Here is a 47,661-nt window from a genome sequence, read left to right as displayed (position 1 = left end):
GGGAAGCGAGCCCTAAGATGAGTCATCCCTAGGAATTTAATTCCTCTAAAGAGCCGTTCGAGACTAGGACGTTGATAGGCATGGTGTGTAAGCGTTGTGAGGCGTTGAGCTAACATGTACTAATGACTCGAGAGGCTTAACCATACAACCCAGATGGGTTTTACAAAGAAGCCTTAGACAGAATATCGACACTTGATAAAGTTTGAACTCAAACAAAGCAAATCAGCTTTCCGAATTATTATTAACGTGRKCCAGAGATGGACACGGTAATAAACAGAATTTGCTTGGTGACAATAGCCTTGTGGAACCACCTGATCCCATCCCGAACTCAGAAGTGAAACGCAAACGCGCCGATGGTAGTGTGGGGTCTCCCCATGTGAGAGTAGGTCATCGCCAAGCATCAAAATAAACACCAAAGCCCTAGCCTAAACCGCTAGGGCTTTTTTGTTTATACGCTTCGCAAAAACTTATCTCGATGTCGGTCAATAAATGTTCCTCCAATATTGACACTTCCACCATCCATGGCGGTCGCCCGCCGCTAAGCGGACTCCCCAGCTACGAAGACAAGCTTCTTCGCGTTCAATCATGGCTAAATACTCCGTATTTATAGTGCTATGATTTCACCCTCATGTGAGAGTAGGTCATCGCCAAGCGCCTAATTATCTCATTGAGATGTAACCAAGCCAGCTGAATAAGCTGGCTTTTTTGCATTCGCAATTTGTAGAAATTAGTCCGTTTTTCTTTCAGCTTGCATGTTTCTCCGCTATTTTTACTCACCAACTCACCAACTCACCAACTCACCAACTCACCAACTCACCAACTCACCAACTCACCAACTCACTAGCCATTTCAATTACTGAGTTCTTTGTCGGTCCTAGGATTTCCTATTTCGTTCTCGTCCTATTGCTTAATCCTGCGCATAACTAAACGCTTGAGCTCTAGCTCAGGTAGCACTGTTGCTTATCTTTTAAGATAGCCGTTCCACACACCAACCGTATTGCTAGGCGCTGCTCTGTGTTGGTATCTAGGGGGCATTTAAGTTGATTTAATTTGCTGAATTGAACCCATTCCTCTTCTTCAAACAATGTCTTCAGAACAATATTCATTTTTATTTTGCCACTTAGTCAGATGGCAGTAGCTTGGATTGTTAAATTTGCATATTTTTTCACTTGGTTTATTCCTATGCTCGTTGTTTTCAATTTAGGAATCATTTTTTAGCCTAAGACATCACTTCAGCTTAAATCCAACATTATGTTTGTTTCATTATGGAATATTGAATTAATCGCTCGATTTATGAGGATTAATAACTTGTAGCCTGTAGATTTACTTAATATTGGTAAGACCAATTTACACTGATATGGTTTTTTTGTTATCAATTGGTTATGTTCGTAGCAGGTTGAGTTCAGCAGGTTTTCTTGTTGTGCGATTAGTTAGCTTTAAAATGTGATTTTTTATTCGATTTTTTTCTAATTGGTGATTGCTATGTATCTGTTTACGGAAGAACCATAGTTTGTGAGCAGTTCATTTGATGAATTTTGAACTTGTAATGCAATAGCGATGATTTTGGGGCAATCGCGCTGTTGATAGGGATCTAGAGAGTAAGGGGTAGGGGAGCTATGGAGGATGTAACGCAATCTTTATTGGATGCCGTTGGCATTATGTTTTTTGGGATGGGCTTAGTTTATTTATTTTTAAGTGTACTAATCCTTGGGATTCATTTGGTTGCGCGTTGGTGTGCGGTGGATGCTGCATCTGCACGTTTTGCTACAAATCATGCTAAAAGCCAGCAGAGAGTAGCGCAATCAGATGTTAAGCCTTTAGACCCAAATGTGGTCGCTGCGATTTCACTAGCGGTAAAGCAGTATCGTTCACAGATTAAGTAATGGGGAGCAGTATGACTTTTGTATCTAATTCTACGGCGGCAGTGGCTAAGCCATTATTTTTAACTGATGTCGTTTTGCGGGACGCACATCAATCTATTTTAGCGACGCGCTTACGCATTGATGACATGTTACCGATTGCGCCATTACTCGATAAGATCGGTTTCTGGTCACTGGAATCTTGGGGTGGGGCGACGTTTGATGCCTGTATTCGTTATCTTGGTGAAGATCCTTGGGATCGGATTCGTGAGCTGAAAAAGGCCATGCCCAATACGCCACAGCAAATGTTGCTGCGTGGTCAAAACCTCTTAGGTTATCGCCATTATGCCGATGATTTAGTCACGCGTTTTGTTGAGCGCGCCCACACTAATGGCGTTGATGTATTTCGTATTTTCGATGCGATGAACGATGTTCGAAACCTTGAGACTGCGGTGAAAGCGGTGCGCCAAGTTGGTGGCCATGCGCAGGGGACGATCTCATACACCACAAGTCCAGTGCATACCATAGAGACTTGGATTGATATGGCAAAACGTCTCGAAGATATGGGATGTGATTCTTTGTGTATCAAAGATATGGCGGGACTACTTAAGCCTATGGAAGCGTTTGAGCTTATCAGTCGACTAAAATCCCAAACGCAACTCGTGTTATCTATGCACTGTCATGCGACGACAGGATTAAGTACCGCCACTTATCAGAAAGCCATTGAAGCGGGTATCGATGTGCTCGATACGGCAATTTCGTCGATGAGCCAAACCTATGGACATACTGCTACTGAAACCGTTATCGCTATGGTGGAAGATACTGAGCGTGCGACTGGTTACGACATGGTGTTGCTTGAGGAAATTGCTGCTTACTTCCGTGACGTGCGTAAGAAGTACGCTAAGTTTGAAGGTGCGCTGAAAGGCATAGATTCGCGTATTTTACGCGCCCAAGTACCTGGTGGCATGCTGACCAATATGGAGAGCCAACTTAAGGAACAGGGTGCGGCCGATAAGATGGACTTGGTCTTGGAGGAAATTCCCCGCGTGCGTGCTGATTTAGGTTTTTTGCCCTTAGTGACGCCTACATCGCAGATTGTTGGCTCGCAGGCGGTCATTAATGTGTTGATGGGGGAGCGTTATAAGTCACTGACTAAAGAGACTGAAGGCGTGCTTAAGGGCGAATATGGCGCGACGCCTGCGCCTGTGGATGCTGTATTGCAAGCCAGAGTCTTGCAAGGTGCTGAAGCCATTACATGTCGTCCTGCAGACCTATTAACGCCAGAGCTGGCTAAATTACGGCTAGAGTTGGCAGACAAAGCGCAGGAACAAGGCATTCGTCTATCTTCAGAGCATGACGATGATGTGCTGACCTATGCACTCTTCCCACAAATAGGATTGCAGTTCTTAAAGAATCGTGATGATCCGAGCGCCTTTGAGCCTAAGCCTGAGCTGACTTCGGTACTTGCTGCTTCTAATGTTACGGATTGTGGCCCTGAAACCTACACGGTAACTGTCGAAGGGCAAGAGTACGTAGTTGAAGTCGCCGCAGGCGGTGAGATCTCGCAAATCCAGCCACAGGGACAAAGTGTTCATGCTGTGCAAGCTGTGACTGAGAGTACAACGCCATCAACAAGCCATGGTGAAATCAGGCTTGAAATGAGCGCGCCTTTGTCGGGCAACATCTTCAAAGTGCATGTTTCTCCAGGCGATAGAGTGTGTGAAGGCGATGTCGTGATCATCCTTGAGGCGATGAAGATGGAAACCGAAATTCGTGCACAGGGCGATGGTATTATCGCTAAGATCTGGGTGAAAGAAGGTGACTCAGTGTCTGTGGGTTCTCAATTACTGGCCTTGGCGTAGGAGTCATTATGGAAGGTTTAATGGCTTTTTGGGCCGAGACAGGTATCGCTCACTTTACTGGCGGGCAAGTGTTGATGATGGCAGTGGGCGCTTTGCTCTTGTATCTCGCCATCGTACGTGGTTTTGAGCCTTTGCTATTGTTGCCCATTGGTTTTGGTGCAGTGCTGGCGAACATTCCCCATGCGGGATTTACCGAAGAAGGTGGCATCCTGTATTACGCCTATTATGTGGGGATTGAGACTGGGGTGTTTCCGCTATTGATCTTTATGGGTGTTGGTGCGCTGACCGACTTTAGTGCCTTGATTGCCAATCCTAAAACCCTGTTGTTAGGAGCTGCGGCGCAGTTTGGGATTTTCGCGACATTGATTGGTGCGATAGCGCTGAACTTAGTTCCGGGCTTTGAGTTCACCATGAAGGACGCGGCGGCCATTGCGATTATTGGCGGTGCTGATGGACCTACGGCGATTTTCCTCGCCTCCAAACTGGCACCTGAGTTATTAGGGGCAATTGCGGTCGCGGCTTATTCCTATATGGCGTTAGTCCCGATTATTCAACCGCCGATCATGCGCTTACTGACAACCCAAGCTGAGCGCGAAATTAAAATGGAGCAGCTGCGCGAAGTCAGTAAAAAGGAAAAGATCATTTTCCCTTTGATGGTACTGGGATTAACGATTCTCTTCCTACCTGCGGCCACGCCGTTAGTGGGTATGTTTTGTCTTGGTAACTTGATGCGTGAATCGGGCGTGGTGGATAGATTATCGAAAACGGCGCAGAACGAGCTTATCAATATTGTTACGATTTTCTTAGGTCTAGCTGTCGGTTCTAAATTATCAGCCGATCAATTCCTGCGACTGGAAACCTTAGGAATTTTGGTATTGGGAGCTTTAGCATTTGGCATTGGTACTGCTGCAGGTGTATTGATGGCAAAACTGATGTGTAAGTTGTCGGGTGGTAAGATTAATCCGTTGATTGGTGCCGCAGGGGTGTCGGCTGTACCTATGGCAGCGCGAGTCGTGAACAAAGTTGGATTAGAGGCCAACCAACACAACTTCTTGTTAATGCACGCCATGGGGCCCAATGTGGCGGGAGTGCTAGGTTCTGCTGTGGCTGCGGGGATTTTACTTGCCGTGCTGGGTTGATGACAGAGTGGGTTAACTGATTGGGCTTGACTGAGTGGGTAAATTAAGCGGGTTTATCTTCGAATTTATTCTAGTTGTTAACGCTGTTTTAGCGCTAAGGCCAACTCAGTACTGAGTTGGCCTTTTTTGTTAAGTTACTAATTTATAGTATGAATCCTTGGTATTAACCTAAGCCGTTAACCAGAGTAATCCCATAAGGATTAAAATTAGCCCGCCACCTATATAAAACCTCGCCCGCCTTGTTTTAGCGTGAGTTTGTTGGCTTTTAAAAATAACGCCCAAAACAAACATAGGATCAGCGGGATAAGGAAGAGTCTCGTCATGTCTGTTCTGCTAAAGTGTGAGTTAGAGTGGTTTTAGAGTCTAACAGCTTGATCTTATTTGAGTAACCTATTTTGCAGTTAATAGAGACTGTCGAAGTCGATTGTGGTCTCTAAAGCCAATAGATCAAAGACTGTTTGCAGGATAATAAAAGAGACCGCCGAAGCGGTCTCTTACTGTGGTCAATGGTACTGATGATTTAGCTTAATACTTTTTATACAGTATTGTTATTGCTACGAACTCACTGGTGTAACGTCTTGATTGTCGTTCGAATAGAACTGTGCTTCATCGAGTTCATTTTCGGATTTACCAATCACAACAGCAGTCATCATATCGCCCGTTACGTTAGTTGCTGTGCGGATCATATCGATAATACGGTCAATTGCGGCGATAAAGGCAATGCCTTCAAGTGGCAGACCAATCACACCTAAGGTGACAGTTAACATCACCATCGCACTTCCTGGTACGCCAGCGGTACCAACAGAAGCCACTGTCGCAGTCACGGCGATCATCACATAGTCCAGTGTGTCGAGCGGAATATTGTAAATTTGAGCGATGAAGATAGCGGCTATCGCAGGGTAAATACCCCCACAGCCGTCCATGTTCATGGTCGCACCTAATGGCATCACAAAGGCACTATAACGCTTTGATACGCCCATGGTTTCGACTGCGCGAGTACTCGCAGGTAAAGTACCGAAACTTGAAGAAGTACTAAAGGCGACTAACTGCGCTGGCATAGCTTTGCGGAAAAATTGCAGTGGGCTTAAACCACCAACAAACTTCACTAACCCGCCATAAACGAAGATGATGTGGATAAAAGCGGCAATGTAGATAGCCCCGATAAACTTACCTAAAGGCAATAAGGTTGATAAACCATATTCACCCACAACCCATGCCATTAAACCAAACACACCGATAGGAGTGAGTTTTAAGACCATGCGAGTCAGTTGGAACATGACTTCAGCACCTGCTTCAATGGTGCGTTTTAATGGCTCTGCTTTCTCGCCAACTTTGTTGATAGCGATACCCACTAACGCGGCAAACACGATAATTTGCAGTACCTTGCCTTCAGCCAGTGAGGCGAAAGGATTGACTGGGATCATGTCGAGCAGCACTTGTGCAAAACCGGGAATATTACGCTCGCGCACTTCAGTCGTTGTGAGTTGCATGGTGCCACCCATGTCGATCATTGAGCCCACAGCTAAGCCTATCAGAGAGGCGATTGTGCCTGTCAGCATGAACATACCCAAAGTTTTCAAGCTCAGGCGTTTCAGACTGGTTTGCGAGTTGAGCGATGTGATACTCACGACAATGGCACAAAATACCAAAGGCGCGACCAACATCTTAATGGCCCCAATGAACAGATCACCTAATGGTTTTAGCACTGTGGCGCTTTCACCTAAAATAACGCCAACGAGCGCACCTAAGATAAAGCCTGCTAAGACTTTTTGCCAAAACGGAATGCGGCTAATGGTTTGAAGGATCATGCATATTCCAGAAAAATAAATTAAGAGTGAGCCAATAGACCTGCGATGATAGGATTCGTATTTAACGAGATGAGCGTGATGTTAACGCGCTCTCAGTCATGCGCATGGTTATTGCCTGCCATAGTTAACCATTGTATCGACAGAGCTAGGGTTATAACAAACCGTTTTTCTTATAACTTATTGTGATAAGTGAGTTTGTTGTAAAAAGATTAAGTGAAACATTCAATTAACCCATGACAAACCTTATCGCATTGAATACAAAAAGAGAGATTTATCATTGAGTAAGCCATTATGACTGAGTTAGGCATTATGTTCTCTGGCGCTTTTTTAGCGGCGACTTTGTTACCGGGGGGATCTGAAGTCTTACTCGTGGCGTTATTAAACAAAACTCCAGAGGCTTGGGTTGCGCTGGTCGTGGTGGCTAGCATTGGCAACACGTTGGGCGCGATGACCAGTTTCTATTTAGGCTGCTTAGGTCGCCTCGCAAAATCACCAGAAGCGTTAGCGACAGGTAAACACGCAAAGGGGCTCGCCTTGATTGAACGCTACGGCGTGTGGGCGTTGTTACTCTCATGGGCACCGATTATCGGCGATATTCTTTGTTTATTGGCGGGTTGGTTGAGGCTACCGCTAATACCTTCTTTGGTGATGATTTTAATCGGTAAAACAATTCGTTACTTAATTGTTGCCGCTGCCGTGCTGCAATGGATGGCATGATGGCGCTAGGATGCATTTAATGGTCAAGGGCGGGGAGTGTTTTTCCGTTTAGACTGAATTTACTGTATAGATAGGAACTTAGTGTCAATTTTGCGAGTCATAAATCCCAATGCTTAATCATTTAAGCGCACTATGACTAAACGCAGCACTATGATTATGAAGCTGTATTTTTGGCCCATTGATGTATGAGGGGAATGTTTTGAAGAAATGGATATTAGCGGTCGCAATTTCTGCCGCACTTGCGGGTTGTGCATCTGAAACGACTACGGTGAACTTGCCCGCAGGCGTTAAACTGATCGAAAATGTGCAATTGGCCGATTCGCAAGTAGGGATCCCCTACAAAAAGTACCAATTAGCCAATGGGTTAACTGTTATTTTACATCAAGATGATTCAGATCCCTTAGTGCATGTCGACGTCACTTATCATGTGGGCTCAGCTCGCGAATTAGCTGGGCGTTCGGGATTTGCGCATTTATTTGAACACATGATGTTCCAAGGCTCACAGCATGTTGCCGATGAACAGCATTTTGAAGTGGTTACCGAAGCTGGTGGTACCCTAAATGGCACGACCAATACCGACAGAACCAATTACTTTGAGACAGTACCCAACAATCAATTAGAAAAAATGTTGTGGCTTGAGTCGGACCGTATGGGCTTTTTGTTGCCCGCACTCACTAGTGAAAAATTCGAAGTGCAGCGCGAAACCGTCAAAAACGAGCGCGCACAACGTATCGATAATCAACCCTATGGCCGCATGAGTGAGCGTTTTAGCCAAGCTATGTACCCTGTCGGTCATCCTTATTCTTGGCCTGTAATTGGCTGGCCGGACGATCTTAATCGCGCCACGGTTGACGATGTTAAACACTTTTTCCAACGTTGGTATGGCCCTAATAATGCGACCTTGACCATAGGTGGCGATTTCGATGAAATGCAAACCTTAGCCTGGGTCAATAAATATTTTGGTGAAATCCCCCGTGGTCCTGAAGTCTCGTTAGAGCAAAAGGCGCTGGTTAACTTAGACAAGACACGTTACATCTCCATGGAAGATCAAGTGCACTTGCCTTTGATCCGTATTGGTTTTCCTACCGTATACGCTAGACATTCAGATGAGGCCGCGCTCGATCTGTTGGCCAATATTTTAGGTGGTGGTAAAACATCCTTATTATATAAAAACTTGGTTAAGGACGGTTATGCCGTGCAGGCTAATGTGAGTCATCCTTGTCAAGAGCTTGCGTGTCAGATGTCGATTTATGCTTTAGCCAATCCTGAAAAGGGCGGCAAATTGGCGGATCTGGAGCAACGTATCCTCGACTCGATTAAGGAGTTTGAGCAACGTGGCGTTACCGATGACGATCTGCAAAAAGTCAAAGTGCAGTTTGAGGCTGATACCATTTATAGCCTGCAGAGTGTTTCTGGCAAAGTGTCGACCTTAGCGATGAACCAAACTCTGTCGGGCAATCCGAACATGATTGCCTCAGATCTGAATCGTTATGCCAATGTGACCAAAGACGATGTGATGCGCGTGTTTAAGCAATACATTAAAGATAAACCTATGGTGGTTATGAGTGTGGTGCCGCAGGGAATGACGTCACTTATTGCCCATGCGGATAACTTCACGCCTGCAACGTTGCCGATTGCACACACTGCGGTAGAGGGGGATTTGCCCAAGCCTGAACTTGTTTCAAGTTTTGATCGGACTAAGATGCCTGCATCTGGCGTTGCACCTATGCTCAAAGTACCTAAAATTTGGACAAAAACCTTAGCCAATGGCATCGAAGTCATGGGCACTCAAAGTACTGAAACACCAACAGTTGAGTTAATTGTTTATCTCAATGGTGGCCACAGACTCATACCCGTCGAAAAAGCAGGCTTAGCAACGCTGACTGCGGAAATGCTTAATGAATCGAGTCAGAAGCGCAGCAGTGAAGGACTATCACAAGCCTTAGAAATGCTAGGTAGTAGTGTCGATTTTAGTGCGTCTGAATATCAAAGTTCGATCAAAGTATCGGCTCTGACAGCACATTTAGATGAGACGCTGGCGATTATGGAAGAAAAGCTGTTTCAACCAGCGTTCAGCGAAGCTGACTTTGCGCGAGTGAAACAGCAGCAATTACAACAGATCCAGCATATGCAGTCCGATCCTAGCTATCTGGCTGATACGGCGTTGTCGTCTTTGTTATACGGTAAAGACAATGCGTTAGGTGTGAATGATCTTGGTACGCTCGATTCAGTCGCGGCGCTTACGTTAGCCGATGTAAAAGCGTTTTATGCCCAGCAGTATCAAGGCGGCAACGCTAAAATTGTCACTGTTGCTAATTTATCTGAATCTGCATTGCTGCCTAAACTAGCGGGATTAAACCAGTGGAAAGGAGAAGCAGCTGTGGTACCGCCACTTAAGCCACTCCCTGCATTAAAAGGCTGCACAATTTATCTGATTGATAAACCTGGTGCGGCTCAATCGGTAATCAATATTGCCAAGCGCGCATTACCCTACGATGCCACAGGCGATTATTTTAAATCCTATCTGATGAATTATCCGTTAGGCGGCGCATTCAATAGCCGTATCAACCTGAATTTACGTGAGGATAAAGGTTATACCTATGGTGCTCGCACTCGTTTTACTGGCGGTGCTGAAGTGGGCGATTTTGTCGCATCAAGTAACGTTCGCAGTGACGTGACGGCGAAAGCACTCATTGAGTTTGTAAAAGAAATCAGTGCTTATCAGCAGCAGGGCATGACAGATGCTGAACTTGCCTTTATGCGTAATTCAGTCTCTCAAGGGCAAGCCCTTGATTATGAAACACCGTATCAAAAAGCGGGCTTTATGCGGATGATCCAACGTTACCAATTGAGTCAAGATTTTACGACTCAACAGGACAAGATCATTAATACTGTAACAAAATATGAACTCAATGCCCTCGCGGCTTCCGAGCTAGATATCAATAAAATGGTGATTCTGGTGGTGGGAGATAAAGCGACAATTGAAGCTGATTTAGCGGTATTGGGCTATCCAATTGAAACTTTAGTATTGTAAATTAGTATTTCGCCCTTATATAGGTAGATAGACAGGTGTATTAGTTAACGACTATTTGCCCTATATTTACCGGATTTACATCGAAAGACGGTGACAGCATTAGCTGTCACCGTCTGCTTTTAATCATACAAGGTGTGAATTTGGCTTGCCCCACAGACAGGTTTAGATTTATTTTGAGGCATATTTTGCAAGATAAGCCTCAAAATAAAGGTCTGACTGTTAACCTTGTCGCGATAGCGAATCACCAATTAGAGAAGCGCAAATTGAAGTCATTCAATGAATTAGTACAACATCTCTCGGACGCCAATGGGCGCACAGCACTCTTGGGTATGTTACGTGGCATAGAACGTGAGGCGTTGCGGATTGATGAGTTTGGTTATCTCGCTACAGACTCGCATCCCGAAGCCTTAGGCTCGGCGTTAATGCATTCACGTATTACGACGGATTACAGTGAAGCCTTACTCGAGTTTATTACGCCAGTAAATCACAATGTTGAGCAACTTCTCACTGGGTTAACTGAGACTCATGCCTTCAGCGTGCGCCACTTAAATGGTCAGCGTTTGTGGCCCGTGAGCATGCCTTGCTATGTGAAAGATGAGCAACAGATCCCCGTTGCCCGCTATGGCTCATCGAATACTGGCATGATGAAAACCTTGTATCGTAAGGGGTTAACCTATCGTTATGGCGCCCTGATGCAGATCATCTCTGGGGTGCATTTTAACTTTTCGGTATCGCAAGAATTATGGCAAAGCCTGTATGAGTTAAGTGATAAACAGTTAACTTACGATGATTTTATTTCAGAATCCTATTTCGGCTTGATCCGTAACTATCGCCGTTTAGTGTGGGTACTTCCTTATTTATTTGGTGCCTCGCCAGCGTTATGTAGCTCCTTTATTAAAGATCAAAAAACCGACCTCAAGTTTGAAAAAACGGGCCACGGTACTCTGTATCTGCCCTATGCCACTTCGTTGCGTATGAGTGATTTAGGCTACACCAACAAAGAGCAAGAAGATCTAAATATCAGCTATAACTCTTTGCCTGAGTATCTGGCTGGCGTGAATGCCGCCACTAAAATGCCTTCAGCAAACTTTGCTAATATCGGCGTTAAAGTCGATGGTGAGTATCGTCAACTTAATGCCAATGTATTGCAGATTGAAAACGAGTTCTACTCGCCAATCCGTGCGAAACGGGTCACGCGTAGTGGCGAGAAACCGTCTGAAGCTCTGGCCCGTGCTGGGGTGGAATACATTGAAGTGAGAGCGTTGGATGTTAATCCATTTAGCCCAGTTGGCATTGAGGCGACACAAGTGCGTTTCCTTGATTTATTCCTACTCTATTGTTTATTAACGCAGTCGCCTAAGTCAGAGGCGAGCGAAGAGGCGAGATTAAGCGCGAATCTTAAAGCTGTGGTGCTTGAAGGCCGTAAACCTGGGCTTGAGTTATTAACCGCAGACGGTTCACGTTCGCTTAAATCTTGGTTAGAAGAGTTGTTTGATGCCTTGCAACCTTTGGCAGTATTGCTTGATGGTGAGGGGACGGATTATCAAGTGGCTTTGGCCCATTGGCGTAAAGCGGCTGAAGATCCGAATTTAACCCTGTCGGGACAAGTACTGCAAAACGTGATCAACAAGGGCCAAGATCATGGTCAGTGGGTGATGACGTTAGCGCAGCAATACTATCAATACTTTATCGATTATCCCTTGTCGAGCGAGACCATAGCGCAGTATCAAGCTGAAGCATCCAGTTCGCTTAACAAGCAAGCTGAACTAGAGGCGGCGCAGAGTGCAGTTTCATTTGATGATTATCTGGAAGATTACTTTGGAGTGAAGCTGTGAAAGAGGGGGTATTCTCTTTCACTGGCCTACGTGCCCGCGCAGCTTTGATTGTGTTCAGTGCCTTGTTATCTGGCTGCGCCGCGTCACCTGAAGATCCTCTGGGCTGTGGTACTGTGTCTGGTTATTTGCAGCCCGATGCCAGTACTCACTGGTATCGAGTGGTGGTGACCCATTTAAACGGGCAGGCAGTCGTTTCTAAGCCTAATTATCAGTTAGCGCCTGGCGAATATGAATTTACCGTTGCGGAGCTGATCGATGATCCAAGTTTGTCAGTCACGCTTGCCGCGCGGACACCCAAAGTATTCAAGCTCAATGTCGAAAGTCATCAGCGTTATCATATCGGTGCGTTATTTCACACCGATAAGCGTTATATGGGTAAAGACACTGCGTATTGGGAACCCGGCGTGTGGCAGCAAGAAGATCATGAGTGTCAGTTTGAGTTGAGTCCCGAAACGAAATAGCTAAAGTGTTAAGCTCAAGTGGTAAGCCTGCTACATTCGATTTAAGTCATATTGATTTAGCCCCTAGCGCTGAGATCTTCTAAGCGCAAAAAGGCTTTTTATGCTTGCCTCAGCCTGAGTCTATGACATCATGGCGCGAGCTAACTTTCCAAAGAACATGATATTAATGAATAAGTTCTCCGCTATCTTACTCTGCGCAAGTCTCGGCATCTTGTCAGGTTGTGCGACATCTCCGCCTAAGTCTCCCGAAAATTTGTGTGAGATATTTCAAGAACACCGAGATTGGTACGATGCCGCTAAAGATGTCCGTGATAAATGGGGTGTGCCAGTGCATGTGCCGTTAGCTATGATGTATCAAGAGAGCTCATTCAAGCACAATGCCGCGCCACCGATGGAATACTTTTTAGGTTTTATCCCTATTGGCCGTGCTAGTGATGCCTATGGATATGCGCAGGCTAAGACCATGACGTGGGATGATTATGTGCGTGAGACGGGAAACAGTTGGTCGAGCCGCAGTGATTTCGATGATGCCTTGGATTTTATGGGCTGGTTTATTAGCAAAACCCATAAGATAAATGGCGTATCTAAATGGGATGCGCGGGCGCAGTATCTTAATTATCACGAGGGCTGGGGCGGTTATCGCCGTGGTAGTTACAAATCTAAGGCGTGGTTAGTGAAAGTGGCGAACAAGGTGGATGCGAGGTCGAAACGCTACGCGGCTCAATATAAAACCTGCCAAGAAGATTTAGATTCATCTTGGCTGTGGCGTTTATTTTTTGGTTAAGATTACGTTTTTATATCATTGTCAGCCACTTAAGTGAGAATGGCTGACTGTCGGTGTTCAATTTAGATATTTAATCGAGATAGCTAATTGAGATAGCTAATTGAGATAGCTAATTGAGATAGCTAATTGAGATAGCTAATTGAGATAGCTAATTGAGATAGCTAATTGAGATAGCTAATCGAGATAGTAAACTCAAATCTTCAACTTCGACGCTTACTGATTGTTGATATTAGCCTTTTGACATCGGCTGTAGCACCTGACTTCAATTGATTTATTGCGCTTTCACTGCGAAGGTTTCTAATGCCTGAATGGCTTTTTTCTTCGCACGCTTTTGCTCATACATAGCATGATCTGCAGTCTTAAAGGATTGATACCAATCGGCTTCGAAGGGGGCAATACCAAAACTAAAACCTAGGCTAAGCTCTGAACCTTGATTCAAGGTTTTGCGCATATCATCTAAGTCCTGTTCAATTTGAGCTAACGGCCCATGGCATAAAGCGACAAACTCATCGCCACCAAAACGGGAAATAATGCCTTTATTTTGCCAATAGGCGAGCATGGCGGTGGCTGTTCGCTTGATGGCAACATCACCCATCTGGTGCCCATAGGCATCATTAATGGACTTGAGATTGTCCATATCGATAATAATTAAAAAACTGCCTAAGTGAGGCTTGGGCTGCCAGTGGTGCAGTTCATCTTCAAAATTCTTTCGATTATAAAGTCCTGTTAATGGATCAAAATTGGCTAGTTTAGTAATCTGCAGTGACTTCTGATAGAGCGCAATGGCATTGCTAGCTTCGTGAGTTAGGATAGAGACAAGATTGCGGTCGTAATCGCTAAAGGCGCCAATGCTACTGCTATCGAGATTGAGCATGGCATACAGTTTGCCATCAATACGAATAGGGCTAGACAGGGTTGAGCGTATCGGCTGCTTTGACACTGAGAGTAACACTTTTTGATCATCTTCCGTTAAAGTGCTAGCCGCATTGATATTCTTCATATCATTGATGACCACCACTTGATCGCATCTCCCTTCAGTGAGTCGATATTCAAAAGTTTGCTCTAAGGTAAAATCCAGTTGTCTGAGCTTTGCTAAATCGAGCCCCACGACAGATTCAAAATACAGTTTATTATTCACCTCGTTGATTTTAATGATGCTGCCCATTTCGGCACCATTAATCACGTACACGGCTTTATTGAGTAAGGCGTCCAGAAAGGCATGCTCATTTTTATAATGACTAGAGAGATGGGCGAGTTCATAGATGGCATCGTTGATGGTGACGACTTGCTCTAAATGCTGCCATAGTCGAGTTAAACGACCCTGATGCAAATAGTAAATTAGGCTGTAGGCAAAAATATAAATGATGCAAACAAACAGTAAGGGCAGGATAGTCCAATTTTCTGTGGGTGCATTAAAGATAAACAGCAGGATGAATAGACATATCGGCACTATAAGCAGTAGCAGATGATAGCGATAATCTAAGCGATCTATGGTCTTACGTTTGAAATTATCCCTTAATTTCACTCGACTATTCCTTTATCTGTGTCATTGCTAGTAATCATTGAATGCTATACATCACTAACGTATTCACACTGAGTTCAGTTAAGTATATAACGAAAATTGAAATATAAACTGATATGAAACTGTGAACAATTTCATATCAGTGATTTTGGTACTAAATACTGAATTAACGCGAATTTTCTGCGTATTCGGCCAATATCCAAGCTAATGGTGCTTGGTATTGGATTGGCATCCAAGTTTGCAGTGCGGCTATGCTCTGGTTGAGCACAGTTTGATTTGGCACTGATAGGTTTAAATGTCCGACTTTACGACCCGGGCGAACTTCTTTGTTGTACCAGTACAACTCAGCATTGGGCAAACTTAACCAGCGAGGGTCATTATCGATACCAATAAGGTTGACCATAACACACTGAAAATTCACTTGTGGCTGTGGGATCGCAATTCCGCAAAGTGCTCTAAGATGCAGCTGGAATTGATCCATATGGGTTCCGGCTTGGGTCCAATGGCCAGAGTTGTGCACTCGCGGTGCCAGCTCATTCACCAATAACTCATCACCAACACGGAAGCATTCCATCGCCATTACACCAACGTATTCAAGCTCGTGCATAATGGCGCTGAGCATAGTTTCGGCTTGGGCTTGCAAGGGGGTTAAGCGTGCCAGTGGCGAAATCGACGCCATTAAAATACCGTCCTGATGCAAGTTCAGCGTCAGCGGATAAAACACGCATTCGCCTTTGCGAGTACGCACGCCAACCAATGATACTTCTTCATTAAAATTAATCGCTTGCTCAGCAATTGCAAGGTTACGCCAATCGTTTGGAATATCGCCCACTTCGGCTTGTTTAAGCCAATGTTGACCTTTACCGTCATAACCACCGGTACGGCGTTTCATCAAGACTCTAGGACCATAATGTTGATACAGGGTATCGACTTGGGTGTTATCGTCGACTAAGGTCCAAGGCGCCGTGGGAACGCTGAGCTGGTCGAGTAGACTCTTTTGGCTAAAACGGTCGGCTAAACGGCTAAATACCGGACCATTAACAAAATGGGGGTGTGAGCTGAGTTGTAAACTCAGGGCGGACTCTGGCCACTGTTCGCGCTCGGCGGTAATAATGTCGTGGGGCGCGAGTGGCAGAATGTCATCCGTAGGTGTCATGATATCGACGGCGTTAACTTCAATCGCTAATGGCTCACCAGCGTGGGTCAACATGGCGCCCAGCTGACCATTACCTAATACCCAAACCTTAGGTTTAGTGTTTGTCTGGGTCATTAGACTTCCCTCGGGTCTGGATTGTCCAGTACCGCACGGGTCTGTTCTTCTCTGAAAGCGTCAACACGAGCCGCTAATTCTGCATCGTTATTCGCAAGGATTTGGCAGGCCAATAATCCCGCATTGAATGCGCCCGCTGTACCTATGGCTAAGGTGCCGACTGCGATGCCTTTTGGCATTTGAACGATGGACAATAAGCTATCCATGCCGGATAGGGCTTTACTTTGGACTGGTACACCTAATACGGGTAAGCGAGTTTTAGAGGCAATCATACCGGGTAAGTGCGCTGCACCACCGGCGCCACCAATGATGATTTTAAAACCACGTTCGGCGGCAGAGGCTGCAAACTCCATGAGTTTATCTGGCGTTCTATGGGCGGAAACCACTTCAACATGATAAGGCACTTGCAGTTTATCCATTATCTCAGCGGCAGCTTCCATCGTGGGCCAATCACTTTTAGAACCCATAACAACAGCAACAAGGGCTTGCATGATAACTCCTTAACTCACTAATTTTAATTATATTTTGACCTTGTTTCAGGTCTAGGTACAGTTGATGCTTGTCTCGCCGTCATCGGTAGCTAGCATCATGGCGCTGAATAATACCATGATCCTAGCGATTTCTGCCCGTTTTTGCGTGTGAAAAAACGTCTTTCGCGGCGATGAATAGGTGAGGTGATGGAGCAATAAAAAAGACCAACACTGAGGTTGGCCTTTGAGATAAGTCAGCAACATTAAGCCCTGAGATCGTGCTACTGGTTTACTGTGTCTGCTTATCCGCAGTGATTTCAGTTTGCTGAGTGATAACTGGCGCTTCTGTCATTGCCTCACGTAGGGTCGAGTAAAACTTCAATACACCTTCAATTGGCTGGATCTTCGCTCTCGCCAGCGTTCGGATGGGCTGGAACTGCAGATCGGCGATAATGAGCTTAGTTTTATTCGCTTTGCATTTTTCAATCAGTTTCGTCAGTGCGGCTAATCCTCCCGCATCCAGAATAGATACTCCATCGAGATAAAGCACTATCACTTGTTTATCTTCGGTGAGACTCGCGATTTCGGAGAAAATGCGGTCAGCAGCAGCGAAGAATAGCGGCCCGTTAATTTTGAGGACAGCCCAATCGGCAGGTAGCTCTTGATCCACATAACGCTTGTTGGTGCTGATATCGTAAAGCTTTGTCATCTCGGCAATTTCTTTCATAAACAGCAAGGCAGCAAGGATAATTCCCACACTGATGGCGATCACCATGTCGAAAATAACCGTTAATGAAAAGCAACTGACAAAAACCATGATATCGCTGGTGGGCGCAGTTTTAATTAAATGCAGCGCTTTGTGGGCTTCACTCATGTTCCAAGCCACAACAAGTAGCAGGGCTGCCATGGCTGACATGGGCAAATAAGCTAATACGCCCGCTAAGGCGACTAAACCAATTAAGACTACTATGGCGTGGATCATGGCCGCTATCGGGCTCTGAGCGCCCGCTTTGACGTTTGCTGCGCTACGGGCAATTGCTGCAGTGGCCGGAATACCACCAAAAAACGGCGTGATGATATTACCTATACCTTGCCCTAGTAATTCACTGTTGGCACTGTGACGTTTACCTGTCATGCCATCGAGTACCACTGCACAAAGTAGTGATTCAATTGCGCCTAACATGGCAATGGCAAAGGCGGCAGGTAATAAGGCTTGAAAGGTCGCGAGATTAAACTGAAAGGCTTGGCCATTCGCGCCAGCTTGCAGCCAAGGCCATTCGAAACTGGGTAATACGGCAGGAATTCCCATGCCTGTGGTGCCATCACTCAGTTGATAGTGAAAACGGGTTCCTATGGTTTCTATATCTGCACCCATGGCATTGAGAACCAAGGCGAACATAGTGCCGAGTATGATTGCCGGAAGGTGTGCTGGCACGGGTGTTTTGAGTTTTGGCCAAAGTAGCATAGTCGCTAAGGTCGCGGATGCTACCAGTAGGCTAGGTAAATGCAGCGAGGGTAGCGCTTGAGCTAATGTCATCAACTTAGCCAGATATTGCTCTGGCATCTGGGCTATCTCGAGTCCGAAAAAATCTTTGAGCTGCAAGGTAGCGATGACGACACCTATCCCCGCGGTAAAGCCTAAGGTGACGGATTCAGGGATATACAAAATTAATCGGCCAAGTCGCAGCATTGCCATGCCGACGAGTATCATTCCGGACATCACAGTCGCGATTAATAATCCTGCTAAACCAAACTGTTGGGCTATCGGATAGAGCAATACTACGAATGCCGCTGTCGGGCCTGACACGCTATAACGTGAGCCGCCAGATATGGCGATAATAAAACCGCCGACAATCGCAGTGTATAAACCGTATTGAGGTGCAACTCCACTGGCAATGGCTAATGCCATTGCTAACGGAATGGCAATAATGCCGACAGTGAGACCTGCAAGAAGATCTTGCCCAAAACGTTTAAACGAATACTTATCCTTCACGCAAGCTTCTGTGAGTGCGTGGGCGATTCTTAGGGAAAACAAATGAGCTGAGTGTGACACGAGTGGGTCCCATAGCGAGGCGAGTAACAAGCTTCTATTTTAGTGACCTGATACAAGGCGCAGTGTGAGCTTGATTGCAAAAACGATTGAAAATACTTTGTTTTGTATAAATAGTGTGCTTGGAGGCTGTTTGATTCTCATTTAAGAGTGGTTTGTAAAATATTTTGATACTTTAACCCTTTTAGTCATTTGCGCCGTTTACAGCCTTAGGTCAACATCAAAGGCATTCAACATGAAAACAATATACTCCCAGAAAACCATTGCACATTCCTTATTATCTTGGGGAAGCGTCAGCATATCGGCGAGCAATAGCGCAGCTTTATTCTTAGTCATGCTGAGTTTAACGGCCTGTGGCGGTAAAGGCTCTGAGGCTCAACAACGACAAGCGGAGCTGCAAGCCGAGCAGAGTCATAAAGAAGTGTCACTGCGCCGTGCTGAAATGCGTGATGCTGCTAAGATGGCCAGAGTCGCGGCACCGATGCAAATGTCTACCCATGGTGCAGTGATGGGAATGAACATAGCTCCAATGCCGTCAGACTATGCTGCGATTCCGTTAGCACAAAATAAATTCGAGCCGCTGGTGCAAAATGGCATCATGGTGGCAGGAGAAATCCCAGTATCGACGTTTTCCATCGATGTCGATACTGGCAGTTATGCCACCTTAAGGCGGATGCTGAGGGAAGGGCGCTTGCCCGAGAAAGGTACAGTCAGAGTCGAGGAAATGCTCAATTATTTTTCCTACGATTATCCCTTACCTGCTAAAAATGCCGCGCCGTTTAGCGTTACGACAGAGCTTGCTCCATCCCCTTATAACGATGACATGATGCTGTTACGGATTGGTCTTAAAGGGTATGACTTACCTAAATCTCAGTTAGGCGCCAGTAACTTAGTCTTTTTGCTCGATGTGTCAGGTTCTATGGCATCTGCCGATAAATTGCCTTTACTGCAAACAGCGTTAAAGCTGCTAACAGCGCAGTTAAGCGCGCAGGATAAAGTTTCTATTGTGGTTTATGCTGGAGCGTCCGGTATCGTCCTCGATGGCGCGTCGGGGAATGACACTCAAACTTTAACCTATGCGTTAGAGCAATTGAGCGCAGGTGGTTCAACCAATGGTGGGCAAGGAATCACACAAGCCTATCAATTGGCGAAAAAGCATTTTATCCCCCATGGTATTAATCGAGTCATCCTTGCGACTGATGGTGATTTCAACGTTGGTATGACAGATTTTGATGATTTGATTGCTTTGATTGAGAAGGAAAAAGATCATGGTATTGGCCTGACAACCTTAGGGTTCGGTTTGGGGAATTACAACGATCAACTCATGGAGCAATTAGCGGATAAGGGCAATGGTAACTATGCCTATATCGATACCCTGAATGAAGCTCGAAAAGTGCTGGTGGACGAGTTAAGTTCAAGCTTGTTCACTATTGCTAAAGACGTCAAAGTGCAAGTGGAGTTTAATCCGGCCTTAGTGTCTGAGTATCGTCTAATCGGTTATGAGAATCGTGCTTTAGCACGGGAGGATTTCAACAACGATAAGGTGGATGCGGGCGAAATTGGCGCGGGTCATACAGTGACTGCCTTATATGAATTAAGATATGTTGAAGCAGGGCAGATGGCGAATGATAAACTCAGATATGGCGTTGATGCTCAAACGGGGCAAGAAAAATACAGCCGTGAAGAAATCGCTTTCCTTAAACTGAGATACAAGTTGCCAGAACAAACACAGAGTCAGTTACTGAGTTATCCCATCAGGTTAGACCAAAATGTTAAGCTGTTAGAACAAGCGAGTGATGATTTTAGATTTGCAGCAGCGGTTGCAGGATTAGGGCAATTACTGAATGGCAGCCATTATCTACATCAATTTGATTATACTAAGTTAAGCCAGTTAGCACGTTCGGCATTCGGGGACGATCCCTTTGGATATCGCCATGAGTTTGTGCAATTAATGGAAACCGCCGCGGCCATAGAGCAATCTAATCATGTGCCGATTAAGAAGGTATTCGATGGTACGGATAAACCTTTTCCTCCCCAAGATAAGCTTCATGGCGAGCCTGTGAGAGACAAGAGCAATACGCGCAATGAGAGATTACAATAGTAAAAGTAAATTCGTGGGGCTAACCCCAATGACGAGGAATTTCCCGTGGCATTAGCAATAGCGCAATTATCAAACCATGAGCACTCAGATGAGCAATTGATGTTGTGCTATGCCAAGGGCGATTCAAAAGCATTTGAACAGTTATACCTGAAGCACAAAGGTGCACTCTATCGCTACTTTGTACGCCAGTTAGGTGATAAGCAGTTAGCTGAAGATTTGTATCAAGAAACCTGGGGGCGGGTGATCCGCGCTGCGGCTAACTATGAAGCCAGTGCTAAGTTTACTACCTGGTTGTATCGTATCGCTCATAACTTATTGATTGATCATGTACGGGCGGTTAAGCCCGTGGATTTAGTCGCTACTGATGAAGATGATGCCGGACTCGATACTTTTGTGGCGGGTGAGCAAGATAAGCCCGATGTGCAGTGGCAAGAAGCGCAAAAGAGCTTATTGCTAAAGGCATGTATCGCACTGTTACCCCAAGTTCAGAAAGAGGCATTTATCCTGAATATTGAAATGGGTTTTACGGCTGCCATAATTAGCGACATTGCGGGCGTGACCTTAGAAGCGACTAAAAGCCGTATTCGTTATGCTTACCAAAGCCTAAAAGATTGTGTCAGCGCGAAATGGCAGGAGGCGGGTCATGAGTAATTCTTCAAGTGCTGATGAGCGCGCATTACAACAGGAAGTGCTGGCTTGGTATCGCCAACAGGCCTTAGAGGTTCCACCGCAGCAACTCGATCAAGATATCTTACAGCTGGCGCAAACTCACTTAGCTGAAATGCATCAAAGCAAAATAACCGCCGTTGAAGCGCCAAGTTCCGTTTGGCGACGCCATCCTTGGGCGTTATCGAGCGCGGCATCGTTAGTGCTTGTTGTTGGTCTGCTGGTGCTGAATCGACCTCAAGTCGAAGATGCACTTGCTCCAAGTCCTATGGTGATGAGTGCCCCTGCGCCACAAACAATGACAAGAATGGCTGATACTGAAGCGATGCAATCTTTAAACATGCAAACAGAAGCCGTGGCTGAACATAAAAGACAGACGGAAATGCAGCAAGCTAAAGCCGCATTGGGAGCAACTGAGCAGCAGGATGTAATTAGCCCCGCTATCGCTGCAAGGTCTATGAATGCACCAAGATTATCTGAGCCTGCTGAAATCAACCAAGTGTCATTGACTGAGTATTTACATCGGTTACAAGTCCTTATCGAAGCGAAGGAGATTGAGCAAGCATTCGTGCTTGAACAAAAACTGCTCAAGGATTACCCGTATCTTGCAGTTAAGGATGTCGATGAAGCGCAGCAAATCGAATCGCAGCAAGTATTAAGACTTGAGTTTAAAAAGCTACAACAGCAATTACATCAGCTTGCCAAATGACTATGTGGTTGTGGTATTTACGAATAAAAAAGTGATTAGAAATCGCAAAGTGGTGAGATAAACAGCTAAATTTCCCTGAAATATGCCGAGACGTGCTAATGTTTGTGGTCTGTTTACTGTTTGGTATGTGATTTACTTGATCAACGTCATAAAGTGAACAGGTTTTAGCCTGTTATATTGGTGTTAGTTCACGACTTGGCTAGTATCAATAGTCAGACCCATATTCAGGAGGCATTATGCTTAAAAGACTCATGCATGATCATAAACATATAGCTGTATTGCTAAATGTTTTAAAAAACAAGCAAATGAAACTATCCGAAGGTGAGTCAATCAACTTCAGCGTCGTGCGCGATATTGTTGAATATATGCAAGGATATGCTGAACGTTGCCATCATCCCATTGAAGACATTATTTATGCCTACTACCTAGCCCATAAAACGAACGATACTATCGATAAATTGAGTGCCGAACATGAGTCGGTGATCCAATCCTCGGCGACCTTGATGGCGACTTTAAACTTGATCCTCAGTGATATTGTGGTTGCCCGCGAGAAACTGATTGTTGACTTTGCAGAGTATGTCGCATTGCAAGAGCGACATATGCAGATGGAGGAACGGGAAATATTTCCTTTGTTAGCCAAAAGCTTAACTGAGCAAGATTGGCAAGTTATTGAGTTAGAGTGTCAGAAATCGCTGATCGATGATCCTTTGTTTCTGGATCGAGAGCAGAAAGAATTTGAAGATTTACGGGTTTATCTCACAGCGTCTGACTAATACTCTTTAGTTTATTGGGCCCATGTTGTGGGCTTGATCTGGTGTTTTTATACAGCTAATGAGCACATCTTTTATTCAGACAGCTATGTCTCGTGAGCCAAAGTTGGTTGGGATTTGTAAAGCATTATCGGTGTCGATGACGTTGGTTTTTATCGTAACTTACTGGTTTTTGATGTGTTTTTTAAAGCTCCGGCTCGTAAGGTCATACCCCGCTTATATTCTGTTTGCTTCAATAGTTGTAAATAAAAAAAGCGCCGAAGGGCGCTTTTCTATTCATGTTTGAAATGATAACTAGCTCATATAAACATGTAATTACAACTGGATAGCATCAATGTCGTAGTTAAAGTTATTATCGATTTCTTGGAGTTCTTTGAGCAAACGATGCTTATCTTTTAACGCTTCGATCTCACGCCATTTACGCTTTTTATTGGAGCCTCGCGAACGATCGGGTCTTTCAACGACTTCATCTAGCGCACAACCATAATCTAAACGATCCATGGCAACCTCCTGTTGTTGTATGTTTTGTCAGCGATTAAATAACATATTTTTAAAACAGGGTGCAAGAATTATGTTTCATTTGTGTTAAGTTGAAATGAACTTTGAGTGATATGTCATTGATGTTATATGCAGAAGTAGAGCGGAGTTAAGCAGGAAAATTTAATAAAAAGAACGGGGTAGAATTAAAAAGCCAGCAATTGCTGGCTTTTTGTTCGATTAGATTTTGCCTTGTCGATAAAGGTTAATCAATGCGTTGCTTGAGGCATCTAAAGCATCGGAATCTTGCTCTGCGCCAATGCGTGCTAACACATCGTTACCGAGATTCTTACCGAGTTCTACACCCCATTGATCGAAGGAGTTGATATCCCAAATAGCACCTTGAACGAAGGTTCTATGTTCATACAAGGCAATTAAAGCGCCTAGGGTACTTGGAGTGAGCTTATCCATAAGTAAGGTATTGCTCGGCTTGTTACCAGGCATGACTTTATGTTGAGCGATCAGCTGCTTCTCTGTGGCGGATAATGCGCTATTAGCAAGTTCGGCTAAAGCTTCATCAAAAGTACGACCTTGCATTAAGGCCTGGGTTTGACCGAAGCAGTTTGACGCTAATTGGTCATGGTGCTCACCGATAGGATTATGGCTTTGCAGCGGCATAATGAAATCGGCAGGGATTAGTGCGGTACCTTGATGTAATAGCTGGTGGTAGGCATGTTGGCCATTAGTGCCTTCGCCCCCCCAAATGACGGGACCTGTGCTGTAGTCAACATCAGTACCATTTAAGGTGACTGACTTACCGTTACTTTCCATATCGAGCTGCTGGAAATAAGCGGGTAAACCACGTAGGTAATGATCGTAGGTTAATACGACATGGGACTGAGCATTAAAGAAGTTTCCGTACCATAGGGAGAGTAACCCCATGATAACCGGCATATTCTCAGTCAGTGGCGCTGTGGCGAAGTGCTCATCCATCTGATGCGCACCCGTGAGTAGAGCCCTGAAGTTATCCATACCGATCAAAAGTGTAATCGGCAAGCCAATCGCTGACCAGAGAGAGTAACGGCCACCAACCCAATCCCACATAGGGAAAATATTGTTTGCATCGATACCAAAATCTGTCGCTTTTGCTACGTTTGAAGTGACTGCGACAAAGTGTTTTGCTACATCAGACTGCAAACCGCCTTTCGCCAGGAACCAGTCTCTTGCGGTGAGGGTATTAGTTAAGGTTTCCTGTGTCCCGAAAGATTTGGATGACATGATGAACAAGGTCGTTTCAGGATCCAATAACTTCAGCTTCTCACTAATAGAAGTCCCGTCGACGTTTGCCACAAAGTGACAATTTAATTCGGGGTTCCAATAAGGGCGCAACGCTTGAGAGACGATTTTGGGGCCAAGGAAAGAGCCGCCAATACCAATACTTACAATATCGGTTATCGCTTTACCTGTGTAACCTTTCCATTGACCTGACGTCACTGAGTTCACAAACCCTTGCATCTTATCTAGAGTTTGTTGAACTTCAGGAACTATGTCTTGACCCTCGGCAATAATCGATTGTTCTGCAGTACTACGAAGCGCTGTGTGCAGTACGGCGCGCTTCTCTGTGGTGTTAATGATTTCACCTGCAAACATCGCTTTGATTTTTGCTTCAAGTTGGCTATTGCTTGCCAACGCAAATAACAGATCCAGTGTTTCCGCTGTTGCTCTGTTTTTAGAGTAATCCAGTAATAAACCACAGGCTGATAGCGACATTTTATTGAAACGTGCTGTGTCAGTTGCAAACAATTCCCGCATATGCGGAATATTTTTACTGTGTGCTGATAAAGCTTGCCATGTTGAGCTTTGGGTCAAGAGTGTCATTTCACCGTCTCCAGAGTGCTTAGTTCGCGAGCTTAGCCGTGAGCATGACTTCGAGCTTACCTTGGTCTATCGCAAAGTTTCGAATGCCTTCGGCAAGCTTATCAACCGCCATTGGATCTTGGTTAAAGTCCCAACGGAATTGCGCTTCAGTCAATGGGGGTTCTGCAGCGACAGTGGTCGTTGCTGCAACCAGTTTAGGTGTGATGTCAACTTGCGCATTAGCCAGTTCTTCTAATAGAGAAGGGCCAATGGTCAGACGATCGCAACCTGCTAGCTCAATAATTTCACCGATATTACGGAAACTTGCACCCATAACAACAGTGTCAAAACCGTGTTGTTTGTAGTAGTTATAAATTTCAGTCACTGAAATGACACCAGGGTCATTTACGGCATTGTAATCTTTACCCGTATCTTTTTTGTACCAATCAAGTATGCGGCCTACAAAAGGAGAAATGAGATAAGCACCCGCTTCGGCACACGCACGCGCTTGAGCAAAGCTAAATAGTAGGGTTAAGTTGCAGTTGATGCCTTCTTGCTCTAGTTCTTTAGCGGCACAAATGCCTTCCCAAGTTGAAGCGAGTTTGATCAGAATGCGTGATTTATCTACACCCGCTTCTTTATATAGGCGAACCAATTTATGGGCTTTAGCGATTGATTTTTCTTTATCGAATGATAAACGGGCATCAACTTCAGTTGAAATACGGCCAGGAACGAGTTTCAGTATTTCTACGCCGATATTGACCGCTAGTTTGTCGCTGGCATCATCAAGTTGCTGCACGAGATCGGTACTTTGTGATTTTGCCCAGTCGATAGCGTTATCTATAAGGGATTCATATTCAGGAATTTGAGCCGCTTTCAAGATGAGTGATGGATTAGTGGTCGCATCTTCAGGTTGGTAGCGTTTAATCGCTTCGATGTCGCCTGTGTCAGCGACGATAGTGGTATATAACTTGAGTTGCTCTAATGTATTGGCCATGAAAAACATCCTTCTCAGGTAGCAGTTTTAACTCGGAATTCACTGATGACTATTAGAAGCGATTTTGCCAACTTTTCCAACCTTGAATGTAAAAAAATTACAAAAATGACAATTTTATGTCTATTAAGGTATGGCTCGAGCTACGGGCTATCATCTTGGCTGCAGTAGAGGGCGTCGCTTGTCCTAGTGTATACCCCACAAAAACAAAAAGTCGCTGCAAGCAGCGACTTTTTTACTTCAGTAAGTACTATTACTTCAGAACAGGTTGTTTTGTTGTGGTAGTCACGATAGCTTCGATGCGACGGTTCGCAGCGTGAGCTTCTTTTGAATCACCAGCAACCAATGGCTGAGTAACACCGTAACCGTTAGAAGTTACGCGGCTTCCGCTGATACCATATTTCTCTACAAGAATCTTGGCAACGGCGTCAGCACGTTTGTCAGACAATTCCATGTTGTATTCTGGTTTACCTACATTTGAGGCGTGACCTGCGATTTCAACAGTGAAAGCTGGGTTTTTGTTCAAATAGTTAGCTAATCTTTCGATGTCTTTGTAGTAAACATTTTTAACTACAGCAGAATCGTTAGCAAACTGGATTGAACCTACGTCTTCTTTGTTCTTCACGTTTTCATAGATAGTACAGCCAACAGAGTCAACTTTGTGAGTTGCTGGTGTTGCTGGACATTGATCTTTGTCGTCGTAAACGCCATCGTTGTCAGAATCAACCGGTGCTGCTGCAACGACTGCTGCGGCAACTGGAGCTGCTGCAACTGGAGTTCCGAAACGGTAGCTCAGTTCTAGACCCCAGTAGTTGCTATCAGCTTCAACAATATTGTAATCATCATTTAAGTTTTCATAACGACGATATTTAGCTTGTAATTTTAAGTTGTCAGTGAAGTTATAACCAACACCAGCACCTAAATATGGAGCAAAATCATTTGTACTGTATTTGCTCGACGTTACACCATTGTTTTGGCTGTTTTCGAGTGAATAGTACATTGCACCAGCTTCAGCTGATAGGCTCCAGCGGTTAGCTAGTGGCCAAATACCAACTAGACCAAGTGTAGAACCTTTTACGCTTGCATCATTGCTGATACCCGCTGCGTTCCAATCTGCATTACCTAAATCACGGAAGCCGATTTCAGCACCGAAGTAATCGTTGAACATGTAGCCTGCGAAAACATCCCAAGCGTATGGACTGTCTTCACCGTTCTGAGTGGCAACGTGCTCATAGTTATTAACGCCTAAACCGGCACCAACATACCAAGGTGTAAGTTCCTGAGATGCGCTGGCTGCGAGTGGAAGCAGAGATGTCAGTAATACTACTTTTAATGTGTTCTTCATCATTTTATTTACGTCCATTGATTATGATTCTCCACCAATATGCTTTGCTGGTTTTGTGCAAAACATTGCTAGCACTTAGTGTGGGGATCCTTTGATATTTTAGCCAGCGGTTAATTATCACTTGGTTTGTTAACTTTTTCCAGTATTAAGATCAACCTTTTAAGGGTTGTCATTCTGTAACTGGTATTTTTAATGCAAAAAAGGCACTCCGAAGAATGCCTTTAAATTACAATCTAATGTTAATTAAATGTTTCTATTAGCGTGTCCATACCCAATTTTCGATTTCCACTGGGTCTACACCATTCGCTTTAATATAGTTGCGGTGGTCAACTAATCTTTGCAGCATATCAGTGGTAATAGAGACGTGCATAGTTTCATCAATAACACCCTGTTGGAACAGCTTGTAAGCCATATCAATTACAAGGTGATAGCGTGATGTACCGTTACGAACACCCATATCAAATGGCGTTGTTGTTGAACCTTCTTCTTCGTAGCCTTTAATTCTGAAGCGACGGCTGCCTTTGTAATCAAAAATTAACTTTTTGATTGTATTTGGGTAACCATGGTAGTTGAATACCACGCCTTTATCTTGAGTAAATATTTCGTCCATTAACCAAGGTTTTTCTTTAAATTTACGGCTACCTAAGCCATCACTGCTTAATTCAGTGACACTAACGAAGCGGATTTTCACTCTTGGAAGGAGTTCTCTGATTAATACTAGAGAAGCCATACATTCTTGAGTGACATAATCACCACAACCTGCCAGCACAATATCGGGATTCTCATCTGAGGCAAAATCCCACACCATTACGCCGTCTTTTGTTTGTTTACGCGCTTCTTCCAAGCTTAGCCATTGTGGTAATTCTTTTTTACCTGCAACCAGAATATTGAGTTTGTCACGGTCAGCGAAGGCTCGCTCTGTATAAACCAATGTGCTGTTGGCATCTGCGGGTAAGTAAGCCGAGATTATTTTTGGATGTTTCTCCAGCATAGCCCCAAGGAAAGATGGGTTTTGATGTGAATAGCCATTATGATCTTGGCGCTCAAGTAATGAAGATAATACGACATTACAGGCTGGCAGTGGCTTACGGAAATGTACGCCTTGGCTGGCGTAGACATATTTACAGTACTGATCGGCCATCGATGAGATAACTTGTGAGAATGCTTCGTAGGTGGGTAGCATGCCGTGGCGGCCTGTTACTGTGTAACCATGTAGCATGCCAAAAAGTAAGTTTTCAGAAAGCAGTTCAATGACTCGACCTTCACGGGACATATCTTCATCCCAACTCTCAATTGGCCACTGCCATGCACGATCGGTTTCTTCAAATACAGCTTGTAGTTGATTTGAATAGGTTTCGTCAGGGCTAAAAATACGTAGATTACGTTGGTCGCGGTTTAACTTGAATGCATCGCGCATCCATTCGCCCATTTTTAGCATTGAATAGCCACGTTGACCACGTGGTACTTCTGGGCCATAGCTGAGTTTTTCAAGATCTGGATTGGTTAATGCTCTAACAACTTCTCCGCCATAGGTTAAATGTTGACGGCCACAGGCAAGTTGTTTGGGTGGGATTAATGAACAAATATCGGCATCAAAAATCAGTTCGCCTTTTTCATTCATTTGGTAGAGTTCTTGGAAGTCGTAACTGGCAAGCCAATTATCCAGCGCATCTAAATGACCCTTATCAGTGGCACATTTATTGACGATTACTTGATGCGATTCGCAGTTACCTTCTAATTTCTTACCTTTATATTCACTGACACCAGTCCAACCTTTGGCTGTACGCATTAAAATGACTGGCCATTTTGGTTTAACTACATCTTCGCCACTGCGTGCTCGACGTTGAATGTCATTGATCATGGTATAAGCGGTATCCATGGCATTTGTCATCTGCACATAGATATCTTCTTCTAATTCGTTATCAACTATGATGGGGAAATAGCCAAGACCACGGAATTCAAGATCCAGTTCTTCATGGCTCATACGTCCCATGCGGGTAGGACCGGAAATCTTATAGCCGTTAATATGCACAATTGGCAATACTGCACCGCTGGTCGCTGGTGAAACTAAGCGGTTTGCATACCAAGATGCGGCTAATGGTCCCGTTTCTGCTTCGCCGTCACCAATTAAGACGGTTGCGATCAGATCTGGATTATCTAATACTGCCCCCCAGCCTACTGAGAGTGAGTAGCCTAATTCGCCACCTTCAAGAATTTGTCCTGGTGCTTCAGGGTTTGCATGTGAAGGATAACCATAAGCGGCAGAAAACTTCTTACAAATATCTTCGATGCCAGTTTCATTGTAGGGAATAGTTTCTGGATAGAAATGACTTAAAGAGCCTTCAATGAATAAGTTTGCTTGTACAGCGGGAAAACCATGGCCTGGACCGACTAAATAGATAAAAGAGCGGTTATGCTTCACTATCAAGCGGTTAATGTTGGCATAGACAAAGTTAATACCTGGGCAGGTACCCCAATGGCCAAGTAAACGTGGCTTGATATCAGTATGGGCAAGTGGACGTTTATGTAAGACGTTTTGTTTGAGGTAAATTTGCGAGGTCGCAAGAAAGTTTGTCGCTCTGACATACTTTTTCAGAGCATTGATTTCATGTATTTGTGTCATGTTAAGCCTCACTAAAACAAACAAGAGATGATTGAAGTTTCTATGGGGTTACTATATTTGTAGTTTTATTACAAAAATGTGCCCTACATCCAAATTTTAAAAGTTGTTTTTGCTGTTAAAAATAATAGCGCAACTTAGGCCTTTTGTTAATCTAGCTTTAACAGTAGCTTAGCTAGTGTTGTAAGACGTGATGTCAATGACGTTTAACTGTGCAAACGCGAGCTTGATCACATGAGCAATTTCGAATACTGTGCTATTTTGCTGCGTTGAATTCGGTAGCCGTGATGTTGTAAATTCACGGAAGGATAATTTGAAAAAATAAATCTACCGAAATTCTTACCTTTAACTTGGAAGGATTCATTCACCACAGATGTTGTACCTTTAATTACAATTAGAGGAGCATTTGCTACGGGAAGAAGTAAAATAATATGTTAGAAACCATAGTTAATTTTTTGAATGCGCTACTTTGGGGTAAGTTGTTAGTATATGGACTAGTAGGAGCTGGTCTCTATTTCACCATTAGACTTGCCTTTATTCAGTTAACCCACTTTAAACATTCCATCAAAGTTATGACCATGAGTCGGCAAGGTTGCGATAGCGGTCTTTCTTCATTTCAAGTCTTTTGTACGAGTATGGCAGCCCGTGTCGGTGCTGGTAATATGGCCGGTGTCGCTGTTGCTATTGGTGCTGCGGGTCCAGGTGCAGTATTTTGGATGTGGCTTATCGCTATTTTAGGTATGGCGACTGCTATGGTTGAATCAACCTTAGCGCAGGTTTATAAAGTCCGAGATCATAATGGCCAGTTCCGCGGTGGTCCTTCCTACTACATGGAAAAAGGATTGGGTCAGAAATGGATGGGCATTTTATTTGCTGTCTTTTTGATCATTGCTTTTGGTTTAGTATTCAATGCAGTACAAGCTAACACTATTACCGGTGCCATGGAGCGAGTATTTGGTTTTAATCCAACCTATGTAGGGATTGGGCTAGTTATTGCCAGTGGATTTGTGATTGTCGGTGGTCTACGTAAAGTCGCGCGAGTATCTGAATTTCTTGTCCCCATTATGGCCTTAGCCTACATTCTTGTAGCCTTCATTATCGTTATTTTCAACCTAGAACAATTACCTGCGATTATTAGCTTAATTGTGAAAAGTGCTTTTGGTTGGCAAGAGGCTGCCGCTGGCGGCGTGGCTTATACTGTCGCGCAGGCAATGCAAGCGGGTATTGCTCGTGGACTTTTCTCGAATGAAGCGGGTATGGGCAGTGCGGCGAATGTCGCGGCAAGTGCATCGCCTAACCCTAATCATCCAGCATCCCAAGGTTTTGTGCAGATGATGGGCGTGTTTGCGGATACTATCGTTATCTGTACTGCAACGGCTGCGATAATCCTGCTATCAGGGGATATTGGCTCGAGTGATGATGGGATTCGATTAACCATTAATGCCATGTCTGCACATGTTGGCGACTGGGGTGGCGCATTTATTGCGGTGGCTATTTTCTTATTCTGCTTTACATCCATCATAGCCAATTACTCATACGCTGAAACAAATGTGATGTATTTAATGGGAAATAGTACCAAAGCACTGCCCTTATTCCGTTTGTGTGTGCTTGGCATGGTCATGTTTGGTGCCGTCGCTAAGATAAGTTTAGTGTGGAACTTGGCTGACGTTTCGATGGGGTTGATGGCGACGGTAAACATTGTTGCTCTATTACTATTATCGGGTCTGGCAATTCGCGTTATTAATGATTATCGCGAACAGATCAACGCGGGTAAGACTCCAGAATTCGATCGTAGTAAATTTCCTGAGTTGATGGATCAGCTTGATGATGATATTTGGCAAGATACCAGTCTTGTGCCGGCTAAAAAGCTTTAATTAGCCTAGCGCATCGACAATAGGCATTACTGATTGTTGTAATCGAAAAGACCACGCTGTTAAAGCGTGGTTTTTTTATGCTCGTTCAGTATCATAGGCATATATTTTTGTTTCTGTTGGGAGTTTTTGATGTTGATATTGGTTTCGCCGGCGAAGACCTTAGATTTTGAACAGCCGCCACTGACGCAGGTGTATTCACAACCTGATTTTTTAACTTATAGTCAGGAGTTGATCCAAGTGTGTCGGCAATTGACCCCTACAGACATCGCCACTTTAATGAAAGTGAGTGATAAAATTGCGGGTTTAAATGCGGCACGTTTTGGGGAGTGGCGGCCAGATTTTAGTTTAGATAATGCAAAACAGGCCATTTTTGCTTTTAGAGGCGATGTGTATACTGGCTTTGATGCTGATACATTGTCTGAAGATGAAATTGCTCGAACTCAGTCACAACTACGTATTTTATCTGGACTTTACGGTTTGCTCAGACCGCTGGATTTAATTATGCCTTATCGTTTAGAAATGGGCACGGCACTTTCTAATCCTAAAGGTAAAAACCTATATGAGTTTTGGGGAGAGACGTTAACTCAAGCGGTAAATGAAACGCTTGCTGAAACGAGTAGTGATATTATTGTCAATCTTGCATCTAATGAATATTTTAAAGCAATAAAGCCTAAAAAACTTCAAGGGCAATTAATTTCACCCATATTTAAAGATTGTAAAAATGGCCAATATAAAGTGATCAGTTTTTTTGCTAAGCGTGCTAGAGGCATGATGGCGAGATATCTCATTACGCATCAAATTAACACTTTAGATGAATTAAAAGCATTTAATGTTGCTGGTTATTATTATAGTGAAGAGCAGAGTTCCCTAACAAATCCAACGTTTTTACGTGAAGAGCAATAGCGAAATATCGATAAGATGTTAATTGATAGAGAACAGCTAATGCTGTTCTCTATATCATTGATGGCCTATTTTTCAGATTGGGTGACTAAAGGCGTTAATGTCACCGTTGAATTTGCCATGATATAAGCAAATTGTGCGTAGGCGGCGACGTTTTGAGCCAATGCGGCAGGGTCGATTTTATCTAAAGTATCATTCGGTGTGTGATGGTAATCGAAATAATCGTGGCCATCTTGCCTCAGAGATGCAACTGGAACACCTAATGCGGGGAGCATAGATACGTCTGGCCCACCAGAAGCTTGGTTATTGCCCAGTGCAACGCCATTGAATGACATAGGGCTGAGCGCCTGCTGTACTTCGGTGAATATGTTCTCATTCACTTTAGTATCGATTTGATAAATTCTACCGGCCCCAAAATCAGACTCTGCAGCTATGTAGTGCAGCGGTAATTCAGCTTTATGAGCCTCTGCATACGCTTTACCACCAACGAGCCCAACTTCTTCAGCGGCATATAGCACGACTCTAACAGTGCGAGCGGGTTTTATGGGGAGATCTTGAATATGCTTGGCTGCAGCCGTCACAATGGCGACACCAGCGCCATCATCAATCGCGCCAGTACCCTCATCCCAGGAATCTAAATGAGCACCAATGAGCACTATTTCATTGGGCTTACTACTGCCCGTTACTTCGGCAATGACATTGTAGGAAGTATTAAAACCTAAGTTTTTTGGCGACATATGCAATTCGAGCAGGGCATTAGGATCGCGTTTTAGCAATGCACCAACCAAATCTGCATCGGGATTTGACATGGCAGCCGCGGGGATCTTAGGCACGCCATCTTGGTAGCGCATGATGCCAGTATGGGCCATGCGGTCATGATCTGTGCCAATAGAGCGGATCACGATAGCAACTGCGCCTTTTTGTGCTGCAGCGACTGCCCCTTTCGAGCGGCCACCAACGCTTTTACCATAACCTTCACCAGTGATATGGCGCTCTGTTTTTTGGTCAATAAAAACAATCTTACCTTGCACCTCTTCAGGCTTGGCTTGTTGTAATGCCTCTAGGCTATCAAAGCGCGCGATTTTAGCTTGTATACCTCCAGCAGGAGTCGCAATACTGCCACCAAGCGCAGTAATGACCAACGGCTGTTCTACAGGGACGGTGATTTTGGCTTTGGCTTCACCGCGCTCCCAAATTGGCACTTGTACGGCTTCTTTATAAACACGGTCAAAACCAAGGCTGGTCAGTTTATTTATCGCCCAGTTAACGGCGAGGATATCTTTTGGGCTTCCAGCAAGTCTTGGACCCACTTCAACCGTGAGTGACTCGACTAAGTCATAGCTTAATTGCGAAGATAATGCTGCCTGTTGTAATTGAATGACTTCACTAGGGGCAGTTTCTACTTGAGTTTGGCACGCACTTAAACTCCCGATTAAAAGACTCGAGAGAAGTGTAGTTTGATAGGGCTTCATTAGATTTCCTTTATTTTTATTAAGCATGTCCCATTTTTAAAAACAATCTAGCAAAAAGTGTGCTTTATGTCCCGACTATATCCGTAAGGCGACGCTATATTAGCGCAGGGGTTAGTTTTAGGAGAGAAAGTGCGTAATGAATATTGAATTAATGCAGGAGCGAGCCGATCATGCCGTAGTGCTATTAAAGGCACTCGCGAACGAACGCCGTTTATTTATTCTTTGTTATTTATTGAATGAAGGAGAAATGTGCGTTGGCGAAATGAATAAAAAATTAGGCTTAAGTCAATCGGCACTATCACAACATCTTGCTTGGTTACGCAAAGATAATTTAGTAACCACACGCAAAGAAGCGCAAACGGTATTTTATTCACTCAAGAGTGATGAAGTACGGGAGATGATTCACTTATTGAACAACATTTATTGTCATTAATAGTGTTTTTCAGATATAAAAAAACCGGCAATTGCCGGTTTTTTTCATTTGCTATGTTATAGATTAAGCAGCGATTGCTTTGATCTTAGCGTTCAAACGTGCCTTTTGACGAGCGGCTTTATTCTTGTGAATAAGACCTTTAGTCGCCATACGGTCAACGATTGGTTGTGCAACAGCAAAAGCTTCTGTTGCTGTTTTGTGATCGCCTGCTTTAATTGCAGCGATTACTTTTTTAACGTATGTACGTAACATTGAGCGACGGCTGGCGTTATGCTGACGACGCTTTTCAGATTGAAGCGCGCGCTTCTTTGCAGACTTGCTATTAGCCAAGGTGCAACTCCTAAAAACTGGATTTGATACTTTTAAAGGCCGAGGAATATGCCTGCATTTAGTCACTTTGTCAATGACTATGATTGAATATTCATCATAAAGATAAATTAATCCAACCTGCCTTGGCTATCTTCGACCCAACTCGTGTAATATGTGGCGCAATTCTAGCAGCTATTACCGCAGTGTGACAGAGCCTGAATCGATTTTTTGAGATGTATCACCTAATCAATTCGATATGGGTCTGGGGGACGTTTGAGTAGAAAATTATTAAAATCTGGCCTGATTGTTAGTGCTATGACATTGATATCCCGAGTTTTAGGTCTAGTTAGGGATGTGGTTGTTGCTAATTTGATGGGCGCAGGGACAAGTGCTGATGTGTTTTTCTTTGCAAATAAAATTCCTAATTTTTTACGCCGTTTGTTTGCTGAAGGGGCTTTTGCACAGGCGTTTGTACCTGTTTTAACTGAGTACCAAGAGAAACATACCGCAGAAGAGACTCGTGATTTATTGAGTAAAGTTGCGGGCACATTAGGTTTACTAGTGACAATAGTGACCCTTTTGGGGGTGGTTGCATCACCTGTGTTGTCAGCTTTATTCGGTGGTGGTTGGTTCATCGCTTGGCTTAACAACGAGCCAGATGGTGCTAAATTTGAACTCGCTACCGTTGTGCTTAAAATTACTTTTCCTTATCTGTGGTTTATCACATTTACGGCATTAGCGGGCTCAATTTTAAATACCCGAGGCCGTTTTGCGGTATCGGCTTTTACACCCGTTTTTCTCAATGTGGCAATTATTGCGGCGGCTATTTTCTATGCGCCTACATCGACCCAGCCTGAGATTACCTTGGCTTGGGGCGTTTTTTGTGGTGGTTTGATTCAGTTCCTATTTCAAATTCCCTTTTTATTGCGTGAAAATGCGCTCGTCAAGCCTTCTTGGGGATGGCATCACCCGGGCGTGGTGAAAATCAGAACTTTGATGATCCCAGCATTGTTTGGCGTGTCTGTCTCACAGATTAACCTGCTATTTGATACATTTATCGCCAGTTTTTTGATGACGGGTTCAATAAGTTGGCTCTATTATGCCGACCGTTTACTCGAATTTCCCTTAGGATTGTTTGGGATCGCGATTGCTACTGTGATTTTACCTGCGCTGTCACGAAACCATGTGAATGACGAAGGTGCGGGCTTTGGCAAGACGATGGATTGGGGGATTAAAGCGATTCTACTGCTAGGTCTACCGGCTATGATGGGATTGATCGTGCTCGCAAAGCCTATGTTGATGGTATTATTTATGCGCGGTGCTTTTTCATTGCATGATGTTGAAATGGCTTCCTATAGTTTGATGGCTTATGGCAGTGGTTTGCTTAGCTTTATGCTGATTAAGGTGCTTGCTCCTGGCTATTACTCTCGTCAAGATACCAAAACACCTGTGCGTTATGGCATTATTGCCATGATCACAAACATGGGCTTTAACTTACTGTTTGCTATTCCTTTTGGGTATGTTGGACTGGCGATTGCGACTTCGATGTCAGCTTTGCTTAACGCCACATTACTATACAGAGGCTTGCATTTAGCTGGCGTTTATCGTGTTTCTAGGCCGACTATGGTGTTTTTTGCTAAAGCCGTGGTCTCTACAGCCTTGATGGTGGTAGTCTTGTATTACTTTTTGCCTTCACAACAAATTTGGTTAGATTGGCATTTGTTCGATCGTGCGAAAGCCTTGATAGGCTTAATTTTAGTTGGGGCAGTCAGTTATTTATTGTGTCTGCTTTTGCTCGGAATTCGTCCTTGGTCAATTAAACGGGGAGCTTGATTGCTGATTCTCATCGCTAGCTGTTATATAATCAGCCGATTTGCGCTTGGCAGTTGTCTAACGTTATGGAATTAATCCGCGGTATACATAACATTTTGTCATCCCACCACGGGTGTGTATTGACTATAGGTAATTTTGACGGCGTCCATCGTGGTCATGCACAAGTGATTGCGAATTTAGTGCAGAAGGCGAAGCAGTTATCGCTGCCATCGACATTAATGACGTTTGAGCCTCAGCCGCAAGAATTGTTTAGCGGCGACAACGCGCCGGCTCGTTTAAGTTTATTACGTGATAAAGTCATTTTACTCGATGAACTCGGGGTTGAGCGGTTAGTGTGTGTTAACTTTAATCGCACTTTTGCTAATCAACCTGCAGAGCATTTTATTGAAGAATTGTTGGTCCGCAAACTGGGTGTCAAATACCTCGTCGTCGGTGATGATTTTTGTTTTGGTCAAGGCCGTAAAGGCAATTTTGAAATGCTAGTGCAGGCGGGTATCCAATATGGATTTACTGTGGTCAGCACTCAAAGTTTTATGCTGGGCTCGCAAAGAGTGAGCTCGACTGCTGTGCGTGAACAATTGGCGAAGGGCAATCTTGAACAGGCTAGACGCCTATTAGGACACCCTTTTACCTTGAGTGGTCGTGTAGCGCATGGGCAAAAAATTGGCCGCACAATTGGTTTTCCCACCGCGAATATCGCCTTAAAGCGCAATGTTGTGCCGGTACGCGGTGTGTTTGCGGTTAAATGTTATTGGGATAACAGCGATATTTATGAGGGCGTCGCCAATATTGGGTTTCGCCCGACAGTGAACGGTCAAGTGTGTCAGCTTGAGGTGCATCTTTTTGATTTTGAAGGTGACATTTACGGCAAACATGTTGAAGTCGAGTTGGTAGCTAAACTCCGAGATGAGCAACCTTTTGACTCATTGGATGCGCTAAAAAAACAGATTTTAAATGATGCAAATGAAGCCAGAGCTTTATTTGGTAATGATGCAGGCTGAAATTTATCAGTTTAATTAACGGTATAGGATCAATGAGCGACTATAAATTTACTTTGAATTTGCCGGAAACAGAGTTTCCGATGCGTGGTAATTTGGCAAATCGCGAGCCAGAGATGTTAGAGCGCTGGACAAAAGACGGTTTGTATCAACAGATCCGTGATAGCCGAATTGGCCGTACTCCCTTCATTTTGCATGACGGCCCACCGTATGCGAATGGCAGTATTCATATTGGTCACTCAGTTAATAAAATCCTCAAGGACATTATTGTTAAGTCAAAAACTATGTCTGGTTTTGACGCACCTTATGTACCAGGTTGGGATTGCCATGGTTTGCCTATTGAGCTGAAAGTTGAGCAAAAAGTGGGTAAGCCAGGTCAAAAAATCACTGCAGCAGAATTCCGTGAAGAATGCCGTAAATACGCTGCAGAGCAAGTTAACGGCCAACGTGAAGACTTTATCCGTTTAGGTGTGTTGGGTGATTGGCAAAATCCGTACTTAACAATGGATTTTTCGACGGAAGCTAATATCGTTCGTTCTTTATCGAAAGTGATTGAGAGTGGTCACTTGCATAAAGGCGTCAAACCTGTGCATTGGTGTACCGACTGTGGTTCAGCGTTAGCCGAAGCCGAAGTCGAATATGAAGATAAGACATCACCCGCAATCGATGTGGTGTTTGTCGCCGCTGACAGTAAAGCCGTTGCGGCTAAGTTTGGGGTAAGCGATTACTCACATCCTGTCTCTATGGTAATTTGGACGACCACGCCATGGACGCTACCAGCGAACCGCGCCTTGTCTTTGAGTCCTGAGCTGGATTACAGCTTAGTCGAATTCGAAAAAGACGGTGTGACGCAAGCGCTTATTTTAGCTGAAGTCTTGGTTGAATCTTGCCTGACTCGCTATAACATCGAAAGCCATACTGTGCTTGGTACAACCAAAGGCGCCGCGCTTGAGCTTGTCCGCTTTAATCACCCGTTCTTGGATTTTGATGTGCCTGCAATTTTAGGTGATCACGTCACTACTGATGCGGGTACCGGTATCGTTCATACTGCCCCTGGTCACGGTCAAGACGACTTTGTTGTTGGTCAAAAGTACGGCTTAGAAGTCGCAAACCCTGTTGGCGACAACGGTGTATACAAGCCTGATACTGAGTATTTTGCTGGGCAACATGTTTTTAAAGCTAACGATAACGTCGTAGCTTTGCTGAGAGAAAAAGGTGCCTTGCTGAATCACGTGGCTTACCGTCACAGCTACCCACATTGCTGGCGCCACAAAACACCAATTATATTCCGCGCGACACCGCAGTGGTTCATCTCTATGGATAACCACGGTCTACGTACGCAAGCATTGAAAGAAATCGAGCAGACTCAATGGATCCCTGATTGGGGCCAAAGTCGTATCGAAAAAATGGTTGAAAACCGCCCTGACTGGTGTATCTCACGCCAACGTACTTGGGGTGTGCCTATCACGCTGTTTGTGAACCGAGAAACCGAAGAGTTACACCCTGATAGCGTGTCGTTAATGGAACGCGTGGCGAATCGTATCGAACAGCAGGGTATTCAAGCTTGGTGGGACCTTGATGCCGCAGAATTGCTGGGTGATGAAGCGGAACAATACCGTAAAGTCACTGATACTTTGGACGTTTGGTATGACTCTGGCTCAACCTTCTCATCAGTGGTAGCCGCACGTCCTGAATTCCACGGACACGGTGTTGACTTGTATCTTGAAGGTAGCGATCAACATCGCGGTTGGTTTATGTCATCTTTGATGATTTCAACCGCAATGAATGGCAAAGCACCGTATAAGCAAGTGCTTACCCACGGTTTTACCGTCGATGGTAAAGGCCGTAAGATGTCAAAATCTATTGGTAACGTGATTGCACCACAAACGGTAACCAACAAATTAGGCGCCGACATTCTGCGTTTATGGGTTGCGGCAACCGATTACAGCGGTGAGATGACGGTTTCTGACGAAATCTTAAATCGCAGCGCCGATGCCTATCGTCGTATTCGTAACACTGCGCGTTTCTTATTAGCCAACTTAAACGGTTTCGAGCCCGCTAAGGATTTAGTGGCCGTTGAAGATATGGTGGCGTTAGATCGTTGGGTTGTTCGCCGTGCCGCTGCGCTACAACAGGAAATCATCGAAGCCTATGATCAATATAACTTCCATATAGTGACTCAAAAACTGATGCAGTTCTGCTCGGTTGAGTTAGGCAGTTTCTATCTGGACATCATTAAAGATCGCCAATATACGGCTAAGCAAGAAGGCCATGCACGCCGTAGTTGTCAATCGGCGCTGTATCTGATCTCTGAGGCCATGGTGCGTTGGATTGCGCCAATTCTAAGCTTCACTGCTGACGAAGTATGGCAATTACTGCCTGGCGAGCGTGATGCTTATGTCTTTACCCAAGAATGGTATCAAGGCTTGAAATCAGTCACCTTAGCGACTGATTTGAGCGATGACTATTGGCAGCAGTTGCTAACCGTGCGTAATGAAGTCAACAAAGTGATTGAACAAGCTCGCCGCGACAAACGTATCGGTGGCTCATTAGAAGCTGAAGTGACCTTGTTTGCGGATGCTACCTTGACTGAGCAATTAACCCATATCGGCGATGAGCTTAGATTTGTGTTATTGACCTCTGAAGCCAAAGTATTGCCTTTAGCCGATGCGACATTGGAAGCGGTTGAGACTGAGTTGGCATCACTGAAATTAGTGGTTGCTTCAAGCACTGCCGAGAAGTGTGAGCGTTGTTGGCACCACAGAGAAGAGGTTGGCACTATTGAGGCTCACCCAACACTTTGTACTCGCTGCGTAACCAATATTGAAGGTGACGGCGAAGTTCGTCAGTTTGCGTAAAGGATCTGTATGCCATTAACTTGGAAAGACAGTGGCTTACGTTGGTATTGGGTAGCTGTATTGGTGTTTTTAGCCGATCAGCTATCTAAGCAATGGGTCTTAGCCAATTTTGATTTGTATGAATCAGTGAAATTATTGCCTTTCTTTAATTTCACTTATGTACGTAACTATGGTGCAGCTTTTAGTTTTTTAAGTGAAGCTGGAGGTTGGCAGCGCTGGCTGTTTACGATTGTTGCGATTGGATTCAGTACGTTATTGACTGTGTGGTTGCGTAAGCAATCGTCTTCTTTGTGGAAACTGAATCTAGCTTACACCTTAGTGATTGGTGGTGCTTTAGGTAATTTAGTCGATCGATTGATGCATGGTTTCGTGGTTGATTTTATCGATTTTTTCTGGAATAAGAGCCATTATCCAGCATTCAATATTGCCGACGCTGCTATTTGTATCGGTGCAGTGCTGATTATTTGGGATGCATTTGTAAGCGATAAGTCTGAAGCTGATAGCGCTGAAGGGGTTAAAAAGTGACTGTGACACGTTCATTATTATGCCACATGAACATTGTGCTTGCTGATGGCTCAACTGCCGATAGCACTAAAGCTTCGGGTAAACCGGCTCGATTAAATGTGGGTGATGGTACTTTAAGTCCTGCATTTGAGGCGCAGCTGGTGACGCTTGCTGAAGGTGATAAGCACAGTTTCACGCTTGAAGCGATTGATGCCTTTGGCGAATCCAATCCTGATGCTATCCATTATCTAGATCGAAGCCGTTTTCCGGCTGACATGAGTTTAGAGGCTGGCGTGATTGTGAGTTTTGCTGGCCCTGGTGGTAGTGAGATCCCAGGTATTGTCCGTGATGTTGCGGGTGATTCCATCACAGTCGATCTTAATCATCCTCTGGCAGGACACAAGATCACTTTTGAACTGGACGTAGTAAAGGTATTTTAAGATGAAACTCGATCCTACTAGCCCAAGTTTAAATATTATGCTCGCTAACCCGCGCGGTTTTTGTGCGGGTGTTGATCGTGCTATCAGTATTGTTGAACGGGCGTTGGAATTATTTTCGCCGCCTATCTATGTTCGCCATGAAGTCGTGCATAACCGCTATGTCGTGCAGAATCTGAAGGATCGCGGTGCGGTTTTTGTCGAAGAGTTAGATCAAGTGCCGGATAACAACATTGTTATCTTCAGTGCCCATGGTGTATCTCAAGCGGTGAGACAAGAGGCTAAGGCGCGAGGGCTGAGAGTCTTTGATGCGACGTGTCCTTTAGTGACTAAAGTACATCTTCAGGTGACGCGTGCCAGCCGCAAAGGTATTGAGTGCATCCTGATTGGCCATGAAGGGCACCCTGAAGTCGAGGGTACTATGGGTCAATACGATAATCCTAATGGTGGCGTTTATCTGATTGAATCGCCTGCAGATGTTGAAGCTTTGGAAGTGCGCGATCCCAATAATCTTTGCTTCGTGACACAAACTACTTTGTCTGTAGATGATACTTTGGACATTATTGTTGCGTTACAAAAAAGGTTTCCCTCTATTGAAGGTCCGCGAAAAGACGATATTTGTTATGCAACGCAGAATCGTCAAGATGCGGTACGCAATTTATCTGCAGACGTTGATTTGTTGATTGTTGTTGGCTCAAAGAACAGCTCTAACTCTAATCGTTTACGCGAGCTAGCATTGAAAACAGGAACCCAGTCTTATCTAGTGGATACTGCAGATGATGTTGAGTCTAGTTGGTTTGATAATGTTACACGTGTAGCCGTCACCGCTGGAGCTTCAGCCCCCGAGGTTTTAGTCCAACAAGTGGTTCAAGCAATCGCTAAACTTGCTCCTAGTGTTGTGACTGAAGTTGAAGGGCGTAAAGAAGACACTGTTTTTGCTGTGCCAGCCGAATTACGTTAAATCTGTGTACTGTTTAATCGTCAATAAAAAAGAGGCTATAAGCCTCTTTTTTATTGTCTCAAATTCATTCAAAGCATAATTATGTCAATGCTTATGTGCTAATGTTACTGGCTACTTACATTTTACTCATCTATTATTAACTGTTGGTAGTTTTTATCGTAATACTAAGATTTTTAAAGGTAAATAGCTGAAAAGCTTGTCAAAAATATGACTAAAATCGAAAGGTTGACACAAAGGGAATTTCAACGGGGCTTCTCATTAATTGAAGTGCTTGTTGCGTTAGTGATCTTAGTCATTGGCTTAATTGGTATTTTTAATCTGCATATTGTTGCAAAGCGTGGCAGCTTTGAATCCTTTCAGCAAACTCAAGCCTCCTATTATGCAAACGATATAATTAATCGAATGAAGCTGAATAGAGCGCAGCTGGGTAATTACGCTGGTGAGTATACTGGCTCTCTTAATAAACCAGGCAATGTTTGTGACGTTGCTGTTGGCGCAGTGAGTATATGTACTCCTGAAGAGACTGAAGCTTGGGATCTTTACCAGTGGGAACAGAGTTTTATGGGGGCTGCCGAAGTTATGGATAGCCAGAATGTTGGTGGGTTAGACTCTCCAACAGCTTGCATTAATGTAGATGGTTCAACTGTAACGGTCGCAATTGCGTGGAGAGGGATCCGAGAGGGCGCGGGTACAAGTTATTCTGGGAGTGAATGTGGAGAAGATATTGGTACGCGTAGGCGGCTTTTTATTCTTTCGACAATGATTATTTAGGTTAACTATGTATGGATAATTTAAAAAACTGTGAGAAAGGGATGTCGCTGGTTGAGCTAATGGTCTCTATGGTCATTGGCTTATTTCTCACTCTTGGGCTTTTTGGCATGTTTAGTATGTCTTCTTCCAATGTGATCACAACGAGCCAGTTTAACCAATTGCAAGAAAATGGACGAATAGCTTTGTCGCTCATGGAAAGAGACATTAGTCAGTTAGGTTTTATGGGGGACATAACGGGAACTGATTTTGTACTTGGAACCAATATGACCTTGAGGGATGGTGTTGCAAATGATTGTATTGGTGCAGGTGTAAATAACGGTACTTTACCTAATGCTGAACCTGCACACTTTAGGCGTCTATGGGGATATGAAGAGGGCGAGAGTGGGGATACATTAAGTTGCTTATCAGGTGTGAATCAGAATACGGATATCATTCAAATTAAAAGATTAGTTGGCCCACCAGTGACTAATCCCAATGGCGAGCGTTTTTATATGGCTGCAACTTCGAGTGAAGCTGTGATGTTTAAAGGCGGTAATCCTCCCAATCCAGTACTCGAAAATGCTCGTTTTTGGGAATATCAGCATCATATTTATTTTATTAAAAATGATGGTTCTGTACCTGTTCTACGCCGAAAAACATTAACCAAGAATAATGGCATGAATAACGAAGAGCAGTTAGTTGAAGGCATTGAGAATATGCGTATTCTTTATGGTTTTGATAGTAATGGAGACGATACCGCCGATAGTTTTATGCCAGCAGAAAATGTAACCACATTAATGTGGGACAACGAATTATTTCAAAGACTTGTTGCCTTAAGGGTTTTCTTGTTGGTTCGCGCTATTGATGAAGATAAAAGTTACACCAATGAAACTACTTACACTCTGGGCGATAAGGAAATTAAAAATTTGAATGATCATTATCGACGCAAGATAGTTTCGACGACTATGGTGCTTGCAAATCCAGTGTTAATTAGAAATTAGAAGGTTGGTAAGATGAAAAAGCAAAAAGGAATTGTATTATTTTTTGCACTTATCATATTGTTGCTTATGACTATTATTGGTGTCGCTTTGGCTGTTAATTCGACCCAATCTATGCGTATGTCTGGAGCAGGATCAGAACGTATAGAGGCTAAGTCTGTTGCTGATGGTGGCTTAGAGGCGGCAATCGAAGCCAATAAAGGTGCTAGCTTAGCCAAACTATCTGAGATTTCATCTGTGGTTGAATTTGGTTCTAACCAAACGTTAACGCCAATTCCTTATGAAGTTGATGCTGCAGGTAATGTTGTCATTAGTGCAAAAGATGTTGGATGCCAGCGGAGTACAAGGCCAAATAGTGGTAATTTAATCAGCTGTCGGCGTGTTGAGATTAGTAGTACAGCAGAATTTGGTAGAGATAAACTGGGCCAACTCACTGTTGTCGCAGGTGTGGAGCAAGAAGTTTTAACTGGGAGTTAGATATGATTATTAAAAAGCTGGCTTGTTCTATACTACTTGCGCTGACTTTTGTGTCGGCTTTCTCCTTTAGTGACGATACTGAGTTATATGTAAAAGAATCAACAACTCGAACGGGCGCAAGACCTAAAGTGCTCGTTATATTTGATAACTCAGGAAGTATGTCGACTGAAGAAATTACTCAGGTTGTAGATTATGACCCTAACTATGACTACCCAGCCGTAAGTGGTTCTGGGTATAGTGATACTCTTATTTATTATGCTGTTGGCGGTGGAGGATTACCCACCCCTGATACTAGCTCTGATAAGCGTAATTTTAAAGCTAGTTTAAATGGATGTAGTCAAAGCAAAGCTGCATTAGCAGAGTTTGGTCGTTTTACTGGGTATATAAGAGAGTTCACATCAAGTGGTACTACTGGTGTTTGGAAAGAACTACCTGAAACAAACGGTACAGCAATAAAAGTAATTGATTGTTGGGAAGATATTTCTCAAATAAATCCGAGTAATTCATCATCATATCCTAATGGATTTCCTGCTAACGGGGTAACAACGGGGTCAGGTAGTAAAAAGAAAGCGTATCCATATTTTACTTCCTCACTACCAGGAACAACTTGGAGCAATGCTTTAGCCGCAGCCAATAATACTGACTTTGGTGTTGGACAACCTATTACCTTGTACACTGATAATTACCTAAGATGGTACGGATTATCTAAAGCGGGAAAATTACCAACGGTAAAAGTTTCAAGACTAGAAATTGCGAAGAAAGCGATTTCTAATATTATTAGTTCAACTCCAACAGTGGATTTTGGACTTGCTGTATTTAATTATAATTATCCAAATGAAGGTAATCGAGACGGTGGTCGAATTGTATCTGGCATTACTCAGATGACGGATAGTACGCGTGCTAGTTTATTAACTACTATTGATAATTTGCTGGCAAAAACAAATACACCACTATGTGAGACTATGTATGAAGCTTACCGTTATTTTGCCGGTAAGGGCGTTAAATATGGTCATAGTGATACAGATTATGGCTCTTATGTTGGAAATAAACCACCGTATGACAGCTTAGTGGAGAAGAGTGGTAACTACGCAAGTCCATTTAAAGTATGTACGGATATTGCTTATGTTATCTATGTCACTGATGGCTCTCCAACAGTTGATAAAAATGCGAATAATGACGTTATTAGTTTAACTGCCACAGGAAGTAAAGAAGGGGATTACTCTTCATTTTCTAAAAATCTAGATACAGCAAGCTATTTGCCCGCATTAGCTAGTTATATGTTTAATAACGACTTAATTAACAAGTTGGACAGTTCAAATACTGAACAAATGCAGAATGTTCGTACTTATACTATTGGTTTTAGTAAAGGTGCAGAAGATGCCGCACCTTTACTTGCTGAGACGGCTAAAAGAGGTGGTGGTTTATATTTTGCTGCTCAAAACAGTCTTGAACTACAGAATGCACTTAATGATGCGTTATCAAATATTTTGAATATTGATTCAAGTTTTACATCTCCAAGTATTGCTAGTAATAATTTTGATAGGACTCAGACATTTGATGCCGCTTATTACGCTATGTTTCTTCCAGGCAAAGGACCTCGTTGGAGCGGTAATTTAAAAAAATTAAAAGTAACCGCAGATGGAACATTGGTTGATAGTAAAGGGAATGCAGCTATAGCAGATAACGGCAATATTAAAGATGGTGCCTGTACTATATGGTCGGATTGTGTTGCGCAAAAGGATGGGAATAAAGTTGAAGTCGGCGGAGTCGCGGCACAAATCAGAAAGCAAGAAGTTAGGAATATTGTAAGTAACTTAAATGGGTCCTCCAGTTTAACGCCTTTAACACTTGCTAATGCACAAACTGCAGCAGGCGGTGATGCTGCGCTAGCTAGCTATATGAGAACTAGCGTAGATGAGCTTGCTAATACGTTAAATTGGCTTAATGGGATAGATGTCGACGACGATAATAAAGATGGTAGTACGACAGATAAACGTAATGATGTTATGGGTGATCCTCTTCATTCTAAGCCACTTGCACTCAATTTCGGCACAAAAAGCGCGACTGATATTCGTATCATGCTTGGCACTAATCAAGGTGTTGTGCATATGTTTAAAGATGCGGGCGAATCTGTATCAGAGACTTGGGGCTTTATTCCCTATGAGTTATTGCCTAATTTAACAGAACTGAGAAGTAATGATCCTTCAGGTGTACACACAGTATACGGAATGGATTCATCTCCAGTTGCTTACACAGAAACTGATGCTGAGGGTAAAGTGATTAAAGCATGGGTCTATATGGGGATGCGTCGAGGTGGCTCGTCTTATTATGCCCTCAATGTGACAAACCCTGATAGCCCTTCTCTAATGTGGACTATTAATCCATCAACGGATGGTTTTTCTGATCTTGGACAAACATGGTCTGAGCCTATAGTGACGAAAATCGTTGGTTATGAAAAGCCTGTACTCATTTTTGGTGGTGGCTACGATGTTAGTTTTGATGCAACT

General features: G+C 44.0%; 37 protein-coding genes and 2 rRNA genes (1 of these 39 cut by a window edge). 27 read left to right on the top strand and 12 right to left on the bottom strand.

What is annotated here, in order from left to right:
• From L5M18_RS05995 to L5M18_RS05975, 5 genes are all read left to right on the top strand, one after another.
• Nucleotides 1-144, top strand: a 23S ribosomal RNA gene (locus L5M18_RS05995); the annotation flags it as partial.
• Nucleotides 145-283: 139 nt separating this feature from the next.
• Nucleotides 284-399, top strand: a 5S ribosomal RNA gene (gene rrf / locus L5M18_RS05990).
• Nucleotides 400-1,616: 1,217 nt separating this feature from the next.
• Nucleotides 1,617-1,883, top strand: a complete 267-nt coding sequence (locus L5M18_RS05985) for an OadG family transporter subunit (protein WP_263196226.1) — start codon at nucleotides 1,617-1,619, stop codon at nucleotides 1,881-1,883.
• Nucleotides 1,884-1,894: 11 nt separating this feature from the next.
• Entirely contained in the window at nucleotides 1,895-3,721 is a 1,827-nt protein-coding gene (gene oadA, locus L5M18_RS05980) for a sodium-extruding oxaloacetate decarboxylase subunit alpha (protein ID WP_263196224.1), read from the top strand.
• Nucleotides 3,722-3,729: 8 nt separating this feature from the next.
• Nucleotides 3,730-4,860 carry a sodium ion-translocating decarboxylase subunit beta gene (locus L5M18_RS05975; RefSeq protein ID WP_263196222.1) on the top strand — a complete coding sequence of 377 codons (1,131 nt, stop codon included), beginning with the start codon at nucleotides 3,730-3,732 and terminating at the stop codon, nucleotides 4,858-4,860.
• Between the two features lie 554 nt (nucleotides 4,861-5,414).
• Here the strand turns inward: L5M18_RS05975 and L5M18_RS05970 are convergent.
• Nucleotides 5,415-6,668 carry a dicarboxylate/amino acid:cation symporter gene (locus tag L5M18_RS05970; RefSeq protein WP_173246311.1) on the bottom strand — a complete coding sequence of 418 codons (1,254 nt, stop codon included), beginning with the start codon at nucleotides 6,666-6,668 and terminating at the stop codon, nucleotides 5,415-5,417.
• Between the two features lie 291 nt (nucleotides 6,669-6,959).
• Between L5M18_RS05970 and L5M18_RS05965 the strand changes: the two genes are divergently transcribed.
• From L5M18_RS05965 to L5M18_RS05945, 5 genes are all read left to right on the top strand, one after another.
• Nucleotides 6,960-7,385 (top strand): YqaA family protein, encoded by a 426-nt coding sequence (locus L5M18_RS05965; RefSeq protein WP_105249958.1) that lies wholly within the window; start codon nucleotides 6,960-6,962, stop codon nucleotides 7,383-7,385.
• A 181-nt stretch (nucleotides 7,386-7,566) separates the two neighbouring features.
• Nucleotides 7,567-10,419, top strand: a complete 2,853-nt coding sequence (locus L5M18_RS05960; protein WP_263196219.1) for a M16 family metallopeptidase — start codon at nucleotides 7,567-7,569, stop codon at nucleotides 10,417-10,419.
• Nucleotides 10,420-10,604: 185 nt separating this feature from the next.
• Nucleotides 10,605-12,254 (top strand): glutamate--cysteine ligase, encoded by a 1,650-nt coding sequence (gshA, locus tag L5M18_RS05955; RefSeq protein WP_263185986.1) that lies wholly within the window; start codon nucleotides 10,605-10,607, stop codon nucleotides 12,252-12,254.
• Nucleotides 12,251-12,715 carry a hypothetical protein gene (locus tag L5M18_RS05950; RefSeq protein ID WP_263196217.1) on the top strand — a complete coding sequence of 155 codons (465 nt, stop codon included), beginning with the start codon at nucleotides 12,251-12,253 and terminating at the stop codon, nucleotides 12,713-12,715. Before gshA ends, L5M18_RS05950 begins: the two co-directional genes overlap by 4 nt.
• A gap of 166 nt (nucleotides 12,716-12,881) precedes the next feature.
• Entirely contained in the window at nucleotides 12,882-13,499 is a 618-nt protein-coding gene (locus tag L5M18_RS05945) for a hypothetical protein (RefSeq protein WP_306682922.1), read from the top strand.
• Nucleotides 13,500-13,770: 271 nt separating this feature from the next.
• Here L5M18_RS05945 and L5M18_RS05940 read toward each other — a convergent pair whose 3' ends face one another.
• The 4 genes from L5M18_RS05940 to dauA all read right to left on the bottom strand — a co-directional run bounded on the left by L5M18_RS05940 (nucleotide 13,771) and on the right by dauA (nucleotide 18,814).
• Nucleotides 13,771-15,024 carry a sensor domain-containing diguanylate cyclase gene (locus L5M18_RS05940; protein ID WP_263196213.1) on the bottom strand — a complete coding sequence of 418 codons (1,254 nt, stop codon included), beginning with the start codon at nucleotides 15,022-15,024 and terminating at the stop codon, nucleotides 13,771-13,773.
• Nucleotides 15,025-15,187: 163 nt separating this feature from the next.
• Entirely contained in the window at nucleotides 15,188-16,291 is a 1,104-nt protein-coding gene (gene purK, locus L5M18_RS05935) for a 5-(carboxyamino)imidazole ribonucleotide synthase (RefSeq protein WP_263196211.1), read from the bottom strand.
• Nucleotides 16,291-16,782 carry a 5-(carboxyamino)imidazole ribonucleotide mutase gene (gene purE, locus L5M18_RS05930; RefSeq protein WP_028760937.1) on the bottom strand — a complete coding sequence of 164 codons (492 nt, stop codon included), beginning with the start codon at nucleotides 16,780-16,782 and terminating at the stop codon, nucleotides 16,291-16,293. The genes purK and purE overlap by 1 nt, the downstream gene beginning before the upstream one ends.
• A gap of 268 nt (nucleotides 16,783-17,050) precedes the next feature.
• Nucleotides 17,051-18,814 (bottom strand): C4-dicarboxylic acid transporter DauA, encoded by a 1,764-nt coding sequence (gene dauA, locus L5M18_RS05925; RefSeq protein WP_263196209.1) that lies wholly within the window; start codon nucleotides 18,812-18,814, stop codon nucleotides 17,051-17,053.
• Nucleotides 18,815-19,046: 232 nt separating this feature from the next.
• Between dauA and L5M18_RS05920 the strand changes: the two genes are divergently transcribed.
• From L5M18_RS05920 to L5M18_RS05905, 4 genes are all read left to right on the top strand, one after another.
• On the top strand, nucleotides 19,047-20,912 hold the full coding sequence (locus L5M18_RS05920) for a vWA domain-containing protein (RefSeq protein WP_263196207.1): 1,866 nt from the start codon (nucleotides 19,047-19,049) through the stop codon (nucleotides 20,910-20,912).
• A gap of 45 nt (nucleotides 20,913-20,957) precedes the next feature.
• Nucleotides 20,958-21,563 (top strand): sigma-70 family RNA polymerase sigma factor, encoded by a 606-nt coding sequence (locus L5M18_RS05915; RefSeq protein ID WP_263169547.1) that lies wholly within the window; start codon nucleotides 20,958-20,960, stop codon nucleotides 21,561-21,563.
• Nucleotides 21,556-22,287: a hypothetical protein gene (locus tag L5M18_RS05910; protein WP_263196205.1), complete on the top strand. Its 732-nt coding sequence runs from the start codon at nucleotides 21,556-21,558 to the stop codon at nucleotides 22,285-22,287. The genes L5M18_RS05915 and L5M18_RS05910 overlap by 8 nt, the downstream gene beginning before the upstream one ends.
• Nucleotides 22,288-22,523: 236 nt before the next feature.
• The gene (locus L5M18_RS05905) at nucleotides 22,524-23,060 is read left to right on the top strand and encodes a hemerythrin domain-containing protein (RefSeq protein WP_105249947.1); all 537 of its coding nucleotides are present in this window, start codon (nucleotides 22,524-22,526) and stop codon (nucleotides 23,058-23,060) included.
• Between the two features lie 312 nt (nucleotides 23,061-23,372).
• Here the strand turns inward: L5M18_RS05905 and L5M18_RS05900 are convergent, their stop codons facing one another.
• The 5 genes from L5M18_RS05900 to L5M18_RS05880 all read right to left on the bottom strand — a co-directional run bounded on the left by L5M18_RS05900 (nucleotide 23,373) and on the right by L5M18_RS05880 (nucleotide 30,353).
• A complete protein-coding gene (locus tag L5M18_RS05900; protein WP_006080618.1) occupies nucleotides 23,373-23,558 on the bottom strand; it encodes a DUF3545 family protein in 186 nt (61 codons plus the stop codon).
• 216 nt (nucleotides 23,559-23,774) lie between these two features.
• On the bottom strand, nucleotides 23,775-25,412 hold the full coding sequence (gene pgi, locus L5M18_RS05895; protein WP_105249946.1) for a glucose-6-phosphate isomerase: 1,638 nt from the start codon (nucleotides 25,410-25,412) through the stop codon (nucleotides 23,775-23,777).
• A 19-nt stretch (nucleotides 25,413-25,431) separates the two neighbouring features.
• Complete coding sequence (gene tal / locus L5M18_RS05890) at nucleotides 25,432-26,388, bottom strand: transaldolase (RefSeq protein WP_105249945.1); 957 nt, start codon at nucleotides 26,386-26,388, stop codon at nucleotides 25,432-25,434.
• Between the two features lie 250 nt (nucleotides 26,389-26,638).
• The gene (locus L5M18_RS05885; protein ID WP_028760930.1) at nucleotides 26,639-27,748 is read right to left on the bottom strand and encodes an OmpA family protein; all 1,110 of its coding nucleotides are present in this window, start codon (nucleotides 27,746-27,748) and stop codon (nucleotides 26,639-26,641) included.
• Between the two features lie 238 nt (nucleotides 27,749-27,986).
• The gene (locus tag L5M18_RS05880; protein WP_105249944.1) at nucleotides 27,987-30,353 is read right to left on the bottom strand and encodes a phosphoketolase family protein; all 2,367 of its coding nucleotides are present in this window, start codon (nucleotides 30,351-30,353) and stop codon (nucleotides 27,987-27,989) included.
• A gap of 428 nt (nucleotides 30,354-30,781) precedes the next feature.
• Here L5M18_RS05880 and L5M18_RS05875 point away from each other — a divergent pair, with 428 nt between their 5' ends.
• Nucleotides 30,782-32,224 (top strand): alanine/glycine:cation symporter family protein, encoded by a 1,443-nt coding sequence (locus tag L5M18_RS05875; protein ID WP_113941318.1) that lies wholly within the window; start codon nucleotides 30,782-30,784, stop codon nucleotides 32,222-32,224.
• Nucleotides 32,225-32,353: 129 nt separating this feature from the next.
• Entirely contained in the window at nucleotides 32,354-33,127 is a 774-nt protein-coding gene (yaaA, locus tag L5M18_RS05870) for a peroxide stress protein YaaA (RefSeq protein ID WP_131525270.1), read from the top strand.
• Nucleotides 33,128-33,192: 65 nt separating this feature from the next.
• Here the strand turns inward: yaaA and L5M18_RS05865 are convergent, their stop codons facing one another.
• Complete coding sequence (locus L5M18_RS05865) at nucleotides 33,193-34,596, bottom strand: M28 family metallopeptidase (RefSeq protein WP_131525271.1); 1,404 nt, start codon at nucleotides 34,594-34,596, stop codon at nucleotides 33,193-33,195.
• Between the two features lie 136 nt (nucleotides 34,597-34,732).
• Between L5M18_RS05865 and L5M18_RS05860 the strand changes: the two genes are divergently transcribed.
• Nucleotides 34,733-35,029 carry an ArsR/SmtB family transcription factor gene (locus L5M18_RS05860; RefSeq protein WP_006084975.1) on the top strand — a complete coding sequence of 99 codons (297 nt, stop codon included), beginning with the start codon at nucleotides 34,733-34,735 and terminating at the stop codon, nucleotides 35,027-35,029.
• 63 nt (nucleotides 35,030-35,092) lie between these two features.
• Here L5M18_RS05860 and rpsT read toward each other — a convergent pair whose 3' ends face one another.
• Complete coding sequence (gene rpsT / locus L5M18_RS05855) at nucleotides 35,093-35,359, bottom strand: 30S ribosomal protein S20 (RefSeq protein WP_011790375.1); 267 nt, start codon at nucleotides 35,357-35,359, stop codon at nucleotides 35,093-35,095.
• Nucleotides 35,360-35,611: 252 nt separating this feature from the next.
• Between rpsT and murJ the strand changes: the two genes are divergently transcribed.
• From murJ to L5M18_RS05805, 10 genes are all read left to right on the top strand, one after another.
• Nucleotides 35,612-37,171: a murein biosynthesis integral membrane protein MurJ gene (gene murJ, locus L5M18_RS05850; RefSeq protein WP_105249941.1), complete on the top strand. Its 1,560-nt coding sequence runs from the start codon at nucleotides 35,612-35,614 to the stop codon at nucleotides 37,169-37,171.
• A 65-nt stretch (nucleotides 37,172-37,236) separates the two neighbouring features.
• Entirely contained in the window at nucleotides 37,237-38,172 is a 936-nt protein-coding gene (gene ribF / locus L5M18_RS05845) for a bifunctional riboflavin kinase/FAD synthetase (protein WP_105249940.1), read from the top strand.
• A 32-nt stretch (nucleotides 38,173-38,204) separates the two neighbouring features.
• Complete coding sequence (gene ileS, locus L5M18_RS05840) at nucleotides 38,205-41,027, top strand: isoleucine--tRNA ligase (protein WP_263196203.1); 2,823 nt, start codon at nucleotides 38,205-38,207, stop codon at nucleotides 41,025-41,027.
• 9 nt (nucleotides 41,028-41,036) lie between these two features.
• The gene (gene lspA / locus L5M18_RS05835) at nucleotides 41,037-41,552 is read left to right on the top strand and encodes a signal peptidase II (RefSeq protein ID WP_131525273.1); all 516 of its coding nucleotides are present in this window, start codon (nucleotides 41,037-41,039) and stop codon (nucleotides 41,550-41,552) included.
• A complete protein-coding gene (gene fkpB, locus L5M18_RS05830) occupies nucleotides 41,549-41,971 on the top strand; it encodes an FKBP-type peptidyl-prolyl cis-trans isomerase (protein WP_028760921.1) in 423 nt (140 codons plus the stop codon). Before lspA ends, fkpB begins: the two co-directional genes overlap by 4 nt.
• A gap of 1 nt (nucleotide 41,972) precedes the next feature.
• Complete coding sequence (ispH, locus tag L5M18_RS05825; RefSeq protein ID WP_028760920.1) at nucleotides 41,973-42,929, top strand: 4-hydroxy-3-methylbut-2-enyl diphosphate reductase; 957 nt, start codon at nucleotides 41,973-41,975, stop codon at nucleotides 42,927-42,929.
• A gap of 183 nt (nucleotides 42,930-43,112) precedes the next feature.
• Nucleotides 43,113-43,700, top strand: a complete 588-nt coding sequence (gene pilV, locus L5M18_RS05820; RefSeq protein WP_049821749.1) for a type IV pilus modification protein PilV — start codon at nucleotides 43,113-43,115, stop codon at nucleotides 43,698-43,700.
• Nucleotides 43,701-43,711: 11 nt separating this feature from the next.
• Nucleotides 43,712-44,680 carry a PilW family protein gene (locus L5M18_RS05815; RefSeq protein WP_263196201.1) on the top strand — a complete coding sequence of 323 codons (969 nt, stop codon included), beginning with the start codon at nucleotides 43,712-43,714 and terminating at the stop codon, nucleotides 44,678-44,680.
• 12 nt (nucleotides 44,681-44,692) lie between these two features.
• Nucleotides 44,693-45,154: a PilX N-terminal domain-containing pilus assembly protein gene (locus tag L5M18_RS05810; protein ID WP_105249936.1), complete on the top strand. Its 462-nt coding sequence runs from the start codon at nucleotides 44,693-44,695 to the stop codon at nucleotides 45,152-45,154.
• Between the two features lie 2 nt (nucleotides 45,155-45,156).
• A protein-coding gene (locus tag L5M18_RS05805) for a pilus assembly protein (RefSeq protein WP_263196199.1) crosses the window boundary here: on the top strand, nucleotides 45,157-47,661 show its 5' portion. It continues 1,002 nt past the right edge of the window; only the first 2,505 of its 3,507 coding nucleotides appear in the window; it begins with the start codon at nucleotides 45,157-45,159; its stop codon lies beyond the right edge, outside the window.

The organism is Shewanella sp. SM20 (assembly GCF_025654545.1).
Lineage (GTDB): Bacteria > Pseudomonadota > Gammaproteobacteria > Enterobacterales > Shewanellaceae > Shewanella > Shewanella oncorhynchi.
Note: the sequence above shows the minus strand (reverse complement) of the source record. Positions and strands in the feature narration are given on the sequence as shown.

Coding starts and splice junctions, on each gene's coding strand:
- L5M18_RS05985 (WP_263196226.1), top strand. CDS start 1,617: ATGGAGGATGTAACGCAATCTTTATTGGATGCCGTTGGCATTATGTTT.
- oadA (WP_263196224.1), top strand. CDS start 1,895: ATGACTTTTGTATCTAATTCTACGGCGGCAGTGGCTAAGCCATTATTT.
- L5M18_RS05975 (WP_263196222.1), top strand. CDS start 3,730: ATGGAAGGTTTAATGGCTTTTTGGGCCGAGACAGGTATCGCTCACTTT.
- L5M18_RS05970 (WP_173246311.1), bottom strand. CDS start 6,668: ATGATCCTTCAAACCATTAGCCGCATTCCGTTTTGGCAAAAAGTCTTA.
- L5M18_RS05965 (WP_105249958.1), top strand. CDS start 6,960: ATGACTGAGTTAGGCATTATGTTCTCTGGCGCTTTTTTAGCGGCGACT.
- L5M18_RS05960 (WP_263196219.1), top strand. CDS start 7,567: ATGTATGAGGGGAATGTTTTGAAGAAATGGATATTAGCGGTCGCAATT.
- L5M18_RS05945 (WP_306682922.1), top strand. CDS start 12,882: ATGAATAAGTTCTCCGCTATCTTACTCTGCGCAAGTCTCGGCATCTTG.
- purK (WP_263196211.1), bottom strand. CDS start 16,291: ATGACCCAGACAAACACTAAACCTAAGGTTTGGGTATTAGGTAATGGT.
- purE (WP_028760937.1), bottom strand. CDS start 16,782: ATGCAAGCCCTTGTTGCTGTTGTTATGGGTTCTAAAAGTGATTGGCCC.
- L5M18_RS05920 (WP_263196207.1), top strand. CDS start 19,047: ATGAAAACAATATACTCCCAGAAAACCATTGCACATTCCTTATTATCT.
- L5M18_RS05910 (WP_263196205.1), top strand. CDS start 21,556: ATGAGTAATTCTTCAAGTGCTGATGAGCGCGCATTACAACAGGAAGTG.
- L5M18_RS05905 (WP_105249947.1), top strand. CDS start 22,524: ATGCTTAAAAGACTCATGCATGATCATAAACATATAGCTGTATTGCTA.
- L5M18_RS05900 (WP_006080618.1), bottom strand. CDS start 23,558: ATGGATCGTTTAGATTATGGTTGTGCGCTAGATGAAGTCGTTGAAAGA.
- pgi (WP_105249946.1), bottom strand. CDS start 25,412: ATGACACTCTTGACCCAAAGCTCAACATGGCAAGCTTTATCAGCACAC.
- tal (WP_105249945.1), bottom strand. CDS start 26,388: ATGGCCAATACATTAGAGCAACTCAAGTTATATACCACTATCGTCGCT.
- L5M18_RS05885 (WP_028760930.1), bottom strand. CDS start 27,748: ATGGACGTAAATAAAATGATGAAGAACACATTAAAAGTAGTATTACTG.
- L5M18_RS05880 (WP_105249944.1), bottom strand. CDS start 30,353: ATGACACAAATACATGAAATCAATGCTCTGAAAAAGTATGTCAGAGCG.
- L5M18_RS05875 (WP_113941318.1), top strand. CDS start 30,782: ATGTTAGAAACCATAGTTAATTTTTTGAATGCGCTACTTTGGGGTAAG.
- yaaA (WP_131525270.1), top strand. CDS start 32,354: ATGTTGATATTGGTTTCGCCGGCGAAGACCTTAGATTTTGAACAGCCG.
- L5M18_RS05865 (WP_131525271.1), bottom strand. CDS start 34,596: ATGAAGCCCTATCAAACTACACTTCTCTCGAGTCTTTTAATCGGGAGT.
- L5M18_RS05860 (WP_006084975.1), top strand. CDS start 34,733: ATGAATATTGAATTAATGCAGGAGCGAGCCGATCATGCCGTAGTGCTA.
- ribF (WP_105249940.1), top strand. CDS start 37,237: ATGGAATTAATCCGCGGTATACATAACATTTTGTCATCCCACCACGGG.
- ileS (WP_263196203.1), top strand. CDS start 38,205: ATGAGCGACTATAAATTTACTTTGAATTTGCCGGAAACAGAGTTTCCG.
- lspA (WP_131525273.1), top strand. CDS start 41,037: ATGCCATTAACTTGGAAAGACAGTGGCTTACGTTGGTATTGGGTAGCT.
- ispH (WP_028760920.1), top strand. CDS start 41,973: ATGAAACTCGATCCTACTAGCCCAAGTTTAAATATTATGCTCGCTAAC.
- L5M18_RS05815 (WP_263196201.1), top strand. CDS start 43,712: ATGGATAATTTAAAAAACTGTGAGAAAGGGATGTCGCTGGTTGAGCTA.
- L5M18_RS05810 (WP_105249936.1), top strand. CDS start 44,693: ATGAAAAAGCAAAAAGGAATTGTATTATTTTTTGCACTTATCATATTG.